Annotated in this window: 44 protein-coding genes, 2 tRNA genes and 5 pseudogenes (2 of these 51 cut by a window edge); 23 read left to right on the top strand and 28 right to left on the bottom strand. The window is 35.7% G+C overall.

Annotated features, from left to right (window positions below):
* Positions 1-5, top strand: partial view of a 50S ribosomal protein L33 gene (gene rpmG, locus ABWU38_RS03950; protein WP_064124823.1) — the 3' end only. It extends 196 nt beyond the left edge of the window; 5 of the gene's 201 nt are visible here — the last part of the coding sequence; its start codon lies beyond the left edge, outside the window; its stop codon occupies positions 3-5.
* 25 nt (positions 6-30) lie between these two features.
* Positions 31-306 (top strand): helix-turn-helix domain-containing protein, encoded by a 276-nt coding sequence (locus ABWU38_RS03945; protein WP_264687833.1) that lies wholly within the window; start codon positions 31-33, stop codon positions 304-306.
* Positions 307-380: 74 nt separating this feature from the next.
* Here ABWU38_RS03945 and ABWU38_RS03940 read toward each other — a convergent pair whose 3' ends face one another.
* A complete protein-coding gene (locus ABWU38_RS03940) occupies positions 381-1,262 on the bottom strand; it encodes a zinc ABC transporter substrate-binding protein (RefSeq protein ID WP_253309609.1) in 882 nt (293 codons plus the stop codon).
* Here ABWU38_RS03940 and ABWU38_RS03935 point away from each other — a divergent pair.
* Together ABWU38_RS03935 and ubiB are read left to right on the top strand one after the other, a co-directional pair.
* Entirely contained in the window at positions 1,254-1,994 is a 741-nt protein-coding gene (locus tag ABWU38_RS03935) for a metal ABC transporter ATP-binding protein (RefSeq protein WP_064124826.1), read from the top strand. The genes ABWU38_RS03940 and ABWU38_RS03935 overlap by 9 nt on opposite strands.
* On the top strand, positions 1,991-3,427 hold the full coding sequence (gene ubiB / locus ABWU38_RS03930; protein ID WP_353272502.1) for a 2-polyprenylphenol 6-hydroxylase: 1,437 nt from the start codon (positions 1,991-1,993) through the stop codon (positions 3,425-3,427). The genes ABWU38_RS03935 and ubiB overlap by 4 nt, the downstream gene beginning before the upstream one ends.
* Positions 3,428-3,586: 159 nt before the next feature.
* Here ubiB and ABWU38_RS03925 read toward each other — a convergent pair whose 3' ends face one another.
* A complete protein-coding gene (locus ABWU38_RS03925) occupies positions 3,587-3,979 on the bottom strand; it encodes a TraR/DksA family transcriptional regulator (protein WP_253302608.1) in 393 nt (130 codons plus the stop codon).
* Positions 3,980-4,086: 107 nt separating this feature from the next.
* Between ABWU38_RS03925 and ABWU38_RS03920 the strand changes: the two genes are divergently transcribed.
* Positions 4,087-4,734, top strand: coding sequence for a heme exporter protein CcmB (locus ABWU38_RS03920; protein WP_265045171.1), 648 nt, complete (start codon positions 4,087-4,089; stop codon positions 4,732-4,734).
* 843 nt (positions 4,735-5,577) lie between these two features.
* Complete coding sequence (locus ABWU38_RS03915; protein ID WP_264687830.1) at positions 5,578-5,865, top strand: hypothetical protein; 288 nt, start codon at positions 5,578-5,580, stop codon at positions 5,863-5,865.
* Positions 5,866-5,872: 7 nt separating this feature from the next.
* Here the strand turns inward: ABWU38_RS03915 and ABWU38_RS03910 are convergent, their stop codons facing one another.
* From ABWU38_RS03910 to ABWU38_RS03890, 5 genes are all read right to left on the bottom strand, one after another.
* The gene (locus tag ABWU38_RS03910) at positions 5,873-6,439 is read right to left on the bottom strand and encodes a hypothetical protein (protein ID WP_265016699.1); all 567 of its coding nucleotides are present in this window, start codon (positions 6,437-6,439) and stop codon (positions 5,873-5,875) included.
* Positions 6,440-6,457: 18 nt separating this feature from the next.
* Positions 6,458-6,532, bottom strand: a tRNA-Gln gene (locus tag ABWU38_RS03905).
* Positions 6,523-6,858, bottom strand: a complete 336-nt coding sequence (gene cutA, locus ABWU38_RS03900; protein WP_353272501.1) for a divalent-cation tolerance protein CutA — start codon at positions 6,856-6,858, stop codon at positions 6,523-6,525. Before cutA ends, ABWU38_RS03905 begins: the two co-directional genes overlap by 10 nt.
* Before the next feature lie 42 nt (positions 6,859-6,900).
* Positions 6,901-7,044 (bottom strand): hypothetical protein, encoded by a 144-nt coding sequence (locus ABWU38_RS03895; RefSeq protein ID WP_353272500.1) that lies wholly within the window; start codon positions 7,042-7,044, stop codon positions 6,901-6,903.
* A gap of 522 nt (positions 7,045-7,566) precedes the next feature.
* Positions 7,567-9,213 carry a hypothetical protein gene (locus ABWU38_RS03890; RefSeq protein WP_265016697.1) on the bottom strand — a complete coding sequence of 549 codons (1,647 nt, stop codon included), beginning with the start codon at positions 9,211-9,213 and terminating at the stop codon, positions 7,567-7,569.
* Positions 9,214-9,369: 156 nt separating this feature from the next.
* On the opposite strand from ABWU38_RS03890, the gene ABWU38_RS03885 reads away from it, so the two are divergent.
* The 5 genes and pseudogenes from ABWU38_RS03885 to terL all read left to right on the top strand — a co-directional run bounded on the left by ABWU38_RS03885 (position 9,370) and on the right by terL (position 14,782).
* Positions 9,370-9,585, top strand: coding sequence for a hypothetical protein (locus ABWU38_RS03885; protein ID WP_264687826.1), 216 nt, complete (start codon positions 9,370-9,372; stop codon positions 9,583-9,585).
* Between the two features lie 82 nt (positions 9,586-9,667).
* Positions 9,668-10,702 carry an FtsH protease activity modulator HflK gene (gene hflK, locus ABWU38_RS03880; protein ID WP_264687825.1) on the top strand — a complete coding sequence of 345 codons (1,035 nt, stop codon included), beginning with the start codon at positions 9,668-9,670 and terminating at the stop codon, positions 10,700-10,702.
* A 2-nt stretch (positions 10,703-10,704) separates the two neighbouring features.
* Positions 10,705-11,577 (top strand): protease modulator HflC, encoded by an 873-nt coding sequence (gene hflC, locus ABWU38_RS03875; protein ID WP_010962867.1) that lies wholly within the window; start codon positions 10,705-10,707, stop codon positions 11,575-11,577.
* Between the two features lie 3 nt (positions 11,578-11,580).
* Positions 11,581-13,065 carry a DegQ family serine endoprotease gene (locus tag ABWU38_RS03870; RefSeq protein WP_253309713.1) on the top strand — a complete coding sequence of 495 codons (1,485 nt, stop codon included), beginning with the start codon at positions 11,581-11,583 and terminating at the stop codon, positions 13,063-13,065.
* Positions 13,066-13,241: 176 nt separating this feature from the next.
* Positions 13,242-14,782 (top strand): annotated as a pseudogene (gene terL / locus ABWU38_RS03865) (phage terminase large subunit).
* 10 nt (positions 14,783-14,792) lie between these two features.
* Here terL and ABWU38_RS03860 read toward each other — a convergent pair.
* The 8 genes and pseudogenes from ABWU38_RS03860 to ABWU38_RS03820 form a co-directional block, all read right to left on the bottom strand.
* A complete protein-coding gene (locus ABWU38_RS03860) occupies positions 14,793-17,156 on the bottom strand; it encodes a hypothetical protein (RefSeq protein WP_353272499.1) in 2,364 nt (787 codons plus the stop codon).
* A 34-nt stretch (positions 17,157-17,190) separates the two neighbouring features.
* Positions 17,191-17,388 (bottom strand): hypothetical protein, encoded by a 198-nt coding sequence (locus ABWU38_RS03855; protein ID WP_253309710.1) that lies wholly within the window; start codon positions 17,386-17,388, stop codon positions 17,191-17,193.
* A gap of 339 nt (positions 17,389-17,727) precedes the next feature.
* Complete coding sequence (locus tag ABWU38_RS03850) at positions 17,728-17,907, bottom strand: hypothetical protein (protein ID WP_264687821.1); 180 nt, start codon at positions 17,905-17,907, stop codon at positions 17,728-17,730.
* A gap of 141 nt (positions 17,908-18,048) precedes the next feature.
* The gene (locus ABWU38_RS03845; RefSeq protein WP_353272498.1) at positions 18,049-19,629 is read right to left on the bottom strand and encodes a hypothetical protein; all 1,581 of its coding nucleotides are present in this window, start codon (positions 19,627-19,629) and stop codon (positions 18,049-18,051) included.
* A gap of 614 nt (positions 19,630-20,243) precedes the next feature.
* The gene (locus tag ABWU38_RS03835) at positions 20,244-21,734 is read right to left on the bottom strand and encodes a hypothetical protein (protein ID WP_353272497.1); all 1,491 of its coding nucleotides are present in this window, start codon (positions 21,732-21,734) and stop codon (positions 20,244-20,246) included.
* A 63-nt stretch (positions 21,735-21,797) separates the two neighbouring features.
* Positions 21,798-22,430 (bottom strand): hypothetical protein, encoded by a 633-nt coding sequence (locus ABWU38_RS03830; protein ID WP_353272496.1) that lies wholly within the window; start codon positions 22,428-22,430, stop codon positions 21,798-21,800.
* Between the two features lie 195 nt (positions 22,431-22,625).
* Positions 22,626-24,539 (bottom strand): excinuclease ABC subunit UvrB, encoded by a 1,914-nt coding sequence (uvrB, locus tag ABWU38_RS03825; protein WP_353272495.1) that lies wholly within the window; start codon positions 24,537-24,539, stop codon positions 22,626-22,628.
* Between the two features lie 128 nt (positions 24,540-24,667).
* A pseudogene (locus ABWU38_RS03820) lies at positions 24,668-25,997 on the bottom strand (IS110 family transposase).
* A gap of 490 nt (positions 25,998-26,487) precedes the next feature.
* Here ABWU38_RS03820 and ABWU38_RS03815 point away from each other — a divergent pair.
* Positions 26,488-27,503, top strand: a pseudogene (locus ABWU38_RS03815) (IS110 family transposase).
* An 899-nt stretch (positions 27,504-28,402) separates the two neighbouring features.
* Here the strand turns inward: ABWU38_RS03815 and ccmA are convergent.
* Both ccmA and ABWU38_RS03805 read right to left on the bottom strand, forming a co-directional pair.
* Entirely contained in the window at positions 28,403-29,026 is a 624-nt protein-coding gene (ccmA, locus tag ABWU38_RS03810) for a heme ABC exporter ATP-binding protein CcmA (RefSeq protein WP_253309471.1), read from the bottom strand.
* A 3-nt stretch (positions 29,027-29,029) separates the two neighbouring features.
* Positions 29,030-29,461: a hypothetical protein gene (locus ABWU38_RS03805; protein ID WP_253309472.1), complete on the bottom strand. Its 432-nt coding sequence runs from the start codon at positions 29,459-29,461 to the stop codon at positions 29,030-29,032.
* Between the two features lie 195 nt (positions 29,462-29,656).
* Between ABWU38_RS03805 and aspS the strand changes: the two genes are divergently transcribed.
* Positions 29,657-31,459 carry an aspartate--tRNA ligase gene (aspS, locus tag ABWU38_RS03800; RefSeq protein WP_353272822.1) on the top strand — a complete coding sequence of 601 codons (1,803 nt, stop codon included), beginning with the start codon at positions 29,657-29,659 and terminating at the stop codon, positions 31,457-31,459.
* 35 nt (positions 31,460-31,494) lie between these two features.
* Positions 31,495-32,757 carry an MFS transporter gene (locus tag ABWU38_RS03795; RefSeq protein WP_253309473.1) on the top strand — a complete coding sequence of 421 codons (1,263 nt, stop codon included), beginning with the start codon at positions 31,495-31,497 and terminating at the stop codon, positions 32,755-32,757.
* 7 nt (positions 32,758-32,764) lie between these two features.
* Here the strand turns inward: ABWU38_RS03795 and ABWU38_RS03790 are convergent, their stop codons facing one another.
* The gene (locus ABWU38_RS03790) at positions 32,765-33,724 is read right to left on the bottom strand and encodes an RluA family pseudouridine synthase (protein WP_253309474.1); all 960 of its coding nucleotides are present in this window, start codon (positions 33,722-33,724) and stop codon (positions 32,765-32,767) included.
* Positions 33,725-33,899: 175 nt separating this feature from the next.
* Here ABWU38_RS03790 and ABWU38_RS03785 point away from each other — a divergent pair, with 175 nt between their 5' ends.
* Entirely contained in the window at positions 33,900-35,195 is a 1,296-nt protein-coding gene (locus ABWU38_RS03785) for a Na+/H+ antiporter NhaC family protein (protein ID WP_265016436.1), read from the top strand.
* An 899-nt stretch (positions 35,196-36,094) separates the two neighbouring features.
* On the opposite strand, the gene ppdK is transcribed toward ABWU38_RS03785, so the two are convergent.
* On the bottom strand, positions 36,095-38,830 hold the full coding sequence (ppdK, locus tag ABWU38_RS03775) for a pyruvate, phosphate dikinase (RefSeq protein WP_353272821.1): 2,736 nt from the start codon (positions 38,828-38,830) through the stop codon (positions 36,095-36,097).
* A gap of 210 nt (positions 38,831-39,040) precedes the next feature.
* On the opposite strand from ppdK, the gene ABWU38_RS03770 reads away from it, so the two are divergent.
* Positions 39,041-39,892, top strand: coding sequence for an Rpn family recombination-promoting nuclease/putative transposase (locus ABWU38_RS03770; protein ID WP_353272494.1), 852 nt, complete (start codon positions 39,041-39,043; stop codon positions 39,890-39,892).
* A gap of 106 nt (positions 39,893-39,998) precedes the next feature.
* Here ABWU38_RS03770 and ABWU38_RS03765 read toward each other — a convergent pair whose 3' ends face one another.
* Positions 39,999-41,354: a phosphomannomutase/phosphoglucomutase gene (locus ABWU38_RS03765; protein WP_253309477.1), complete on the bottom strand. Its 1,356-nt coding sequence runs from the start codon at positions 41,352-41,354 to the stop codon at positions 39,999-40,001.
* Positions 41,355-41,484: 130 nt separating this feature from the next.
* Here ABWU38_RS03765 and ABWU38_RS03760 point away from each other — a divergent pair, with 130 nt between their 5' ends.
* On the top strand, positions 41,485-43,680 hold the full coding sequence (locus tag ABWU38_RS03760) for a hypothetical protein (protein WP_353272493.1): 2,196 nt from the start codon (positions 41,485-41,487) through the stop codon (positions 43,678-43,680).
* 677 nt (positions 43,681-44,357) lie between these two features.
* Here ABWU38_RS03760 and ABWU38_RS03755 read toward each other — a convergent pair.
* The 6 genes from ABWU38_RS03755 to ABWU38_RS03730 form a co-directional block, all read right to left on the bottom strand.
* Positions 44,358-45,653: a cbb3-type cytochrome c oxidase subunit I gene (locus ABWU38_RS03755; RefSeq protein WP_309166004.1), complete on the bottom strand. Its 1,296-nt coding sequence runs from the start codon at positions 45,651-45,653 to the stop codon at positions 44,358-44,360.
* Positions 45,654-45,838: 185 nt separating this feature from the next.
* Entirely contained in the window at positions 45,839-48,289 is a 2,451-nt protein-coding gene (lon, locus tag ABWU38_RS03750; RefSeq protein ID WP_353272492.1) for an endopeptidase La, read from the bottom strand.
* A 15-nt stretch (positions 48,290-48,304) separates the two neighbouring features.
* On the bottom strand, positions 48,305-49,582 hold the full coding sequence (clpX, locus tag ABWU38_RS03745; protein WP_353272491.1) for an ATP-dependent Clp protease ATP-binding subunit ClpX: 1,278 nt from the start codon (positions 49,580-49,582) through the stop codon (positions 48,305-48,307).
* Positions 49,582-50,208, bottom strand: a complete 627-nt coding sequence (gene clpP, locus ABWU38_RS03740; protein ID WP_253309482.1) for an ATP-dependent Clp endopeptidase proteolytic subunit ClpP — start codon at positions 50,206-50,208, stop codon at positions 49,582-49,584. The genes clpX and clpP overlap by 1 nt, the downstream gene beginning before the upstream one ends.
* An 11-nt stretch (positions 50,209-50,219) precedes the next feature.
* Positions 50,220-51,554 (bottom strand): trigger factor, encoded by a 1,335-nt coding sequence (tig, locus tag ABWU38_RS03735; RefSeq protein WP_264688507.1) that lies wholly within the window; start codon positions 51,552-51,554, stop codon positions 50,220-50,222.
* A gap of 158 nt (positions 51,555-51,712) precedes the next feature.
* Positions 51,713-51,794 (bottom strand) — tRNA-Leu (locus tag ABWU38_RS03730).
* 140 nt (positions 51,795-51,934) lie between these two features.
* On the opposite strand from ABWU38_RS03730, the gene ABWU38_RS03725 reads away from it, so the two are divergent.
* The 3 genes and pseudogenes from ABWU38_RS03725 to ABWU38_RS03715 all read left to right on the top strand — a co-directional run bounded on the left by ABWU38_RS03725 (position 51,935) and on the right by ABWU38_RS03715 (position 54,856).
* The gene (locus tag ABWU38_RS03725; RefSeq protein ID WP_064124795.1) at positions 51,935-52,531 is read left to right on the top strand and encodes a BON domain-containing protein; all 597 of its coding nucleotides are present in this window, start codon (positions 51,935-51,937) and stop codon (positions 52,529-52,531) included.
* Between the two features lie 60 nt (positions 52,532-52,591).
* Positions 52,592-53,521, top strand: coding sequence for a glutathione synthase (gshB, locus tag ABWU38_RS03720; protein ID WP_264688409.1), 930 nt, complete (start codon positions 52,592-52,594; stop codon positions 53,519-53,521).
* 104 nt (positions 53,522-53,625) lie between these two features.
* A pseudogene (locus tag ABWU38_RS03715) lies at positions 53,626-54,856 on the top strand (IS256-like element ISWpi15 family transposase).
* Here the strand turns inward: ABWU38_RS03715 and murG are convergent.
* Complete coding sequence (gene murG / locus ABWU38_RS03710; protein WP_253309512.1) at positions 54,797-55,882, bottom strand: undecaprenyldiphospho-muramoylpentapeptide beta-N-acetylglucosaminyltransferase; 1,086 nt, start codon at positions 55,880-55,882, stop codon at positions 54,797-54,799. The pseudogene ABWU38_RS03715 and the gene murG sit on opposite strands and share 60 nt — an antisense overlap.
* 73 nt (positions 55,883-55,955) lie before the next feature.
* Between murG and ABWU38_RS03705 the strand changes: the two genes are divergently transcribed.
* The 3 genes and pseudogenes from ABWU38_RS03705 to ABWU38_RS03695 form a co-directional block, all read left to right on the top strand.
* Complete coding sequence (locus ABWU38_RS03705; RefSeq protein ID WP_353272490.1) at positions 55,956-56,330, top strand: hypothetical protein; 375 nt, start codon at positions 55,956-55,958, stop codon at positions 56,328-56,330.
* A 37-nt stretch (positions 56,331-56,367) separates the two neighbouring features.
* Positions 56,368-57,318, top strand: coding sequence for an IS481 family transposase (locus ABWU38_RS03700; protein ID WP_353272270.1), 951 nt, complete (start codon positions 56,368-56,370; stop codon positions 57,316-57,318).
* Positions 57,314-57,459 (top strand): annotated as a pseudogene (locus ABWU38_RS03695) (IS256 family transposase); the annotation flags it as partial. The gene ABWU38_RS03700 and the pseudogene ABWU38_RS03695, both read left to right, overlap by 5 nt.
* Positions 57,460-57,545: 86 nt before the next feature.
* Here ABWU38_RS03695 and trpS read toward each other — a convergent pair.
* Positions 57,546-57,671 carry the final stretch of a tryptophan--tRNA ligase gene (gene trpS, locus ABWU38_RS03690; RefSeq protein WP_264688393.1) on the bottom strand. The gene runs 873 nt beyond the window's last position, so 126 of the gene's 999 nt are visible here — the last part of the coding sequence; the start codon falls outside the window, past its right edge; it ends in the stop codon at positions 57,546-57,548.

The raw sequence follows: 57,671 nt of genomic DNA, 5'->3' as shown, positions 1-57,671 counted from the left end.
AGTAGTTTTTTTATAAGGAATTTTATTATTATGCAAAATTTACAATTAAGTTATCCTATAATAGTAGAGTTGGGGGATGTAAAAGATACAAAACTGAAATTAATAAAGGTCATTGCACAATTAATAAGTAAGAGGTACAAAACACAGAAAAAAGCAGCAAGCGCTCTAAAGATTGATCAACCTAAAGTATCTCAAATCAATAGGTCAAAAATCGAAGGGTTTTCCTTAGAATACTTGCTTAACTTATTGATTGCATTGGACCAAGACATAAACGTAAGAATAAAGCATAATTCTAAACCTGTATAATATGTAAAGGACAAATGGTGATTTAAATGCAGAACAATAAAACAGTAAGTCAGAGGCATTTTAAAAAGAACTTGTTACTCAACAAAACAAGATTTGAAATTTTGTGCAATGCTATTGATTATAGCTAGATATGCATCTTTTCCAGGCTCTATGTCTGATCCAATAGGATCAAGAACTACCATTTTTGCGTCATTAGAAAGAGCATTAGGCTTTATGCTATCTTCTTGTGAATGAGCAAATATACATTTAACGTTTTCTTCCTTCATTATCTTTTTTAGCTTCATTAAACTCTTCATACCTATGTACGAATCCTCTTCTATAGAAAGAATGGCGCTTGGGTGATTTAAACCAAAATATTTTTCAAAATATTGATAAGCATCGTGAGTGACGATGTATTTTTGATTTTTAAAATCATTCAGTTCTTTCACGATTTCTTTTACTTCTTGGTCTATTTTTTTTATGGCTTTTGTTGCATTAGAGTTGTATCGATGGAAATTTTCTTTATCTATGTTAGACAATGTTGCACTTATAAAAAGTACCATGCTCTTTGCATTTTCGGGACTCAGCCAAATGTGTAGGTCTTTTTCATCTTGAGTATTGGTAATTTTTCTAGAAAATGAATGTGGCCGAGCAGGAAGTAGGTTGATTACCTTTGACAATTGCACTAGTTCTTTATTATTTTTGGCGAAAGTTTGAACAAACGTCTCTAAGTTATCGTCAGTGTAAAATATGACATCACTTGATTCCAAATTACTCGCATCAGACGGCTTTAATATATAATTATGCGCAGATGTTGCATAGCCAAGCAATTCCGGTTCTAAAATTCCTTCTGTCACAGAAGCTACAAGTGAGTGGATAGGTTTGATTGTAGCTACAACTTTTAAATTGGATGAAAAGGCAATATTATAGTATAGTGTAAATGAAAGTAATAGAAAAAAAGGCAGTAAATGTCTCATATAAACGTTGAGAAGAAGTTAAATTTTGCCAAAAAGTTAAATAATGTCAATAATCGTGTTCTAAAAATAGAAAATCTTGCTCTCACATATGATGGTAAAAGAATCCTTGACAATATCAATATGTTCATGGAAAGAGGAGACGTAATTACAATACTTGGTCCAAATGGTGGAGGTAAAACCTCTTTAGTGAAAGCAATTGCTGGCATAAATAAAAGCTGTACCGGTAGTATCGTATTTGCTGACAACATAAAAATTGGCTATATGCCGCAAAATTTTAGTATTAGTAATTTGATGCCAATAACAGTTGAATATTTCCTTTTAAATAGCTCCTTGAAAAGACTAAAGAAAAATCAATCCATTATTACAGAAGCGATAGAGTTGGTTGGTATCGGTAACATTTTGAAGAATCAAGTGTTAGAAATTTCTGCAGGGCAAACACAATTATTGCTGCTTGCACGTTGTTTAATTGCAGAACCTGACTTGATCATTCTAGATGAACCAGTCAGTGCAATGGATATTAACGCGCGGGCTAAATTTTATGATATTATAAATAAAATAGCAAAAAAACGATTGGTATCGATTCTTATGACTTCTCATGATCTTAACTCTGCTCTACCATCCTCAGATTACGTAATTTGTATAAATAATACTATCTATTGCCAAGGCAAGCCTGATGAGATTATGAAAAATAGAACCCTAAATGAAATATTTAGCAGTTACGCAGCAAAATGATTCAAAATATTTTGCGTCTTCTGCACATAACTACAGTGCTGACACGTTACAATATATTACCTTATTTACTTCCACCATCAAAGAAATCAATAAATAAAATACAAGGCCATAAGCTAAAGTGTGCTCTTGAAAAATTAGGTCCGGTGTTCATTAAGTTTGGGCAGTCTATCTCATCACGTACTGATGTTTTAAATGAGGATATAACAAATAACTTGTTATTGATATGTGATAGATTGCCATCATTTTCACATAAAATAGCAGTTAAAACTATAGAAAGTGAGTTTAATTGTAAATTGAGCGACATTTTTTCAAGCTTTTCTGAAAAGCCAATTGCAGCAGCATCGATTTCTCAGGTGCATAGAGCGGTTACAACTGAGGGTAAGGAAGTTGCTGTGAAGGTTTTAAGGCCAAATATTGAGAAAACATTCTCAAGGGATATAAAAATGCTTTCTTGGCTTGCAGAAATTGCAGAAAAATTTAGCGAACAATCAAAAAGGCTGAGGCCAATTGAATTAGTCAAAACTTTTGCTGAAATTTGCCGATTAGAGTTAGATCTACGTTTTGAAGCTGCTCACTCTTCAGAACTAAAGGAAAACACAAAAAATGACAGAGGTTTTTATGTACCTGAAATAGATTGGAATAGAACTGCAAAAAAGGTTTTAACATTAGAATGGATAGAAGCAACACCAATATACGAAGTTGAAAAACTGAATAATCGTAAGCAAATAGCTATCAATCTTATAGAATCGTTTTGTAGTCAGGTATACAGGGATTGTTTTTTTCATGCTGATATGCATCCTGGAAATCTAATGGTTGATAGTAATAACAATATTATTGCCCTGGATTGTGGAATCATGGGTAGAATAGATCGTGAGACATGCTTTTACGTTATAGAGATACTCAAAGGCTTTTTAAATCGGGATTATGACCACGTTGCAAAAATGCACTTTAAAGCTGGTTACGTTTCATCACAGCATAGAAATTTTGTCACAGCTTGCAGGGCAATAGGTGAACCCATTATTGGGCAGCCTATACAGAAGATTTCATTTGCTAGTTTACTTGCTCAGCTATTAAAAATAACTGGTGATTTTGATATGAAAGTTCAAACACAATTGTTATTGCTGCAGAAAACTATGATTTTACTGGAAGGGACATGTAGAAAGATCTACCCAGAAATCAATATGTGGAAAGTAGTTGAAGCGTGGATAAGCAGTCAACATGAAAGTAAAATAGGGTATAGGGAAAAAATTAGAAATTCTTATCCTGTAAAAACAATCCAAGGGATATTTAGCCTTATAGAAAAATTAAACCTAATAGCTGATAAAAAATTAGAAAACATCCAAGTTAAAAATAAATCAAATGGAAAAGTCTATTTTTTACTGTGGTTTGTAATTATAATTCTAATCGTTAAATTTTTAGGGAGTGTTAAATAAACTGTGTCAAACCCAATTTTTAATTCAACTTAATTTTTAATCTGCAGGAGTCGAGTTGAGAATGTCCAATTTTCCACTTTCTTTATAGCATAACATACTTCAGTCCTGATCCGCCTCTTGCTCCTCTTGAAGCCCAATGGCTCACCACTTATGTGTAAATTAATCGTTAATGTTGTACACGTTCTTTTCTTTTTCTACTCTCTCTTGCTCTTCAATACAATATATAGCAAGCGGATTAGCTTTAAGTCTTTCGACTCCTATTTCTTCTCCTGTTCCATCGCAGTAACCATAAGTGCCTAATTTTATTTTTTCTAACGCCTCCTTAATCTTTTCTTTTCTATCTTTTCGGCGCTTGATTAATTCCTCATTTCCACTATCTCCATCAGAATAGTATGTATCAATACTATTATCTTCTAGTTCTTGTTTCTCCAACTCAGCGAGTATTGATTGTAACTTTAAGCTGAAGTATTCCAGTTGTTTTACGCTCATATATTCTTCATCTTCTGAAGGAGTATAATCCTCTGGTGACTTTATTTTCGGTAACTTTTCCATAATTGCATTATCAAAAAAATAATAAAACCTATATAACTTATGAACAAAAAATTATACTACCCTCAAAGTAAACACTATAATTTATAATAAACATTTAAAAGCCTAGTATGATCGACTTAGTAAAAAAATTAGTAATAGATGTTAAGAACCTTACCTATATAGTATGTATTTTTATTATAATGTTAAGTTTATCTTCATTTACACTTGAAAACAACAATAAACAAGAAGTTATGTTAACATTAACATGGATATGTGCTACATTTGTTTTGCAGATCTCTACAAATAATTTGTTTACATCTGATTATCATGATGGAATATTAGAGCAAATCTTTGTACAGCCACTCTCTTCTAGGCTTATAGTTGCTTATAAAATTTTCGCTCACTGGTTATTATTTGGGCTACCGATTTCAGTGGTTTCTTCCATATTCAGCTTTGCAGTTCTAGGCAATAGTATTGAACACTCAATAGCAGTTGGAGTGTCTTTATTATTTAATACGCTGATAATCATTAATATTTCAGCTACTGGAAATGCATTGATGATTGGTCGAAACAACTTAGCATCAGGAGTATCGCAAATTCTTGTTTTGCCAATGATAATGCCAACCTTTGTGTATTTTAAAATGCTAACTCAATTTGAAAATTTGTCCTTGAATATTTATACACTACTAATCACCATGTTAATTTTTGTCGTTTTGATTGTTAACAGCACTATAACTACTCACATGGCACTAAAATTTGCTGTGGAACAGGATTGAAAAATCTTACTGTTATTCAGTAGGTATCCGTTTAGCAGAGTGGCAAAATAGGTAGACAAGATAAACCAAAAAATCAAGAAAAAGTGAGTTTACAACAAATGGTGTCATGCAAGTAGCTGACAACATAGAAACGAAAAAACTTACTTGACAAACTCCGCCAGCCCCTTATTATAAAACTGAAGCTATTTATTTATCTTCTCTGTACAGATTAAATGACAAAAAAACTCAACGTATTTGGCGTCTCATGTTTAATTTTTTGCACTATGTGCACTCTATGTCTTTATCAAATTTCTAGGTTTTTACCTATACAAGCTGAAATACGCTTATAAAGCATTTAAAACATCAAAAAACGCCAACTTAAAAAATGGATAGTGAATAACTAGCTACCCTAGGGTTTCTTTTGCCTTTTTTTCTGTTTAGTAAATTTCTTAAACATTTATGACTAAAGGTTAGTTGCATTAAAAAGCAGCTAAATCGCGGTTATTAAGCGTTTAGAATAAAAAAACGCCATACTTGAAAGTATAATGTAAGTAATTAGCCAACCACGGGGCTTCTTTTGCCTTTTTTTTATTTGGTAAATTTCTTAAATTTTATAGCTAATCAGTACTGGGATGACAAGAAAGGAGCACTGCTATTATAGAGTGAAATGAGATCCCAGTGTCAGCTACTCGGATGACATTATAGGGGCTACTGGGATGACATTATAGAGAGGCACTGGGATGACATTATAGAGAGGCACTGGGATGACACCCTGACAATCGTCATCCCGCTACTTGTTAGCGGGGTCTGCTGTGGCGACATAAACTCAAATCATTTCAAATTTCAATCCAAAGAGGTATCATTATGTCAAACAACTTCAATTTTAAAGAATTTTTTAACCACTATGAAACAAATAGTACGTCAGATGATATACAAAGGTATTATTTGCTGTGGAAATCAGTAATAGCGCAGGCAATGACTGATGCAGCAAGTCACTGTAAAAAAACAGAAAGCTTGGTAGAGAAACGTAAGGCGATTTCTTGGTTATCGGACTTTAGTCAAGATTTTGCACACACATGTATATTGGCTGATTGTGATCCGGTATACGTAAAAAACAAAATACAGCCAATCTTAAAAAGCCTTACTAGATAAAGCCTTTTTAATGAGGTTTACTCCTTTTACCGAAAAAAATATCATTCAATCTCCTATCTATAGTTGCCTCTATATCTTTGATTAATAGCTGCTTTATTATGTTTACTTTCCGCTTTGCATCTTGAGCGTGATGCTCACTGTTATTGCTGTAATTATTCTTATCACTATAACTACTGCCACTTGGTTTACTACTGTTACTGAACTCACTACCCTTTTTTCTTCTTGTGCTGAGTATCTGCACTATCTTTTCCTTTAAAAAAGACTTCCAGCCTGTGCTAAGGAACAACTTATAGAGAAAATGCGGAGTAAGGAATGCTACTAATATTCGAATAGAAATTCCGTAACCGAGGTCTTCCCTATTTTCATAATACCACTTGCAATATTGAAATAAATGGTAAAACGCATTTTTGAAAGAGCCAAATTCTACAGCATACCAAAAACCATTGCTGAGAAACATGAGCACAATGCTGGATGTGTAAAGATACATTGTGAAGAGAAACAGTTTCACAATTATATCTTTTAGACTACCTAATATATAATTCAATAATCTTAATTTATAGAAAAGTGATATCATTTCACACCCACTTCAATATGGCTGGGGTGGAAGGATTCGAACCTTCGCGTGACGGTATCAAAAACCGCTGCCTTACCACTTGGCTACACCCCAATACTACTTACATCAATAACACTATTAGCCCAATTAGTAAAAGATTTATTTGCTTTTTCTATGGACATCACAGCAATAGCTGGCTGATCATAAGAATGCATTGCTTCGATTTTTTCTACAATTTTATCAACTTGATCATTTTTGCTCTTCATAATTGCTACTACTTCACAACTATTACTAATTTTACCTTCCCATAAATACAGAGAATTCACTTCAGGAAATATATTTACACATACAATTAATTTCTCGTTTAACAATTCCTCAGAAACAGTTTTAGCCTCCTTCAAACTTGAAAAAGTTGTATAAATCAAAAATAAATTATTCATTAGAATCTACGTAAATGCATTTCTACTATACTCCACTTAGGTTTATTCATCAAGAGAAAATAGATTAGATTTTTCTGTCATTCCAGCACTCTCTTCTGTCATTCCAGTGCCTTCTTCCCCTGTCATCCGAGTGCTCTCTTCTGTCATTCCAGTGCTTCCTTCCCATGTCATCCCAGTGCGTGACACTGGGATCTAGGAATTTTGATTGAGCACTAAGTTGGTAAACATGAAAGTGGCTAACATTTTTTAAAACACAGCGTTTTCGATGGGATTGCGTGAAATGGCTAGATCCCAGTGTCACGCACTGGGATGACAAGAGAGGGCGCTGGGATGACAAGAGAGGGCGCTGGGATGACAAGAGGGGGTATTGGGATGACAAAAAAAGGAGGCTACTGGGATGGCAAGAAAGGAGCAGCAGGATGACGCCTCACCATGTCATTCCAGCGCTTGACGCTGGAATCCAGCCTTTTCATAATCATCAAAATGTTGTATTTTAACATAAAACGGCTACTTTTATGCTTCCCAACTTAACAAAATTCCTGGATCCAAGTAGTCAAGGCACTGGGATGACACCTTCCCTAGTGGAGAAATCACAATGTTCATACGTTTGTGCGCATAACGCTGGGATTTTTCTATAGTTTAAAAACAAAAAAAGGATGTTACTCAATGAGTAACATCCTTTGGAGAAAGTGAGTGGTTTTGTTTATGCTACTTACCAGATGTAACTCCTGGCTGCTGTGGTTCAATGTAAACTTCAGACTTACACGTAGAAGGCTGTTCCACCATTTTGCCCAGATAACCTGTTTTTTTCAGTTCTGCACGAGCTTTACTTAAGTCTTCTAGAGAAGGACTTTTTGGCGTAGAAGAACCAGAACCCATTCTACTATCAGTAGAAGAGCTTCTTGATACCTTTGGTGGAGTAACTGGAATAGGCTGCTTACCAGAAAGTCTTCCTCCTGCTGTTGCAGTTTTACCAGTATTTTCAATGGGAATAGGAGTATCAACGTAAAAAGTGCTCTTTCCTACTTGTCTAGACAACGTGTCTGATTCAGAAAGAACTTGATATTTAACATTAGTAGTTTCTTCTGGTGCTTTTTTACCCCCCAACCATAATGGCACTTTAAATGGAGCAGTTGTTTTCACTTCTTTATGCTTCGCAGGATTGAACAATTCCGCTTCGCTGCTAATAGTACTGTCAGTCCTTACAGAATCTAGTGAACTCATTGAACTGCTTTCTGATAAACTGCTAGTTGATTGTGTAGAGTCTTTTCTTCCTAGTGAAGACAATGATGACGATATAGACCTAGTTAAACTTTTGAAAGAAGGCCTGTTAGCTCTTTTCTCAGCTTTGTTGAACATATTGCTTACGCTTGAATACAAATGACTTTCTTTACATTCTTTAATAACCTCCTTAATTTCATCATAATGGTCAGAGAAAACACTGTCGATGAAATACCTATACTTAGGCAATGACCTTTTTGTTAACAAGCTATACAAACTTTTTTCATTTAAATTATGAATGAATTCTTTCTGTACTTGCCACTTAGGAGTATACTCTTTCCATCCTAATTTTGCTTCCTCTGCCATTTTTAAATCAATTTTTGACGATATTCCAGAAAGTATATTTTTTACTAACCCAGAATTATTTCCTTTGTCAGCAAAAATTGCCTTGAGATCCCCTTTTATTTCTTGAATTTTCTTCTTTTGTGATGAATCAGGAACAAGCTCATCATTTATTCTGTCTGAATAATTCTCGCTACCAGCCGCATTATATAACTTATTTGCCGCTGCCTCAGTCACACGACTTGCTCCTTTCTTTACTTTTTCACCTACGAAGCTAACACCTCTTTCTAGTGAAGCTGCCGAATATTCATAACCCTCTTTTACCTTGTTTTTGGAATATACAGCACCATCTCTAATTTTTCCGCCAATATACTTCGCCCCATCAACTGTCTTTTCTGCAGCATATTTGAAGCCTTCTTTTATTTGTGCTCTATATTTCCACATTGCATAAGAAGCACCAACCAAAACAATAGCTCCTACTACTGCTCCAATTACAATTCCAGCTATTGGTACAGCAGCTGTTCCTGCAGCGACTGTAGCTGTTCCTGTAGTTGAAAAAGCAGAAGCAATTGCTGACCAGTTGGTTGCAACAAGATAAGATATGAAGCCAATTGCTCCCAACCTAAAAATACCACGGTCCAATCGACCCTGCTTTTGTAATGATTTTATTTCTTTCCCCAATGATTCTATTTTTTGTTTTAATAAATCCTCTGAAGAAGGCGTAGAATTATTTTGTTGTTGAAGTTGTTGTATTTCAACAACATTTGAATTTGTTTCATTATTAGGTAACATTTTAAACCTCACTATTAATTAAATATATTCATATTGTACACCCTCGATTCTTAAGTTAGTGTTAATTTGGCTGTTAATGTTCATTTGTCTTTGAATAATTCTGCTTGACGTGTTTTTTGGAAGCGTAGAAAATTAGGTCAAGAAGCCGGAGTATTTATGAGGTGCATAAAAAGGGCACTCATCTTTTTGGCTGTTATAACTTTAATAATAATAGCTTTACTATTTAGGTATAATTCCCATTTTCACGAAGACGTAGTGCACTTAAAGAGTGACAACAAAGAATTCAAAAAAAAGCCAGAAAATTCTATAGAGTCGACCATACTACATAGAGAAAAGGAAGTGTACGATCATGTTTTCCATCCTGATGATTAATTTGTAAATAAAATAGCAATTTATGTTTGCATTTTCTTATTAAAGAAGTAATATTAGCGTATTAATTATAGAATCAATCATTATGTTTGATGAGAATAATCCTTGGAATCTGGGAAAGAAACCGGTAGGGAACAAAACTCCTAATAATGAAGATATTTTAAGTAAAGCTGTATCTGATGTAAGGTTCTTTCTTAATGGATTAACCAGAAACAGGGGCAAAAAACCTTATTTCATCATTTTCATTATTTTACTGTTCTATGCTTGCACTGGCTTTTATATTGTCCATCCTAGTGAGGAAAGTATAGAACTTACCTTTGGTAAATATTCTAATACAGAAACACCTGGTTTGCGTTATCACTTCCCCTACCCTATTGGCAAGGTTTTTAAAGTGAATGTTAAGGAAGTAAATCGTGAAGAAATTGGGGTAAGTAATTCTTATGGGCGAGACACAGATCGCGGTGAAGGTGTGATGCTAACTGGAGATGAAAATATAGTCAACGTTAACTTCGAGGTTCAGTGGCGCGTTAGAGATGCTAAGGACTATTTATTCAAAGTGCGGGATTACAAACCCGGTTTCAGTGTTAAAAATGCTGCTGAAAGTGCCATGAGAGAAATAATAGGTAAAAACACGATCTCTTTTGCACTTGGTCAAGGCAGACCAGAAATTTCTAGAGATACTAGAATTCTATTGCAGCAGATTCTTGATGGATACCAAATGGGCATAGAGATTTTATCTGTTCAAATGAAAAAAATTGATCCACCAGAAAAAGTAATCAGTTCGTTTAGAGATGTACAAAGTGCTCGTGCAGACAAAGAGCGTACTATAAACGAAGCATACGCTTATAATAATGATATTATACCTCGAGCAAAGGGTGAAGCGATAAAGATAAAATTAGATGCAGAGGCATATGAGAATGAAGTAATAAATGAAGCAAAAGGTAATGCAAATCGCTTTTTATCTCTTTATGAGGAATATAGACAGAATCCTTCTCTCGTTAAGAATCGTATTTATCTTGAAACTATGGAAAATATTTTCAGTAAGGTAGACAAAGTTGTTGTAACTGATGATCTGAAAGGTATGTTTTCTTATTTACCTCTTACAAATTTAGGGAAATAACCATGAGTAGTAATATTAAAATTGTTTTTGTTTCTGTATTTGTTGTTTTATTGATTGTTTTATTTAATTCAATATTTGTTGTGCAAGAAACAAAGCAAGCGATAGTTATACAACTCGGTAAAGTTGTAAGAGATGTTAGGGAAAGTGGCTTATATTTTAAGTTACCATTCATAAACAGTGTAGAGTTTCTTGATAAAAGAGTTTTAGATTTAAGTCCTGATAAGATCCCAAGGGAAGTGATAACAGCGGATCAAAAACGTATTATAGTAGATGCGTATGCAAAATATAAAATAACAAATCCTGTTACTTTTTACCAGGCTGTGAGGAATGAATCAGGGCTGGTTAGAAGATTGTATCCGGTTATAGAAGCACACATAAGAGAAAATATAGGCAGATTTTCGTTGATTAGTTTGTTGAACGAAAAAAGATCAGAGGTTATGCAATTGATTCAGCGTGGAGTTTATTCTGAAGCTGAAAAATTTGGCATAGAAATAATAGACGTAAGAATTAAGAGAGCAGATTTACCAGAAGAAAATAGTTCTGCAATATTTCGCCGTATGCAAACTGAAAGGGAAAAAGAAGCAAAAGAAATTAGAGCAGAAGGAGAGCAAGCTGGGCAGGAAGTTAGATCAAAAGCTGATAAATTAAAAAGGGAAATTATCTCCAGTGCAGTAAAAGAATCATATGAAATAAGGGGCCGTGGTTATGCTGAAGCAACTAGAATTTATAATGAGGCATTTAAGGTTGATGAAGAGTTTTTTAACTTTTATCGCTCTATGAGCGCTTACAGTAAATCATTTGCCGAAAATAATACTAAATTTGTACTTTCACCAAACAATAACTTTTTAGATATTTTAAACAAAGGATGGAAATAATTTATGAAAAGTAAGGCATTTATTTTATCTATATTTGCATATTTTCTAATTGCGTTTTCTTCATACGCTAATATGTTTGATTGGAATGCAAAAAAGGTCGTTGATGCTAGCACTACTGCATGTAACTGTAATCAAGGACTTGCCGATTTAGTGGAAGAACTCATTCCTGCGGTTGTAAATATTTCAAGCGAACAAATAATCAAACAAGAAAGTAACAATAGAACTAAAATCCCTTTTATGCCAAGAAATAATTTCTTTGATGATTTTAGAGAATTTTTTGAGCATTTTGATCAGTTTTTTATGGATAGGGGCCCTAGTGTTAACAGAGAGGTGGTGCTGCTTGGTTCTGGGTTTATTATAGATAAAGGTGGAACTATAGTAACCAATTATCACGTTATTAAAAACGCCCAAGATATCACAGTTACTATGAACGATAATACTTATTTCAAAGCAGAAGTTTTAGGCTATGATGCAAGAACTGATCTTGCTGTGCTTAAGGTTCATTCTAATAAAGATCTTCCTTTTGTTGCATTTAGTAATTCTGATACAGCAAGGGTTGGCGATACAGTTATTGCAATAGGTAACCCATTTGGTTTGGGTAGCTCTGTAAGCACAGGAATTATATCTGCAAGGTCCAGAGACATTAGTATCGGCACTATGAATGAATTTATTCAAACTGATGCTGCAATTAATAGAGGCAACTCTGGAGGGCCATTATTTGATTTAAATGGAAAAGTTATAGGCATTAACACCGCTATCTATTCCCCATCTGAGTCTGGCGGTAACGTGGGTATAGGCTTTGCTATACCATCTAATTTAGCTATGTCAATTATTGACACATTAAAAAGTGGCAAAAAAATAAAACATGGTTGGCTTGGTGTGCAAGTTCAGCCTATAACGAAAGAATTTGCTGAGTCTTTGGGTTTAAAAGATACAAAAGGTGCACTGGTTGCAAGTATAGTAAAGGATAGCCCTGCAGAAAAAGGTGGAATTAAGGTGGGTGACATATTATTAGAATTTGATGATAAAAAAATTGATAGAATGACACAACTGCCTCAAATGGTTTCAAGAACTGAACCTGGAAAAAAAGTACAAATTAAGTTACTTAGAAAGGGCAAAGAGGTCAATATTAAGGTTGTGATTGAAGAATCTGCAAATGATGGTCAAGGTAATAATCAAGAAGAAAATAAATCAACATCCGATTACATAACTGGTTTAACTGTTTCAAACCTGCCAAAAGAATCAAAAGAAAGTAATCCTACAAAAGGTGTGATAGTTATTAATGTAGATAGTAACAGTAATGCCACGCTGCGTGGTATTAAAAAAGGAGACATTATTATCCAATTAGATGGAACCGATATAGAAAATACTAATGATTTTCAAAAACAAGTTGATTCAGCAGTAAAGAAAAACGGTAAAGATTCAATAATGTTGCTCATTTACCGCAATGGAAATCAGTTTTTTACTTCAATAAAGTTAAAGAAATAGCACTTTTCGTAGGTTATTTACTAAATTCACAAAGCAGTAGCGTTTGCCATTATAGCTACTTCAATCTTATCAAATAAATCAAATCTACATTAGATTTATTGCATAACCATATATAAAAACCAAAGGATGTCATTCCAGTGTCAGCTACTTGTAAGAACATTTACTAAAATATACACATGAACAAAATCAACTTCCTAAAATTCATTGAACTGTGCTTTCAAACGGTGGTGCCGGGATGTGAGTATAATGATTATCAGTACATAAAAGTCATAGAAGACAGGCTGAAAGCAGCGAATGCTGGCGAAGTAAGGCGCATAATATTCAATATGCCTCCGCGTTCAATGAAGTCCATGTGCATAAGCGTTGCGTGGCCCGCATGGATACTGGGAAATCAGCCAACCGCAAGAAAATAGTTGCAAGTTATTCTCGGCTGCTCAGCGAAAAGCACTCGCTTGACACCAGGTGCGTAATGCAATCGGATTGGTATAAAGAGCTGTTTCCAGAGGTAAAATTATCCAAAGACCAGAACACTAAATATAAATTCCAAACAGTGCAGAGAGGATACAGAATCGCAACATCAGTTGGAGGGACGTTAACAGGTGAAGGTGGTGATCTTATTACTGTGGATGATCCGCTTAACCCTGCTCAAGCTTTGAGTGAAACGTTTAGAAAGCGTGTTACAAACTGGTTCGATCAGACTTTAGTAACGAGACTCAACGATAGAAAAAAAGGAGTAATTGTGCTTGTGATGCATAGGCTCCACCTGGAAGACTTAACTGGGCACCTCTTATCCAAGCCAAAAAACATATGGCATCACATTTGTTTGCCAATGATTTCTGAAAATAAGGAGGTTATTTATTCAATTAATAACCATACTGGTGTCATTCCAACCCCCCCTCCTGTCATCCCAGTGCCCAGACACTGGGATCCAGAAAATTCAACCGCAAAAGACTGGATTCCAGCATCAAGTGCTGGAATGACACTACCTGCAAGAGTATTATACTCAAGAGAAGAGAATGAGTTATTATATCCCCTGGAGGGAGGAAGAGAAGAAGTTGAGATGATAAAAGTTGAACTCGGGAGTTACGCTTTTGCTGCTCAATATCAACAAAACCCCCTGCCGCTTTCAAGCGGTATAATTAAACAAGAGTGGCTAAAGCGCTATAAAAATTTCCCTGATAATCTCTCACATGTAACACAAAGCTGGGACACTGCAGTTTCAACAAACGATTCCAGCGACTTTAGCGTCTGCACCACCTGGGCAAAAATAGATAATAAATTCTATTTACTTGATGTATATCGAGCAAAGCTTGAGTATCCAAAGCTTAAAGAGCAAGTTCTGTCACTAGCTGCAAGATGGGCACCACATGCAATTTTGATCGAAGCAAAAACAAGTGGTCAGCAATTAACACAAGAGCTAAAGGCAAATAGCGATCTACCGATTATTGAAATAGTGCCACACAATGACAAACTCACTCGATTTTATCAAATTGTTCCGACTATAGAGTCTGGCAGGATTTTTCTGCCGCATCAAGCAGTATGGCTCAGCGATTTCGAGTACGAAATTTTAATGTTCCCAGAAGCCCATTATGATGATCAGGTGGACAGTACGGTACAATATTTACAATGGATGAGAAAAATTAACACCAGTGCTTTCAGGGTCAGGGACTTTGGCCCCAACCCTAATAAAACGCTTAGATGGTTAAGGTATATCTAAAAACCTAAATTTATTTCCCCAAAGCTTCTGATATATGCTTTACCTGTTGCGGATGTTTAAGCTCTGAAGAGACACTTCCCTTATGTGGCACAGCAGGAGAAGCCGATCCAATAGAACAAAAGCCACTATCTCTATTAACTTTTTCAGAACTAAGGTTATCAGATGACGGTAATTGTGCGTTTACACATCGCATTAAGTTCTCTTCTGGACTCTCGAAAGATTTTGTTATCTCGCATTTCCCCGAAGGAGTATGCGTCAAATATAAATGCTGCTCCTCCCCAGGGGAGAAAGAGTTGGAGTCTAGCTTCTTCTGCAGCTCAGGAGAAAGAAATGGGCGTAGTTCCTTCCTCTCGTCACTAGTAAGAGGTTTTAGTCCACCTGACGCACCTTCATGCGTAGGAGAAGTCACCCCTGAGGGTGGATTACTTTTTGCTTTTATTCTAGTTGGGAATGAAAAAAATGGCTTAGACACAGATGATTTTTCAGTTACATGATACACAAGATCACTTTTACTTGAACACATCGTATCACGCTCTACGCTACGTCGCTTAAAAGGTGATAACTTTGCTAGTATCGGCATTCCTTTTTTACAGGACAAACCACCCCCATGTTTCTTCAGAGATTCACTCTCTTGTGACTGTGCTTCAGAACACTCATCACTACTTTCTCGATCACTTTTATCAGTAACTTGCTGTTTTTCAGGTTCCACACTAAAAATGCTCTCCTTACCTTTAACACTTGGAGAATCTGCAAAAACCCCAAGACTTGAGGACATTGAATCATTCCTTGTCGTAAGAAAAGAAGTCGATGATGGCAACCACCAAGTACTATTCCCTATTGACGTGCTTTCATTAGCACCTTTCCATGATAAACCACTAAATCCTGGTTCAGTAAATTGCATTGACGATATCCATTTATTTTCGGACGTGCCTTGTGATAAACAAGGGTTCGTTTGCTGAGTCCAAGCACTAGTCCCTGCTGATCCACTTTCAGCAGCACCTACCTCAGCAGCGCCTACATTATGCGGCAGCACCCCTCGCCTGGAAAAACACGACTGTGGCTCCTGTATCTCTTCAAAGGATGATCTTGGATCGCTACTTGAAGAATGTGCAACAGAATCCTTAGGTTTCGGAGGTGAATTACTATCATAACCACTGTCTGTATCTTTTTTCCTTTGGTTGGGCGGTGTTCTTAGTCCACTCGGTCCTGCATGTATAGGAGAATTTACTGTTGAGGAGAATCGACTCGAGCCACGTCTCTTAAAATTTTCAGGATCCACTGCAAATTCAAAACGTCTGTTTCTTTCACTATATGCAATTGGAGACTGCATAATTTCAGGAAGTAACTGAGCAATTCTTTCATTAGAGATAGCATAAATTGGGTTTTCAGAATTAGTAATATCTGGATCTGCAGTCTTGCCTCTGATATCACTTATAAGATTTTGATATTTTATATTAATTTTGTACACATCCTTATGCTTTAAAAATTCAAGCTGACCACTATATCTTTCTGTTAAAGGTACAAGGACAAAATCATTACCATTCTCTATTTTCTTTTTGTCTGTAAAAATATCATAATCATAAGCGTTAATTGATTTCCCTGTCAATTTAAAAATAAAATCGCCAAGAACATCTTTAAAATTTTCGACTTTAGAATCTTCTGTGCCTGGAGTTCTAAAATCAAATGCTACTTCCTTTTTAACATATTCTGTTACACTCTTGATTACCTTATCGCTAACGTTTTTGACGTATAACATATCATCTTTATATTCGTAAAAGTCCGAGCTCTTCAGGCCACAGTTTTCTAACCTTGAGTTAAATTCTTTAATATATGCCTGCTTAAAAAATTCAAAAGTCTCTAAATCATACTCCCTCTCAAGGTATTCATCGCTAAAAGCTATACAGTACAAATAAGGCTTACCTATTGCTCCTGTTTTAACAGTTCCTTCCATCCATTCATATGCTTCTTCCTTAGTTATCCCTACTTCTTTTTGTAGACATGCAACCACTTTCGCTCCCACAGCCCTCTCAAACTCATTAGCAAAATGAACCTTCAAGTTACGAATCACTTCATTATTTGTAGAGCCTGCAAGCTTCACTTTCACTATACCATTACCTAAATCCTCTTTATCAGGATTAGCACCTAGAACAAATGGGAAACAGTTTAAGTTATAATATCTACTTGCTACCTCAGTTCCACCAAGATAGTGCCGCTTTATTATCTCCTCTCCTATTCCTCGCAGATATTCTTTTGTATCAGTATTACTAGCAAATAAACCAACAATCTTTTTACCTTCTACAGTAAAATTAGTATTGATCTTATTACAAGTATAATTATTTAAATTAAACGCTTTAACCAGCTCTTTTATATCCATAACTACCTCTATTAAAAATTGTTAAGAAACAACACTACTTGCTTTTGCCTTTATCTTTACTACTACCGGCACTAGTAGCACTGCTACTACCCAGTTGTGTGTTAGGCTTACTGCTTTCACGTTGCCGCTCGTAGTTTTTATACTTATCAGGACCAATCCATTCTAACCTTTCACTTGGAATCCACGAACCATCAGGTTGAGGTCCTGATTTGCTTTTTTTATCATTTGGCATATTACCCTCCAGTAAAAATATTATGTAACTAATATACTAAAAATAAATTGTAGTGCAAGTACTTTTTTTATATTTTTTAGTATAAATTTTATTCACTCTTTTTTCATAAAACTTAAGTTTTCGAGATTCCGCTAACACGTAGCGGAATGACGAGCTGTCGACATCTATCTATATACCCCTGGATTCCAGTGTCACGCACTGGAATGACAAGTCATTGGCAACCCTAAGTTCCCTACGTCATACCGCGATTCATTCGCGGTATCTCAAGCATAGATTCCGCTAACACGTAGCGGAATGACGAACTGTCGACATCTATCTATATGCCCCTGGATTCCAGTGTCACGCGCTGGAATGACAAAAAGGAAGCACTGGCTCCTGGATTCCAGTGTCACGCACTGGAATGACATGGTGAGGCGTCATCCAAGTAGCTGATGCTGGTTCCATCCAAGAGGGTGTCATCCCAGTGCCCAGACACTGGGATCCAGTTTTTTTTCCATCAAAAACACTCCCTTCTAACATAAAACCATACACTTATCAAACCTAATGTACATCCTGGATTCCAGCGTCACGGGCTACCCTCCTTTGTCATCACAAATAACCCATAGGTGTCATCCAGTACTGGGATCCGGTGTTCTTTATCACATAAGTAGCTAGCACTAGCTATCTCGATAGTGTATTACCATTTCCTCTTGCTGCACGTTCATTCAATACATCAGTAACTTTTGACTTAGGATTTTCTTTAGCATCACTTGCAGAACTACGCTGAGCAGCACTAGATTTTCCATTATCAGTAGTTCCTGATGGAGCTTGCCAAGTATCAATTGGATAATCGTGTTTAATAGTGGCAGATTCTTTTCTTTGAGTGTTCCTTTCAGCAACTTTTTTTGCAAGCTTAGCGTAAGGGTCATACGTTTCCTGCTTATTAGTAGATTTGATTCCTTCCTTGTTAACACTATTAACATTACCATTTAGACGGCTTTCTGCGCAACTAGCAGACCCGCTTTTCTTCTCTTTATTATTGTTTCCTTGTTCATCAGCGGGCCGTCTAGCAGACTTGTTTTCCTTTCCATTATCAAGCTTGTTTCCTTGTCCATTAGTGGGCGGCGTGGTTCCTCTTCCATTAACACTAGTATTTGGACGCCTTTCTTCAAAATTAACATACTCGCTTGGCTTAGAATCAAGTTTTATCCCACTTGCCACAGGCTTCTTCTCTGGAACTTTCGGTGGACACACCTCTTTCTTCGGTTCCGCTTTTTCCTTTTCTTTGTCCACTTTTTCTGGTTTTTGTGAATTTTCATGAGATTTTCTTTCAAGCTCAGTAATACGCAATAGATGTTTCAAAGGATCTGACACAATTTTAAGTTCTGGCTTGCTCAGAACAACCGGCCTTACAAATCCGGGTGAAACTTCAAAAAGGGAAACTGGCACTTTAGGTTTTTCTCTTTCATCCACTTTTATTTCTTCACGAACTTCTTTATTTTCTTCCTTTAATGATGTTTTTTCTGCTTTTTTATCTTCTGCTTTAGTTGTTTCTTCTGTAGATGCCTCTACTATAGCTGCTAGCTCAACTCCAAAAATCTCTGCGAACATTGTAATAATCCATCCGGTAACGGCGAGCTGTAACTTGAGTTTCAGATCCTGCAAAAATTGTAGACGTTCGAGCACCCTTGCAAGCTCCTCTTCTGATAACTCACCACTGCCCAATTTCTCCTGCAATTCTTTTATCTCTTTGTCCAACCTCTGATTGAAACTTAAATCGCGTGCAAAAATCTTCTTGATTAACTCCTTAAGCTTCTCACGCAAAAACTTCATTATCGCAGCAATCAGGTTTTTTTCTTTCTTTTCCTTGAGCATTTGGTAGATTTTCGGATCATCTACATCTACTTCAAAGAGGTTGAAGAGAGGTTCAAAGAAACTCCAGAAATCTCCGAGTGGTTTTTCACAATCGAAGTAGCACCCGTCACCATCTTCGATATGTAGCTCTGCTTGAGATGATATTTCATCGATACAACTAGAAGCCTGACGCTCACACTCGAGCCTTCTGAGCAAATCTTGTCTGTCAAGCTTCTCTATGGCTGCTTTCAGTTCATTTAACTTCTGCTCCGCAGAGAAATCTTGCTCCCTGATTTTTCCTTGGAAGATTGAGCTACCGTTTTCGTTATTATCTGAAAAATTTTCCATTATTTTTGTCCCCTCAATAAAATTACTGTCTTTATTGTTACCTGAAAAGCTTTCCATCATTTTTACTCCCTTCATAAAACTTAATAATTTAATTCTACAGTACTAAACATTTAAGAAGTGTTAACGTAAAGATGTCAATAAAATTATTTATATTTTTACACTATGTATATTATATCATACGCCATTTAACCTTTCAATAATATTTTTTATTCTTGCTGCTTTTTCAAGCTCTAGCATGCGCTTTCCTTCTTATTAATGTTCACTTTTGCCTCTACCACCACTTTTTCTTGTAAAGTATTTGATATAAGTTTTATTATACTCTCTAGCATAACTTGTGCAACATATTGTATTCAGAGTGTATTGAACGAGCCTGAAAGGCTGATAAACGAGTATCAACAAAGACTGTCAGAAAGCAAAGATAAAGCTACGTTAGATATATCTTAGCCACTTAAGTAGGGTTGGGCCTGACCCTGAAAGCACTGGTGTTAGTTTTTCTCATCCATTGTAAATATTGTACCGTACTGTCCACCTGATCATCATAACGGGCTTCTGGGAACATTAAAATTTCGTACTCAAAGCCATACCGCTTGGTGCGGCAAAATAACCCTGCCAAATCGGAACAATTTTGAGTGAGCTTATTATTGTGTGGCACAATTTCAATAATGGGTAGATCGCTATTTGCCTTTAGCTCTTGTGTTAATTTGCTGCGAACAAGCTTGCGTAACATCAGTACGTGGAACATCCTTAATAGTCTCGATTGACTCTGTAGGTACATTACCATTTTTCTTAAAACCTTTCTCTTCTATAGCTTCCAGAACACTTTTTCCTCCCAAAAGACAGTTTTCTCCTAAACTTTTCTTCTCAGCTTTTAACTTGTTAAGCCTTTCTTCACTCTCATCATCAATTTCTACTTCTATTTTATTACTATCTTTCTCACTAGGACTTAGATAAATATTAATCTCTCCTGCCTCAGTGGTAAAAGACATTTTAATGCTACTTTCTAAGACATCTGTGTAATTTCTTTTTCCATCTTTTGTACCTTCAACTCTTACTATACTCTCCCCAACTTGAAGTATGCCGACTTTTAAATTTAAATCTTCAGCTTTGTTAAAGATTTTCACAGGTTCAATAATACTATCTTGTGAATATTTCACATAAAAACATACATTATCTATGTCTACCTCTTCTGGCTCCCCCTTTTGAGCTTGTCTATCTCTGCCTACAATACTTTCATATGCTATACTCTTTAGCTTGTCTTTAGTTTCTTTATATTTCTTAGAGAGATCATTTATATAATTAGATCCATAATTTTGTGCTAGCTCAGTATTACCGGAGAAAAATTTTTGTCTTGCTTTCCCACCTTTTAACAATAACTTGTTAGTGATGCTTTCTATGATGCCTGAAACTTTATCTTCGTTGCCGTCGTCTTGGTCGGCGATACCATCAGACTGCCTTTCACGCGCTCTGGTTTCATCGCGTGGTTTCACACGATTATTAAGAACACCTTCTATTTCTTCAAGTATTAAACTTGTTACAGTTTCTTTATCACCATTGTCATTTTCATTACCATTATTACAACTTGAATTCAACCTTATTCCTTTCTTCAAGTACTCATTTACTATTTTCTCAATACTTTCTAGAATACTTTCTTCAGATTCTTGTTTATTTTGTGCTGTTATACCTCTTATCTTCTCACAAAAATCTTTAATTAGCCCCTCTTCGCTTGTAGTTAATGGTATTTCTAGCTTCATCGAAAGTAAGTCTTCTAGAAAAAGATGATCACTTGAACTACAGCTCGAATCCTCGTCTTTCCGGTCACAATCACTCGGTTCAGTAGAAATTGTTTTATTATCGTCACCGGAGCTATACCCTGGATCATCACGAAGTGTCTGATCATCATTGTGCTTGTTAGGGTAATTACTAGAGTTATTTGTCAAATTCCCTTTATCTTTAGTAGGAACTGTTTTATTATCATCACCGGAGCCATTCCCTTCATTTTTACGAGAATCATCTGAATAATAGCCCTGATCCTTGTCTGGATCCGGATCACTTAATTTAGTACAAGTTGTTTCATCATTAGAACTACAACCTAAATCCTTCAAAGCTTGAAGGCAGTTATGTTCAGTAACATATTCAAATGGAGTCTTTCCACTTTGATCTTGCACATTTCGATCAGCTCCTGCTTTTAAAAGAAATCCTATACCGTCAGTATCGTTACGTTCAGCAACTTAATGTAACAGAGTTTTTCCATCTTGGTTTTGTACATTTGGATTAGCTCCTGCTTGTAGAAGAAACATTATACGTTGAATATAATCATTTAATATACCTCTATCGATTGCTAACCAACCTAAAATATCAGATAATCTTTTATCTAAGTAATGTGACAGAGTTTTTCCATATCGGTTTTGTGTATCTCGATTAGCTCCTGCTCCTAGAAGAAATATTATATGTTGAGCATAATTATCTAATAGACTTCTATCGATTGCTAACTCATTTAAAATGTCACGTAATTTTTCACTTGAGTAATCTGACAGAGTTTTTTCACCTTGGGTTCCTGTTGTATTTGGATCAGCTCCTGCTTGTAGAAGAAACATTATATATCGAGTATAATTGGAATTATCTAATAGATCGCTATTGCTTGCTAACTCATTTAAAATGTCACGTAATTTTTCACTTGAGTAATCTGACAGAGTTTTTTCACCTTGGGTTCCTGTTGTATTTGGATCAGCTCCTGCTCCTAGAAGAAACATTATATGTTGAATATAACCGGGATTATCTAATAGATTGATATCCTGTTCTAACTTATCTAAAATGTCACGTAATTGTTCATTTAATCCCTTGCTTGGTACCCCACCATTCATATTCTATAACCATTACTCACTAATTCTTTAGTGATTACCGTAATACATAGGTAAGTCAATAAAAAAATACACCTTTCCTTCTTCAGTTCTAAGAAATTGTCAAAAGTCTCAAAAAGATGAGTTAAAATAAAAAGAAGAATAGTGGAAGTTTAGTTGTTTACACTTTCATGCTATGCCCATAGCATCATATATTACTTAACCTTGCAATAATTTTTTTATTCTTGCTGCTTCTTCAAACTCTAAATTTTCAGCATGCTCTATCATTTGCTTTCTCAAGTCATCCTTATTAGTATTTACTTTTGGTTCTGCTATTGCCCTCTCCTGTAAGGTGTTTGATATAGGTTTTATTATAGTCTTCGGGACAATATTGTGCAATATATTATGTTCTTCTTGTTTTTTTCTTCTTCTTTCAGTCTCTCTTAATGCACGATCTAAAGAACCAGTGATTTTATCTGCATACAAAATTACTCTACCTTCAGCATTACGTGCAGCACGACCGATCGTTTGAATGAGCGATGTTTCTGATCGCAAAAATCCTTCTTTATCAGCATCTAAAATTGCAACCAAACCACACTCTGGAATATCAAGACCTTCCCTAAGCAAGTTAACACCTACTAAAACGTCAATTTCTTTAGATCTTAATTTACATATAATTTCTATTCTCTCCAGCGCACCAATATCAGAATGCAAATAACTCACTCTCATATTTAATTCACTCATATATTCAGCTAAATTTTCAGCCATTTTTTTTGTCAGTGTAGTGATTAAAACACAAAATCCCTTTCCTATTGTCACTTGTGCCTCATGAATTACATCATCAATTTGACTCTCTATTGGTTTCACAATGCAGATTGGGTCTGTAAGCCCTGTTGGACGGATAACTTGCTCTATAAATACATTATTGGTCTTTGCCAACTCATACTTTCCAGGAGTAGCTGAAATGTAAATAGTCTGCGGCCTAACTTTCTCCCATTCTTCAAATTTTAATGGACGATTATCAAAAGCGGAAGGGAGCCTGAAGCCATAGTCAATCAATTTCTTTTTACGCGCCTCATTACCACTGTACATTGCACCAATCTGAGGAACGGTGACATGACTCTCATCAACAAATAAAATTACGTCTTTTGGTAAATATTCAAACAAAGTAGGCGGTGGATCCCCAGCTTCCATTCCATAGAGATAACGCGAATAATTTTCAATACCTTTACATATTCCTGTTGTCCTCATCATTTCAATATCAAAATTAGTGCGTTGCTCGAGGCGCTTTGCTTCAACAATCTTGTTTTGCAAGTAGTAATAATCCAAGCATTCATGCAGCTCTTTTTTGATTAGCTCAACTGTCTGCAACAGAGTCTCACGTGATGTAATGTGATAGCTGTTTGGAAAAATGGTGATTGTATTTAGGCTTTTGGTAATATTACTCGTTATAGCATCAATTTCAGAAATTTCTTCTATTTCATCACCAAGCAGCGATAAACGCCAAGCTTTATTTTCATAATAGGCAGGAAATATATCGATAATATCGCCACGCACTCTGAAATATCCTCTCTCAAACCTGGTATCAGAGCGCTTGTATTGGAGATCAGCTAAGTTACTCAAGAAATCATTAACATGAATTTTATCTCCAACACTTAAAGATATAGTCATGCTGCGGTAGCTTTCAGGCGAACCAAGACCGTATATGCAAGAAACACTGGCAACTACGATCGTGTCCCCGCGCTCCAAGAGGGAGCAGACGGCAGAATAACGCAGCATGTCAATTCTGTCGTTGATTGCAGAGTCTTTTTCGATATAAGTATCAGTTTGCGGCAAATAAGCTTCGGGCTGATAGTAATCATAATAAGAAATGAAATATCCAACAGCATTATTGGGAAATAATCCTTTCATTTCCTCATAAAGTTGTGCTGCTAAGGTTTTATTGTGTGCCATGATCAGCGCAGGTCTGTTTGTCCTTGCTATAACATTTGCCATAGTGAAAGTTTTCCCAGAACCAGTAACCCCAAGTAAAATTTGGTCTCTTTTATTGCTATTTAGCCCCGCAATTAAACTATCGATTGCCTGCGGTTGATCTCCAGCGGGTTGAAAATGTGTAGTGATTTGAAATTTCATAGACTTTACTTACTATCTTTGATTCATTGCATAGTGAACACTATATTGCTTTTAAGATAAGTTGTATAGCTATAAACTTTCCGTAAAGCCATAAAACATTAACCAACAATAGACTTCTCCTAAGAAACTCACTCAACTAACTCTTCTTGTTGAACTAATATGTAGCCAAATTCGCTCGCTTTTTTGATCAAATTTTTTACAGTTCTATCTTTATAGTGTGTTTCATAGTATTCCATTCCTTTTTCTACATATTCCTGTCCGTATTTGAGCATACTATAAAATATGCATGCCATTTTTCTTGCAGTAGCTGTTATTGCTTTTGGTGCTCCTAGTCGTTTTTTCAATCTTCTGTAGTATGCACCCAACGCACTTTTACTATTTCCTACAGAATGAGCAGCTATTCGCAAAGCATTCGCAGCACGGTTAATGACTTTACGTGTTCTTGTGTTAAACACTTTTTCCCCTGTAACTTTATTAGCAGGACTGAGTCCCAACCACGACGAAAAGTGCTTTTCTGTTGGCCATTTACTATGGTTTATACCAACTTCTGAAATTATGGTTTGTATACTTAATACATCAAATCCAGGAATTTTAGTGAAATCCATACCAGTTATTCGGTGCAGTTCCTCATACAAAGCAAAGCTTGGCTTACTTTTGCTATTTTTATTCTTTTGCTTACTTAGCTGTTTGCTTTCACAAGACTTTGTTTCAAACGTTTTATAATAGGCTTCAATATTTCTATCACATTCTGCTATTTTTTCTTGATAAATATTATATAATTCAAATTCTTGCTTTAGCGTGAATAAGTGTTCCTCTCTATAGTCACCAGCTAACGCTTTTGCAATAGTAGACTGATCATTTTTCATTCGCACGTCCCTGAATTCTGCTAATTTTTCAGAATCTCTTTCGCCTTCAATTATAGCTTCAATGATTTTCATACCAGTTATCCCAGTAATATGACTAATAACCTTGTGTAATTGTATATTCATTTGAATTAATGCCTTCTGCATACGCAGAATATGTGTAGATGCACTTTCAGTGAGATTTTTGCGTTGCCGCACGTAACTGCGCAATACACACATCTGATTATCTGGCCTAAACGATCCATGAAGCAGTCCGTAGCTATGCAGTTGTTGGAGCCATTGGCAATCTTGAACGTCAGACTTCCTACCAGGTACATTCTTTACATGCCGTGCATTTTACCTCGAATTTGTATGACTCAAGTATTTGAAATAAAGGAATCCAGTATACTCCTGTTGATTCCATAGCTACTGTTGTAACTTTACACTTTTTCAACCACTGTGCTAAGTTATGAAGGTCTTCAGTAAAGCAGCCAAATTTCTGAACGCGTTGTTCATCTCTTCCTTCAGGTACACACACATAGTGTACAGCTGAACCAATGTCTATTCCTGCTGCATTAGGATTCACTATTTCTAATTTACTTTTTGCTTTTTTCATGGTAACTCCTACATATAATTTGTAATAGGGAAACGCTTCAGCTTGGAACGGTTGATAGTACAATCTCCTAACCGAGGTAGTCTAAATGACTCCATCAATGATTTGACCGTTCCTTCCAAAACCATGCTTGCATACGGGCACTTAGGCACCATTGAAAATGTCGGTCATAACTGCAGAGGCGCTCCCTGTACAACTATACTTGAAAACTACTAAAAACTTAAATTTGTGTGTTTCTTTCTGATTTGACAGATTTCGTCTGTTCGATGCTTGTATCTTGTCAAAAGCATCTAATGTTTTAAGCTTAAGCATTAGGTGGAGAAGGGAGGAACTCTGTGCTTCTTCTTAGATATAAAATCTGTAGAGGAGATAAGAATTCCCTTCTCAAAAGTATAGGCTGGACGGTATCGTAGAAAGACCTGAATGGTTCTAATTCTGTATTCACAAGACTAGCCTTACTTTTCATTTTTAATGGTAACGTATGGGGTTATATATGATCAACAACTTTTTGGGCATAGATATATCAAAAGATCGCTTTGATGTTTTTCTCTCATTTATAAGCAAAAAAGGAAAGCGTGAAACTAGAAAAAGAAGCTTTAAGAACGATGGTTTCAAAGTCTACTGAATTTTCTACACAAACATAATGTAGAAAAAGTAAAAACCTGCATGGAATCTACTGGTTGTTATAGCGAAGCACTGGCTGAATTTCTACACAATGCTGGACATTTTGTAAGTGTTGTAAATCCTTATTGCATAAAATCTTATGCAAGGAGTAAGCTGATACGACAAAAGAATGATCAGACCGATGCAGAAGTTATTGCTGATTATTGCCAAAGACAGGAACCTTCTAGTTGGACACCACCTTCTCCTGAAATGAAAAAATTAAAACATCTTTATCGTTGCTCAGTTGCGTTAAAAGATGAGTTAACATTAGTAAATAACCACTTAGAAAAAAAAGAGAGACTGCCTAAAGAAGTTGCAAATGCTTGGGAAGACCTTGCAATGAATATAGCTCAAAAAATAGAAACAATAAAAAACTCCGTACGTGAACTATTAAATCAACACAAAGAATTGTTGGAAAATTTTCAACTTCTATTGACTATTCCAGGCATAGGAGAAGAATCAGCAATAGCTATTTTAGCTGAAGTTTCTGATATAGAGGTTTTTAGAGATGCCAGGCAATTGGCAGCATATACAGGAGTTATACCACGAAATATGACGTCAGGTTCCTCTGTATATGCCAAACCCAGATTAAGTAAATCCGGTTCACAAACATTACGTAAGGCACTTTTCTTTCCTGCCATAGTAGCTAAGAATCACAATCCTATCATTATGAGCTTTTGCCAAAGATTAAAGGAAAAGGGTAAGCATAATATGGCCATCGTTGGTGCTGCAATGCGTAAGCTACTCCATATCATTTTCGGTATTCTGACATCCAAAAGTGCTTTTGATCCTAACCATATCAAAAACTACAGGGCTAGGAGGTTGACTGAAGGTTTAGTACTTTAAAATCAAAAATGCTTCCTATCATCTATCTTATGTAAAGTGGTATCTTACACAAATTTATTGAATGTTGTTGGTTAGTGGATATGTTGATAAGTAAACTTCATCTGTTTTGTGCGTATAAAACTAATTTACTTATCAACATATCCACTAACTATAATCTGTGTACTGTTACACAATTGGAAGTATTTTTTGATTTTATGATGCAACTTGGGAAATTTTTATAATTTTTTTGTTGACTAACAAGACGGTATCTCCTGTCATCCCAGTGCTCTTTTTTTGTCATCCGAGTAGTCCCTTTTTTGTCATCCCAGTGTCAAGCACTGGGATGACAGCAGTCCTACGTCATACCGCGATTCATTCGCGGTATCTCTTAACATAGATCCCGCTAACAAGCAGCGGGATGACACCTCTCTTGGGCTCTTTTAGCTACAAACATTAAGAAATTTACCAAACGAAAAAAAAGGCAAAAGAAGCCCTAGTCATTGTCTATTTTCAGTATTTGGCGTTTTTTAAGTCTTAAACACTGCAATTTAGCTGCTTTTAATTGCAACTAACCTACGCTGCAAATGTTTAAGAAATTTACTAAGCAGAAAAAAAGGCAAAAGAAACCCCGTGTTAGCTAGTTGTCACTCTCTAATCCTGCAAATTGGCGTACTATACTGTCTTAAACGACTTATAAGCGCGTTTCAGCTTATATAGGTAAAAACCCAGAAATGTTGTGAAGACATAAGGTGCACATAGTGCAAAAAATTAAAAATAAGACGCCAACTACGTTGTTTTCTTGCTGTTTAATCTGCACAGATGAAGATAACTGAATACCTTCACTATCATAATAAGGGGGCTGGCGAAGGGTGTCAAGTAAGTTTTTTCGTTTCTAACGGTTGTTAACGTGCTGCCAAAAACTATGCAAGAAGTCTATTGAAATCGCGTATATCAATCGTTGTAAAATCACACAATTGCTCTGTAGAGCTATGCCCTGTAATAATTACTATACCATTTTGCTCAGAGCGTATTGAGATTAGGTTCAGCACTAATTCACACGTTGCACTATCAAGATTACAAAATGGTTCATCTATCAGCCAAACGTTTGCATTAGAAATCAAGAGGCGAGCAAGTGCAACTCTTCTTCTCCAGCCTGCAGAAAGTTCGCCATATCTAATATTAATTACAGGCTGCAACTGCAAGCAACAAATAGCTGCCACAATCAATTCCCTAGTATTTCGTATTCCTGCCCAGAATTCTATGTTTTGGGCAACAGTTAAGCTATCTTTACAGGCATTCTTATGCCCTACGTAGACCATAGAAGGTATATAGGATTTTGGATCATCATATATGTCTTTTCCGCAGTACCTTATATTGCCTGATACCGGCGGTAAAAGTCCAGATAAACTTCTAATTAAGCTGGTTTTACCACTACCATTTGGACCAGTGATTAGAATCTTTGATTTTGGCTCAGCTTTAAAACTGAGATGTTTAAATAATACTTTGTTATTACGAGCGCAGGATAAATTTTCACATTCGAGCATGAATTATCTGCCCTTCCCCTTATGTTTACCTTGAGTTGAAGCCTGAGCTTTTACAAATAGCTCCCAAAATCCTTTCTTTCCGCCTTCTCTATGTATCAATTGTGCAAAACGCTGCATTAAACCATTACCCATCATAACCATCTTTGTCCATTTACCTACCGGTTTTGCTATGTCAACTATTTCTAGATCTTCTTTATAAACCTGTATATCTTTTTGCTTTTCGCGTAGCATTTCCTGTTGTTTCATCAACTCTTTTTGCTTATTTTTTTGATATAATTCGTTGAATTTTCTGTCTTCTTCCCACTCTTCTTTAAAAACTTTTCTAGGAAATATGATTTTTCTAATGCGATTTTTGTATATTTTTCTCAAAAAGAGAAATACTGCAGCTACAGCAAGTAATGTTACGCTATATAATATGATCTGTGTAAGTGGCATTTCCTGTATCTAATTCATTAAAAATACCCTTACTATTATACCATAATTATAGAAATTGTGCAATTTCTTTGCGGGTAAAGACAGTATAAAAGTAATACTGCTCTATTTCGTAAATTGGACAAATATCTGAGAATGGGCTTGTATGTAGTAAGGTTTATTTCTATACTTTTTAAAGAATTTAGAAGTAAAACAAATATGAACTGCTATAAAACTCACACGTGTGAAGAATTAAGGAAGAACGACGTAGAAAAGGAAGTTACCCTCTCTGGATGGTTATATCGTAAGCGCGATCACGGTAACTTAATTTTTGTTGATTTAAGAGACTTCTATGGAATCACTCAACTAGTATTTAATAATGATAAAGACTTTTTTGATGAGACATCAAATTTAAAATTGGAGAGTATAATTACTGTTACAGGAATAGTTGAAGCTAGAACTGAAGATACGGTAAACAGCTCTATCGCAACCGGAGAAATTGAGGTTGTAGTTAGCAATTTACACGTTGAATCAGAAGTTGAGTTCCACTGTGATGAAGAAATAGCAAAAGAAGAAAGAAGTATATTAGCGAGCATTGCTGGCGAACAAGAATACCCAGAAAATATGAGATTTAAATATCGTTTTCTTGATTTAAGGCGAGAAAACACCCGCAACAATATTATTCTGCGCTCACAAATTATTGCAGAACTCCGCAAGCTCATGATAGAGCAAGGGTTTTTGGAAATTCAGACTCCAATACTTACTGCTTCGTCCCCTGAAGGTGCACGTGATTATTTGGTGCCAAGCAGACTAAATCTTGGTAAATTTTATGCATTGCCGCAAGCTCCACAGATTTTTAAGCAATTGCTCATGGTTTCAGGGTTTGATAAATATTTTCAAATTGCACCGTGTTTCCGTGACGAAGACGCAAGGGCTGACCGTTCTCCGGGGGAGTTTTATCAACTAGATCTTGAAATGTCTTTTGTGACTCAAGAAGACATCTTTCAGATTATTGAGTCTACCTTATATAAAGTGTTTACCAAATTTTCTTGCAAATCAGTTGATAAAGATTTTCCGCGCATTACATACAAAGACGCAATGCTCAAATATGGATCTGATAAGCCAGATCTGCGCAATCCATTATTAGTCAGCGATGTTACAGAAATTTTCCGTGATTCAGAGTTCAATATTTTCAAAAGCAATATTGAGCGCGGTATGGTAGTGAGAGCCATCCCTGCTCCTAAAACAGCAGAAGAACCACGCAGCTTCTTTGATAAAAAAATAGAACATGCGCAAAAAGAATTCGGCGCTAAGGGGCTTGGGTATATAACATTTGATAAGGACGGCATCGCAAAAGGGCCAATTGCTAAATTCCTTGATGAAAACAGGCTAAATTCTATAAAAGAAATAACGGATGTAAAGCCTGGAGATAGTGTATTTTTTGCTTCTGATAAGGAAAATGAAGCAGCAACAATTGCAGGGAAAGTGCGCACTCTTTTAGGGTCAGAACTCAGTCTTATAGATGATAATATCTTCAAGTTTTGTTGGATCATTGATTTTCCCTATTTTGTATATGACGATAAAAGTAAAAAAATCGATTTCTTTCATAACCCATTCTCCATGCCACATGGTGGCTTGAAAGATTTAGAGGACAAAAATCCACTGGATATCCTTGCTTACCAATATGATCTTGTTTGCAATGGAATAGAACTGTCAAGCGGGGCGATTCGTAGTAACAAGCTGGATATCATGTATAAGGCCTTTGCCATTGCAGGCTACAGCAAAGAAGAAGTTGATACAAAATTCGGTGCGCTCGTGCGTGCATTCAGGTTCGGAGTGCCGCCTCACGGCGGTATAGCACCAGGGGTTGACAGAATGGTTATGCTGCTTGCTGATGAGCCAAATATTCGTGAAGTAATCTGTTTTCCTATGAACCAGCAAGGTGAAGATGTTCTAATGGGTGCTCCTTCTGAAGTGGACAATAAACATTTACGTGAATTATCCTTAAAGGTTATTGAATAAAAATTTTTATAGCGGAGTGTGGTAAACCGAAAATCATGAACGATATTCAAAAAGCAATACTATCAAGCATAATCTGCAATATGATTATATGGTATGAAGTAACTCTATTTGGAGTTTTAACACATATAATAAGCAATGTTTTTTTTCCTTCAGAAAGCGATTATTTAAGCACAATCAAATTTCTTGGTAGTTTTGCAATTGGATTTGGATTTAGACCGCTTGGTGCGTTTATTTTTGGTTGCATTGGAGATAAGTACGGTAGGAGGAAAGTTTTGCTGACTTCCGTAATATTAGCTTCGATATCATCTACTGCAATTGCGGTCATACCAGGATTTAAAGAAATAGGAATATTTTCTCCTATATTACTTCTGCTTTGTAGAATAATACAAGGAATGGCAACAGGAGGGGAAACGAGTATCAACTCAGCCTTTTTAATAGAGCATTCAAGCGATAAAAAAAATCTAGGCTTTTTAGGTAGCATGAAAGCTTTTAGTGGTGCTCTTGGTTCTATTACATGTTTTGTAATGATAGCTATTTGCAAAAAATTTACAGGTGAAAATTATGAAATTTGGGGCTGGAGGTTGCTCTTCTATTTCTGCTTTATTATGGGCATAATAGGCTTCTTAATAAGATACATAATGGAAGAGAGCCTAGCATATAAAATTCATGATCAAAATAGAAGCTTATCTGATTCTCCATTTTTAGAATTAATCAGGGACTATAAAAAGGCATTTGTGCTAGCAATTGGGCTTGGCGTTGCCCAAAATGCAATCGTTTATTCAGCAATCATGTTTTACAACATATCTGTAAAAGAACTTATTCTCTCAGGCATCAATATTAAAAATGTAGTAAGGATTATAGTTGAAATTACATTTGGAGCGTCTGCAGTGCTGTTTGCAATACTGTCTGATAAAGTTGGAAGAAAAAATGTAATGATTCCTACATTAGTAGCTCTAGCTTGCGCCGGTTTGCCGGTACTTTCGCTATTATCGTATGATAATCACTATGTTATAACGCCCACTTATTGGCTAATAACCATACCAATAAGTGCATCTTTTGGAATATATAATTCTCTTGCTTGCGAGTTATTTCCAACGAAAGTTAGGTGCACGGGCTTTAGCCTCGCACATAACATATCTGCAGGAATATTTGGTGGCCTTTCTCCATCCATATGCATGTGGCTTATAGAAAAAACCGAAACAAAACTTGCAGCAGGCATTTATCTTACTGCCTGCGCATTAATTAGCCTAATATCTGTGCTTCAAATTAAAGCCAAAGACAGAAAAGTTGATTGGTGAAATCGTTTCAGTCGAAAAATAGCGCTTCAATGGATTTTTCGATGTGTTTAGTGATAGGAGCAGTGATAGTGATTTCTTTATTGTTTGGCAGTTTTAAAGATAAAGAATGCGAATGAAGGTGAATTTTATTTGCTATCCCATCAATAAAAGCTTTTTTACCACCATATTTACCGTCACCAAGAATAGGGCAATTTATATGAGCTAAATGTGCACGTAACTGATGGGTTCTGCCGGTAATTGGTTGTAATTTTAAATAAGCAACATTGTGTTTGGATTTTGCTATAATTGAAAAATGCGTAGTGGCATTCTGAGGTGAATTTTCATCAACGACCACTTTTTCTTGACCTGAAACATATTTTTTCACCAATGGATAGTCTATTGTTCCACTATCCTTGCTCGGTATGCCAGAAGTTAATGCTAAATAAGTTTTTTTTACTCTTCGTCCTTTAAATTCTTCCATAAGGTATCTGGCAACATTAGCGTTGCGTGCGAATATTATCACTCCACTCGTATCTCTATCTAGCCTATGGACAATTTTAAATGTTTCTCCCTCTCTTATTTGGTCAAGCAAATCACTCATGCTAATCTTTACTTTTACGCCACCTTGAACGATGACCCCTGCGGGCTTGTTTATAGCTAGTATATATTCGTCTTCATATAATATGTTCTCTCTTAGTAGATTCACTAACTTTTCATTATATTTGCGATCAGAATTAGCGTTCTCAATATAATTCAAGTGCTTCAGCGTTATAGTTTGTCCAGAATTTACTCTATCACTAGACTTTGCTTTGCAATCATCAACTTTGATTAACCCTTTCCTTAAAGATTTTTCAATTACAGATTGCTTTAGATCAGGAAAGATTCTTCTGATGTACCTATCCAGCCTAACGTTATCGTCTTTTACTGATATGGTTTTTATATTCTCCATTACTTTATTTGGATGTATGCTAATATCAACTGTTTGCATGACATAAAATAAAGTATAGCACAAGATATAAACCCTTCGGCTACATGTGCTATTTATTTAGTAGATTAAATATGAAGTTTAAAACTCTGCTGTCAACTTCCTGCAAAACTAGTGAAAACCAAACTTGCTTAAAACCACTTAATTAGTTATAGTCGTAAGTTTGAGGTACAGTAAAATGACAGCTTTTGTCCCTTTGATTGTTTTTTTAATCTTGTACCTTGGAAGTGGTGCTTATTTTTCTTTTATCGGAACTGATAATCCACTTCATCAGGTTTCACCAGTAATCTGCTTGTTACCAGCGCTATTTTTTGCTGTCTCACGTGGTACAAATAAAATTCAGCATAACATCGATACTGTTATCAAGGGCATGGGTGACAAAAATACCCTTACTATGTGTTTAATTTTTTTATTTTCTGGAGCATTTTCTGCGGTTACTCAATCAATTGGTAGCGCAGACACTGTTGCTAATTTAATTCTTAATTTCCTTCCAGCAAGATTAATGCTGCCTGGAGTATTTTTGGCTTCTGCTTTTATTTCAACTGCAATTGGTACATCTATGGGAGTTGTTGCGCTGATGGTACCTATAGCTGTTAATCTGGCAAAAAGTGGAGCTTTTGGCCTTGAAATAGGAACTGCAACTGTAGTAGGTGGTGCCGTGTTTGGTGACAACCTCTCAATGATATCTGATACCACCATTGCATCTGTTTCTTCACAGGGAGCTTCAGCAAAAGATAAACTTAAAATAAACTCTAAGGTTGCATTTACTGCAGGTATTATAACACTCACCTATCTGGCAGTGATTTCAAGTAGTACAAAAATTATTTCTATATCAAATTTAGATTATTATTCTATAATAAAAATTATTCCTTATATTTCTTTAATAATCATGGGGCTGCTTGAAGTCACCACTTTAGTAACAATAACTGTAAACATAATTATTGCTGGTGTGCTAGGAATAGCTTTTTTTGATTATGCCATCGTTCAATTTCCTCATGACGTGTACGACGGTTTCAAAAAAGTAAACGAAATAGTAATATTTGCTCTATTTATCGGTGGGTTGAGCCATATAATGTACAAACAAGGTCAAAAAGCGTTGCATAAACTCATCGATGAAAGCAATATCACAAAAACTAAAGCTGAATTTTTGATAGCAGGAATTGCGTCTATGTTTACTACCTTAGTTGCCAATAATACCATTGCTATTTTACTAAGTGGTGGCATTGCAAAAAGACTCGCACAGAAACACGATATTGTACCATACCGCAGTGCATACTTATTAGATGTTTTTGCTTGTGCTACAAAAGGCATCTTACCTTATGGTTCTCAACTATTGCTGGCAGGTAGCATCGCCTTTGTATCACCTGTTTCTTTATTAACACAGGTATATTACTGCTTTATTTTAGCAGCAGTTACAATAGGCGAAATAATCATCAACAGCAGAAAAGAGAAACATCGTGCGGCTGCAACTTAGAGTTTCTCTTTTTTTTACCCATAAGGAACGGAATTACTTGACAAACTCCGCCAGCCCCCTTATCATGAAACTGAAGGTATTCAGTTATCTTCATCTGTGCAGATTAAACAGCAAGAAAACAACGTAGTTGGCGTCTTATTTTTAATTTTTTGCACTATGTGCACTCTATGTCTTCACAACATTTCTGGGTTTTTACCTATATAAGCTGAAACGCGCTTATAAGTCGTTTAAGACAGTATAGTACGCCAATTTGCAGGATTAGAGAGTGACAACTAGCTAACACGGGGTTTCTTTTGCCTTTTTTTCTGCTTAGTAAATTTCTTAAACATTTGCAGCGTAGGTTAGTTGCAATTAAAAGCAGCTAAATTGCAGTGTTTAAGACTTAAAAAACGCCAAATACTGAAAATAGACAATGACTAGGGCTTCTTTTGCCTTTTTTTTCATTTGGTAAATTTCTTAAATATTTATGGCTAAACGACAACCGTCATCCCGCTACGTGTTAGCGGGATCTCTTGTTAGCGGATGAGATACCGCGAATGAATCGCGGTATGACGGTTAAGTAGGGTGTCATCCCAGTCTGGAATCTAGTCTTGATTATGCAGCCACTTATTTAAAGTTAAGTTTCCTGGATCCCAGTGTCTGGGCACTGGGATGACGAGAAAGGAGCACTGGGATGACAGAAGAAGGAGGCTACTTACATGACATCATTCTTTTTCCTGGATCCAAGTAGTCTGGGCACTGGGATGACATCATAGAGGCGCTGGCCCTGACAATCGTCATCCCGCTACGTGTTAGCGCCGCGGCGGTATAACGGTTAAGTAGGGTGTCATTCCAGTGCTTGACACAGTTGTCTAAGTGAGGAAAGTCACCAGTGGTTATATTATTGCTATATTTCTCACTTACCCAACAAACTTAGATTTTACACTAAACTGTGCTGCCACTAACTTTGCAACCGGTACTCTATAGGGTGAGCATGAAACATAATCCACCCCTGATTCGATGAGAAACTCTATAGATTTTGGATCTGCTCCATGCTCTCCACATATACCTAGTTTTATTTCTTTTCGGGTTTTTTTGCCTCTTTCAATGGCTATCTTGATTAACTCCCCTACCCCTTCGATGTCCAGCACTTCAAATGGATCATTGTCAAATATATTGCTTTCCTTATAAGAATCGAGGAAATTAACTGAATCATCTCTTGAAAGTCCCATGGTTGTTTGCGTTAAATCATTAGTGCCAAAACTAAAAAACTCTGCATGTTTTGCTAACTTATCAGCAATCAGTGCTGCTCTTGGTAGTTCTATCATCGTTCCAATTGAATAAGCCTTGTCTGATGTCATTCCAGCGCGTGACGCTGGAATCTGCGTCTGGATTCCAGCTGAGATGACAGAGGATTCTTTCTTTGCTAGCTCGCATATCAGAATAAATTCTTTCTCATTCATTATAAAAGGGATCATGATCTCAGGCTTGATTTCTACACTTTTTTCCTTTTTTAGCTCATTTGCAGCACTAAGTATTGCCCTAATCTGCATGCTATATATTTCAGGATGAGAAATGGCAAGTCTACAACCTCGATGGCCAAGCATTGGGTTCTTTTCTGACAACTGTGCTATTTTATTTTTTACTGATTCAACTGACTTACTAAGTGATTTGGCGATTTTTTCTATAGTAGACTGATTATTGGGTAAAAATTCATGTAAGGGTGGATCAAGCAACCGTATAGTGACTTCCCTACCCTCCATGATAGAAAATATTTCTTTGAAATCAGACTTTTGCATTTCTTCCAGTTTAATGAGCGCATTTGCCCTTTCATTTTCATCGTCAGCTATTATCAACTTTTGAATGAATTCGATTCTATCACTAGCGAAAAACATATGTTCTGTGCGACATAAGCCTATACCTTCTGCACCGAATTCTTTTGCAATTTTTGCATCTTTTGGAGTATCAGCGTTCGCTCTCACTTTGACCGTTTTGATTTCATCTATCCAGTTGATTATCGTTTTGAATTCTTGCGATAATTCAGGTGAAATTGTAGGAAGAATGCCAAGCATAACCTCCCCTGTTCCTCCGTTGATGGTAATTGGTTCACCTTTATTTACTTTTGTATCCCCCACAGAAAAGAAAGTTCCATCTTTATCGATATAAAGTCCACTTACACTGCAAATGCATGGCTTACCCATTCCACGGGTTACAACAGCAGCATGCGAGGTCATCCCTCCCCGTGCTGTTACTATGCCACTTGCAGCATTCATTCCATTAATATCTTCAGGACTCGTTTCTGACCTTACTAAAATCACTTTTTTACCCTGCTCTGCAGCTTTTTCAGCATCACTTGCACTAAACACTACATATCCAGAAGCAACCCCTGGAGAAGCCGGCAGTCCCTTCCCTATTACTTTTTGGTCACTCTTAACGTCAAGAACTGGATGCAATAAATTGTCAAAAGTTTTTGGATCAATTCTCAATATTCCTTCTTCTTTTGTAATCGTTCCTTCGTTTACCATATCAACTATTATGCGAATAGCAGCTTCAGCCGTGCGCTTGCCAGACCTAGTCTGCAAAATCCATAACTTACCGTCCTGCACAGTAAATTCGATATCCTGCATGTCTTTATAATGCCTTTCAAGTTTTTCACATACCACACATAATTCTCGGTAGACACTTGGCAGCAACTTCTCCATGGTGTTTTCTTGCTCTCCGTCAATTGGCATAGGAGTATAAACACCAGAAACCACATCCTCACCCTGAGCATTAACCAAAAACTCACCAAAAAGCTTTTTTTCTCCAGTTGAAGGATTTCGTGTAAATATCACACCAGTTGCAGAATTATCATTTAAATTACCGAAAACCATTGCTTGCACGTTGACCGCTGTTCCAAGGTTTTCAGGAATGTTATGTATTCTTCTATAGGAAACAGCCCTATCATTTTTCCAAGAGGTAAATACTGCATTAACTGAGTTTAACAATTGCTCTTCAACGTTCTGCGGAAAATGTTTTCCTGTTTTTTCATGTACTATCCTTTTGAAATTGTTAACAATTCTCTTTAAAACATCAACATCAAGATCAGCTAAGCTTTTTGCTCCACTCTTTTGCTGCTTATTATCAACAACATCTTGAAATAGGTGATGGTCAAGCTGTAGTACAACATTGGAGTACATCATAATGAAGCGGCAGTAGCTATCGTAAGCAAAACGTTCGCCACTTTTTTTTGCAAGCCCAACAACGGTTTCATCATTTAGACCAACATTTAAAATAGTATCAAGCATGCCCGGCATTGAACTAACACTACCAGAGCGTATTGAAACTAATAAGGGATTATTTAAATCCCCAAACTTACAACCGATGTCATTTTCGAGCATCGCCATGTAGTTTTTGATTTCACTACATATGTCATTCCAGTGCATGACCACATTTTTTTCTGGATCCGAGTAGTCAGCTACTTGGATGACAGAAGATCTATTGTCTTGATAATAGACTTTGCAAGCAGAGGTAGAAATTGTGAAACCAGGTGGAACAGGAATGCCAACATTGCACATTTCTGCTAAATTTGCCCCCTTTCCTCCCAGCAGATTTTTCATTTCTGCATTGCCTTCGCATTTACCCTGGCTAAAGTAATGTATTAACTTTTCCCCCATCATTTTCTCCGGATTTTCACTGATAAACACATTGTACATATAGTTCCAATAAACCTGTGAAGACTTGAAACCTTAGGATAATAAATTTTACAAAATTTTGCAACAACGTTCCTTCTGGCAACATCAGTAAAGTTAACAAAAAAGATGACAAATTATTGAATTATTATCAATAAGAATATATAATATAAAGATACATTTAAAAATTTTTTTATGGCTCTTTCTAAATTTCTCGACCCCAAGAATGATGTTGCGTTCCGGCGTATTTTTGGTACTGAAAAAAATAAAGACATTCTCATTCACTTTCTCAATGATATTTTGGGGTTCACTGGCAAAGATGAAATAAAAGAAATAGAATTCCTCAGCACTATTCAAGATGCTGAAATTGCCTCTAAAAAACAAAGTATCGTTGATGTACTCTGCAGGGATGAAAATGGGGTGCAAGTAATAGTCGAAATGCAAGTTGCCAAAACTAAAGGCTTTGAAAAACGCGCTCAATATTACGCTGCTAAAGCTTATTCAAGGCAAGCTGATAAAGGTGATCGATATCATAATCTTAAAGAAATTATCTTTATTGCTATTGCTGATTGTATTCTCTTTCCTAATAAATCTGAGTATAAGTCAGATCATATAATGTTAGGCAAAGATAGCTATGAACATGATTTAAAAGATTTTTATTTTACATTTATTGAGTTACCAAAATTTCCTAAAACTAAAGAAGACCAATTGGAGAGTATAGTTGAAAAATGGATCTATTATTTTAAATATGCAGATGAAACTAGCGAAGAAGAATTGGAAAAGATAATAGGTAGTGATGTAATAATTAAAAAGGCATATGAAGAACTAAATAGATTCAACTGGTCAGAGAAAGAATTTATTGCCTACGAACAGGAAATAAAACGTATTCGTGATGAACGGGCTGTTCTTGAACAAAAACTTGATGATGCTAAAAAGGAAGGAAAAATTGAAGTTGCAAAAACAATGCTGGCTAATAATGTTGATGTCACCACTATTGTTAAGTTTACTGGCCTCTCCATGAGTGAGATCAAAGAATTGCAGAATTAAGTGGACCCGCAAACGGTTACACGAAATAATGCTGCAGCCTGACCAGGTGATAAGTACATTTAGCCTATTTATCTTTATACTTTCATGCCAATTTTATAAATCAAATTTATTTCTGTGAATAGCTACAATTTAAAGACCTTGCTTCATCAATGTAATGGAACAAAACCTTTTTAGTAAGTTCAAAACCTTCTAAAGTCTCTCCTTCGCATCTTGCTGTAATGCAGTTTTGCGTATTTGATACCCTAAGAAGCCACCAACCTTTATTATCGGTTACTTTAACACCATCAAGATCTGAAAATACAATATTTTGCTTCTCCAGTATTTTCTTTATTGATTCAATTATTTGAAATTTTTTCTCATCTTTCACTACAATCTTTACTTCATGAGTGATATATAACCTCGGTAAATCCTCAATTACCTGAGATAGGCTTTGGTTTTTCTTAAGCAAAATGTCAACTGCTTTAACAGCAGAATATAGCCCATCATCAAAACCTAGCTCAGAAAAGAAGAAGTGCCCGCTTAATTCACCAGCAAACTTTGCCTCTTCCTCTACCATCTTCTTCTTAACTAGTGAATGTCCAGTAGCGCAGGTAATAACTTGCCCTCCTAACTTACTAACAAAATCATGCACTTTCATACTCATTTTTACGTTGGCAATAACTTTGCTTTCTGGATATTCCTCCAACACTTCACGTGCAAAAATTATAAATAAATGGTCATTGGAAACAACACTGCCTTTATTATCAATTAAGCGCACCCTATCGCTATCGCCATCTAGCGCAATGCCAAGATCACATCCATATTCCTTCACAATGTCAATTAATTGAGCGAGATTTTTTTCCTCTATGGGATCTGGATCATGCAGTGGAAATGCCCCATCTATAGAGTTATTGGTTACGATGTGTGTATGACCAGGCAAGATCTTTTCAATATACCTTATAATTCCACTTGCTGGACTATTTCCACAATCCCAGGCTATTTTTAATTTCTGTGTAGTATCGTTCTTCACTGCACTTTTTAATATGCGAATGTACTCACTATATATATTTATGTTAATTAAGCTTCCAATCCTTGTACTGTCTTTAATTGGATTGCTTATAATTTCCTTTATCTCTTGATCTGAGAAGACTTTTTTATTACTAAAAAATTTAAAGCCATTGTATTCACTTGGGTTATGAGAAGCGGTTATTACAATACCAAGATCCGCCTGCGTGATTTGTGTTGCAGCGTAGAGCATAGGTGAAGAGCATAGTCCAACGCGTATAACATTTGCACCGGATAAAGTTAAGCCCCTAATTAATTCTCTTTCTATACCTGGTGAATCTATTCTGCTGTCGTAGCCGACACAAACACTAGCTACGGTTTGGCCAAACTTTCTACCTATCTCGTACCCATCATTAATCTGCAAATCTTTGCCTACTATACCTCTAATATCGTATTTTCTTATAATGGTATTGTCCATACTGCACTGCTTAAGGAGTAACTACTATATAACATAATGGACAAGTGCTCAAGTTTATTTACTCAACGATTAGTTGATTTTTTAAAAAAATCTGTTAATATTATAGTATACTTTTTAAAGATGCAAAATTATGCCACAGGAAAACGAAAATGTATTTATAGCTGAGAATCAAAGTCTAAATGTAGATGAACAGAAGAAAAATGATATTCTAAGTGTCATTGAATCTTGCAACGATCTTCAGGATTTTATTAAAAGACTGGAGGAAGAAAATTTAATCTGGTACTTTATTGGTCCTTTACGCAAAGATGAGGACATTACAGGACAGATAAATTTAAAGTGGGAAAAGGAGTTCCAAAAATTTGAGCAATCAATAAACACAATGCATAAAGAACTTAAGTCGTCTCTGCCTGGTCAAAATTTCTTAGCGTATTCAACAAAAGATAACGACTTCAAAATTAGATTTGAAAATGAAGAAAAACCAATAGAAATTAGCAATATTTTAAGAGCCAGCAGAGAAGGTAAGGTTTATAACATATCTTTAGAGAAAGATAGTCAAATAACTGCGACCAAAAAAGGCAGCGAAAGGCACTATGATTTTACTGGTTCAAGCTCATGTGAAATGACCATTAACTGGCAGGCTAAAGATTCTGAAGGTAACAGCATAGACTGTAGCATGATCGTAAAATTGGATTCTAGTGGTATACAAAGTGTCATTGGTGAGCCAAAGTTTGGTGATTTAAAGTTCACACCAGAGGAAATAAAAGATAAAATATTAAAATTAGTTGAGCAGAATAAAGAAGTTTTTATCAATGGAAAAACTCTGCATCAAGCTTTTACTGACATGTCCAGGAGTGTAGACGATCAGCAAGTACCAGCAGAGGAAATATTTACAAAAGATCCACATATATCACCACAGTCACCTACACCAAGCAGCAGTTGGTATTCCTCTCCTAGCACACCTTCTTCACGTAGAAGTTCTTTCTCTAGTGTTAGTGAATTTAGTGATGAAGATGAAATACTTGAGGATGATATGTCTAGTGATGAAGAAGAGCATGAACAAGAAGGAGCAAAAGGTGAAGTAGACGAAATTGAGGAATTAGAGAAAGAAAAAGAAACATTTGCTAAATATTTTGCAGCGCAGACAAAGCAGCTTGAGGATCTAAGATTAGAACGTGACTTCTTGAGAGATGAAGTTAATGAACAACGGCAAGTTATATCTGAAAAAAATCAAAGAATAAAGGAACAAGGTACTTTAATTGAGTCGCTTATGAGTAAAGAGCAATTAAAGAATCAAGAGTTAGTTAAGGAATTAAATCAACTGTACAAAGAAAAAGAAGATTTAGAAATGGCAATTCAGCAATCTGGTATAGGTAAAAAGTCTCTTGCAGATGAGATAGAAGAAGTGGAGAAAAATGAGAAAATAGAGAGTTTGAGAAAAGAAATTAAGCAGAAGGATGAAAAGATACAGCAGATAGTAAGAGAGAGCCAGAAATTAGAAGGAAAGCTTCAAGATTTAAGGGCAAAGTATTCGGAAGTAAAAAACGAAGATAGTGAGTATATTGAAAATTTAACCCGTAAACTAAAACAAGCTGAGATTGAATTTATCGATAATAAAGATAAGCTGACTGAGCAAATAGAAAAATTGGCAGAAGAAAAGGAAAATTTATTTAGACAATTAAGAGCAAAAAGTACAGATTCAACATCGTTCAGAAAGCAACAATCAGAAATAGATAAGCTTAAACAACAGCTTAAGGAAAAGGAAGGGATGTTAACGTGTACACAGGAAGAGCTGGCATCTGTCAAAGAGAGTCTAGAGCAACTGCAGAACATATTACAGCAGGAAAAAGGTCAGGCAACTCAAACTGAAGTTGAATATGAAAGTAGAGGAACAAGCATGCAGCAGCAAGACCAAGGTACACAAGCTGTAAACAACAACTCAAGCAGAATAGCTAGTGGGTTAAGACAAGAAAACAAAAAATTGACTAGAGACAAACTAACTATATCTGAACAATTAAAACAAAAAATAAGAGAGATTGACGAGTTAAAGAAAAATTTAAAGCAATTACAAGAAGAAAATAAACAACTAAAACAAGAAGTTACTAAAAATGCAGGAGTTGATACACCATCTTCAACAGGTCAAAAAGAAGCTAAAGAAGCAGAAGTTATACCGCAAAACATTATGGATTGGCCTGTTCCAATTCCAGACGATAAACCGGAAGAGCAGAAAACTCCATTAGAGCCAATCAAGGTAAATACAGAATTATCAGATCCAAAATCAATCCCCGCTGAGGATCCAGAAAAATCTCCTCCTCTTTCAAAAGGATGAGTTTTGCTTCTATTGTTAACTATAGCTAAGACGTCATACCGCCACGGCGCTAACGAGTAGCGGAATGACGAGGTTATCGTCATTCCGCCGCGAACCGTCACACTGCCGCGGTATCTCACATAGATCCCGCTAACAAGCAGCGGGATGACAGCAATCCTACGTCATACCGCGATTCATTCGCGGTATCTCATCCGCTAACACGTAGCAGGATGACGATTGTCAAGGTGTCATCCGAGTAGCTTGACTACTTGGATCCAGAAAACTTAACTTTAAATAAGTGGCTGCATAATAAAGACTAGATTCCAGCGTCACGCGCTGGAATGACACCATTTTCGGTCTCTTAAATTGCTTTAGCTACAAACATTAAGAAATTTACCAAGCGGAAAAAAAGGCAAAAGAAGCCCCGTGGTGCGAGTTTTGACTCTATATTACTGTAAGTGGCGCTGTAATAATGTGCTAACGCTTAAAATAAGCGCGATTTGGCTGAATGTAGAAAAAATAAAAAAGACATGCAGCCGCTATAATTTTATGTAATCCGCCAATAAATACCTGAGTTTTTTACTGAATTTTGTCATTGAGCCTGCAGGTCAAAAACAAGTTTTGAGTCATAAATACCCTTATTGCCATAATAAGGGGGCTGGCGGAGTTTGTCAAGTAAGTTTTTTCGTTTCTATGGGTTAGTTGGTACGCGCTTTGCGTTTTAACAGATGTAAAAGCACAATTATTACGAACAACATTCCACCAATAACTGATATAGCTCCACCCGCAATAAAACAAGCACGTGCCAACATTGATGAAATACTTGGCAGATCTGCAACTTTTCTTAAGGCACCATATCCACCAAGCCATACAAGTCCAGTAATATGGAGAAAATGCCCCACACTGTAAGCATAAATCTGTAATCTTACCATGGAACTTTTTACCTCTTTAAAGTTTAATTTAGGTAACAGCCAATAAATGAAATTCATAAAAGCTATAGTGATCCCAACTACAGAACCATGATAATGAGCGGGAATGGTGACATTTCCTTCAATAGTCAGCACTCCAAGCACATCTCCATAAATGAACAATAAAAATGAATGTAATAAATAGTTGCTTTTATCATTAGTAAAAGTCCTGATGTTGCAGCACACTAATATTATCAAAAAGCACGGCAAAACTGCTCCAGCAATTCTCATATGCCAAGTAAAAAACTGTATTAACTTGGCGCTATCAATTGGATAAACAAAATATATAAACGATGCACCCATAGCCAAAATTGTGTTTATAAATAGTGGTAAAATAGTAATTTTATTGCTTGAAGCTAAACTAGCATCGCTTAACATTATTAAATAGACTAAAAACATTCCTTGAGTAAAAGCAAACTGCAATAAATGTCCGCCTCCCCAAAAGAGATATTCGTAAAACAAATTCTTATCTGAGTGATATAGACCTGGAGGCATATTTTGATATGCTAAAACAAAGCAAAGAAATGACGAAACAAGTGTAATAACCAGCCCAACTTGCCCCACAGAGAGAAATGAAACCTCTTTTTTTGATGTGTATGCTAGCATTGCATTTACTAATATACTGGTGGTAAACAAACCAAGACCAAATAAGAATAATTTGTTTTGTAACACGGGAATATAGTTACTTTTGATAACTTCAGTGTTTGGAACGAATGCAGATACAAACATCAGCAGCATCGAAAGGGTTGATAGAACCCATGAAAAGTTAAACCAACTATTGGTATTTTGTAGGTTTATGATAAAGAGCAGAGATATTATAGAGCACATCCACACCAAAATTGACAAATTCACGTGTATCACCAGCGCATTATCAAAGATATATTGTGCAGAAGGAACGAGAGAGGAGATAAAAGGCAATCGTAAAAAAATAACAATTATTGACAGTAACCCAGAGCAAGCAAGAGCACATACTGCTAAGAATATCCACTGTTTGCAAAGTGTAGCGTTATTTTGTATGTTGAGCACGGTCATTTTCTCTTTTTATTTTTGATTGATAAAGTATTATAATATAAAGCGCTATAAATTTTTCAAATTAATTGGCATTGATGAATAATATCACAGCAAAGCAGGTCATATCCTTATGGAATGCGCAAGTTGGGGGGTTTTTGCCGGACAAAAGAGAAATGGAGATTGTATAATATCTTCTTAATCTAATGCTTCAATGTTTCCGACATAGGAAAAGTATCATCTTTATTTTCTATAGAGGAAGGCACACTATTTTGATTATCACTATCAATTGGAGTAGTAGGGTGCATTAAAGCAACTTTCATAACTTCATCAATATTCTTAGCAAAAACTACGTTGATCCCCTCTTTGATGCTTGCCGGAATCTCTTGCATATCTTTCTCATTTTCACTTGGTATAATCACAGTTTTGATTGATCCTCTGAGCGCTGCAAGCAATTTTTCTCTTAAGCCCCCAATAGCTAAAACTCTACCACGCAATGTCACTTCGCCTGTCATAGCAACATTTTTGTTAACTGGTATATTCGTCATAAGAGAAACAATAGACGTACATACCGCGCCGCCAGCAGAAGGGCCATCTTTTGGTACCGCACCCTCAGGTACATGTAAATGTATATCATTATTTTGGAATTTTTCGGGCTTTATACCAAAAAACAAACAATTTGATCGAATATAACTATACGCAGCTTTTATAGATTCTTGCATAACCTCTCCAAGCTTTCCTGTGTATTTTATTTCTCCCTTGCCCGGAATTAGGACTGATTCTATCATCAAAATATCACCACCTGTTTCAGTATAGGCAAGCCCAGTTACTACTCCCACTAAACTCTCATTTTCTGCAATACCAAAGGTATATTTACGTACCCCTAAATAATCTTGTAAATTGTCAACCCCTACGGATATTTTCTTATTTTTATCAGTCAATATTTCTTTAACTGCCTTTCTCATGAGCTTTGCAAGCTCCCTTTCCATACTCCGCACACCACTTTCACGTGTATATAAACGTATCAACTTGTATAACGCCTCATTAGTTATGTCCCATTCCTTCTGATACAAACCATGCTCCTTCTTTAACTTCGGAATAAGGTGGTGTGTAGCAATACTGATTTTTTCATCTTCAGTATACCCGGACAATTGTATAATTTCCATCCTATCACGCAAAGGATGTGGCAAATTTAAGCTGTTTGCCGTAGCTACAAACATTACACTTGAAAGATCAAACTCAACTTCCAAGTAATGATCCGTAAAGTGTTTATTGTGCTCAGTATCTAAAACCTCAAGTAATGCAGATGCAGGATCGCCACGCGAATCAGAACCCATCTTATCTATTTCATCAAGCAGAAAAAGCGGGTTGCATGAATTAGCTTTTTTCATATGTTGAATAATTTTACCAGGCATTGAGCCAATATAAGTTTTCCTATGCCCTCGTATCTCGGACTCATCACGCACACCACCAAGAGCTATGCGAACAAAATCTCTTCCTACTGCTCCTGCCATAGACTTAGCTAAAGAAGTTTTACCAACACCTGGCGGTCCAACCAAGCAAAGTATAGGACCTTTTATCTCTTTTACTCTTTTTAATACTGCTAAAAATTCTATTATCCTATCTTTTACTTTCTCTATGCCATAATGATTTTCATCTAAGATTTTCTTAGCTGCATTTAAGTTAATTTTTGCATCTTTGTACTTTCCCCACGGCAAATCAAGTAACCAATGCAAGTAACTAGATATAACTGTAGCTTCAGGAGAAATGGGATTCATTTTCTTGTATCTCTTCAAATCAGTTATAGCTTTCTCTCTTGCTTCCTGAGAAAGCTTTGTTTCATTTATCTTTTTTTCAAATTCATTGAGTATATTCCCTTCATCACCATTCTCAAATTCGTCTAATTCTTTCTGTATAGCTTTCAATTGCTCGTTAAGGTAGTAAACTTTCTGAGTGCTTTCAACTTGCGATTTAATTGTCTTATATAAACGGTTTTGTGCGTTCAAAATACTTATTTCTCCCTCAATAAAAGCAAAAGCTTTTTTTAAACGCTCTTTTGGGTCATAAGCCTCAAGTATGCTTTGTTTATCCGATACTTTTATATTTAAATGTGAAGCTACCGTGTCTACAAGTTGATCAACTTCTTTGATTTGATCAATGGGGTTAATGGCAACTTCAGGCTGATTTTTCTTGTTTAGCTTATACCAGCTATCGAACGCGTCTATAACAGATCGCCTTAAAGCTTCTAAATCAATATTGTCTTCATCTTCTTTATAATGATTGTCTAACTCTACCCTGGCTTGTAATAAAGTATGAGAGCTAATATATTCTACAACTCTTCCCCTTCTTATCCCCCGGATTATAACTTTTACTGCATTGTCAGGCAATTTTATTAATGGTTGTATAATGTTTGCTAACACACCTACTTCATAAAGATCTTCAGGCTCTGGATTATCAACAGAGCCATCTTTCTGTGCTACAAGAAAAATCTCATTTTGGTGACTACTACTACTTGTTGCATATTCTAGTGCATTAACAGATTTTTCTCTGCCTATGAATAAAGGCACCATTATATTTGGAAAAATTACTACATCTCTTAAAGGTAATACTGGCAATGCAGTAAAACTAGAGCTCACAGCACGTTCAATGTTCATAATATATGCCTCAAATTAATCATTAACCGTTATAACATTGCCATTATTATTATGATTAACCGTTGCTTTTCCTAATTCTACCATTTTCTTAGTGATTACTATAGTGCTACCTTCAAAATCTCCGTTTCCAGCTGTATACATAACGTCAAGCAAAAGTGACTCCAAGATAGCACGTAACATTCTTGCACCTGTTTTATAGCTTATAGCCTTTTTAGCAATAGCTGATATTGCTTCATCTGAAAACTCAAGGTTTACTTTGCTAAACGCAAGCAATGCTTTGTACTGTTTTATTAGTGCATTCCTTGGCTCTGTCAACACATGTATTAAATCTTCATGATCCAACTCATCTAAAACAGCAGTTATTGGAACCCGCCCTACAAATTCGGGTATTAAACCGAATTTGATTAAATCTTCAGGTTGAACATCATGTAAAGCATTCTTTTTCTTTTGCTCTTTAGACTGACTTATATCTGCTCCAAAGCCAACTGACGTTCCCTTTTTTCTCGCTTCAATAATCTTATCGAGGCCTTCAAAAGCTCCTCCACAAATAAATAGTATGTTACTAGTATCCACTTGTATAAACTCTTGTTGTGGGTGTTTTCGCCCTCCTTGTGGCGGAACATAAGCAACTGTACCCTCCATAATCTTAAGCAGAGCTTGCTGGACCCCTTCACCTGAAACGTCACGGGTTATTGAAGTGCTTTCAGATTTTCTTGTAATCTTGTCTATTTCATCTATAAACACTATACCACGCTGTGCTTTTGCAACGTCATAATTTGCAGCTTGTAATAAACGCAACAACACGCTTTCTACATCATCACCCACATAACCTGCCTCAGTTAAAGTTGTCGCATCAGCCATGGCAAATGGCACATCTGAAACTTTAGCAAGTGTTTTGGCTAGCAAAGTCTTACCAGAACCAGTGGGACCAATAAGCATTATATTTGACTTCTCGATTTCAATATCACTTATAGCATGAAGTTGTACCATGGATTGACAATGGTTATACATAGCTACAGATAAAACGTGTTGCGCGTGTTCTTGACCTACAACATGCTTGCTGAGAAAATTTTTTATATCCTCAGGTTTCTTTAGTAATAGCTTCATATCAGATATACGATCTGAATTAAAAGATCTATCTTTCTTTTGACTTATTGCTTTATGGGATAATTCTATGCACTCATTACAAATAAACACCTTTAAACCATCCGAGGAGTTAGTAATCAATTTATCTACTTCATCTTGCGCCTTGTTGCAAAAAGAACAGTAGTGTAAATCATTATTGTTATCCATTAACCCACCTTTTGTTTAACTTTAATATTTTCAATTTCAATATCTGTACGCTCAGCTATCACCCTGTCAATTAAGCCAATTTTCCTTGCTTCTTCAGGATCCATGAATTTATCTCTTTCCATCATTCCTTCAATTTTCTTCAGTGAATTTCCAGTATGTTTTTCATAAATTTGATTTAGTTTTTTCTTAACTCGCAAAATTTCATTAGCATGTATTTCTATATCAGTTGCTTGACCATGATAACCACCAGATGGCTGATGTATCATAATTCTTGAATGAGGTAGAGAGTAGCGCTTACCTTTTGTACCAGATGCAAGCAATAAGGAACCCATAGACGCAGCTTGACCTATACATAAAGTTGAAACGTCTGGGTTTATATACTGCATTGTATCGTAGATCGACAAACCAGCAGTTACAATACCACCTGGTGAGTTGATGTACATACAAATGTCTTTATCGGGATTTTCCGATTCTAAAAATAAAAGCTGTGCTACTATTACACTGGCCATGTTGTCCTCAATAGGACCTGTTACGAAAATTATTCTTTCTTTCACTAGTCTTGAATATATGTCATAAGCGCGCTCACCGCGACTAGTTTGTTCAACTACAATTGGTATAAGAGTCATACCTTTTCCTATTAAATATTACCAAACAATTCCTTTAATTCTTTCACAGAAATAATCTGCTCTTCTTTACTAACTTTTTCTATTATATAATCTGTCACTTTATACTCAAGCGCTTGCCCTCTAACTAATTCTTGAAATTGTTTATTTGATTCAAAATGCTTAAGTACTCTGTCAAACGGTACATCCTTACTGACATATTGATTTACAATAACATTCAAAACATCATTTTGAGTTAATGATATTTTATTTTCTGCACTAAATTTCATAAATAACATAGCAAGCTTTACACGTTTTTCAGCTTCTTTACAAGAATCATTTTGAGCACCCAGTTCTCCTTCCATTCTTTGTTGCTCCTGTTTTACTATGTCTGTGGGTAAATCAAAACTATAATTAGCATCCAAATAATCAAATAGCTCCTTTTTAATTAAGAGATTTCTCATTTCGGTGCACTGATCACCAATCATTTTTTTTGCATGACTTATTAGCAAAGAATAATCTTTAAAACCAATACTCCTAGCTATTTCATCATCATTTTCAAAATCTTTGGCAATTTGAATCTCATTAACTCGCACAGAAAAATCAGCTTCCTGTCCTGCAAGTGAAATGGCTTGGTAATTTTCAGGAAATTGCAACTTAAAGTCCTTTGTTTCTCCCTTTTTCATACCAGTTAATTGATCTTCAAAACCATTAATAAATGTGCCAGACCCTAAATTAACGGCAAAATTTTTGCTACTTCCACCCTGAAAGAGCTTATTCCTAATCCGCCCTTCAAAATCAATTATCAATTTATCCCCATCTTTCGCTTGATAAGAAGCATCATCAACAGAGGCGAAATTGGGGAACTTTGTTTTAATAGAATCAATAAATTCTTTTATATCTTCCTCTTCAATCTTTGCTTCAATTTTCTTTAAGTTTATTTTGTCAAGATCTATCATCGGTACTTCAGGCATCGACTCAAAAGATAGCTTGTATACAAAATTGCCCTCCTCATTTTCTTTGCCCAGATCTGGTAATGATATAACATCAACCTTAGGATAAATGTGAGACTTGACTTCAATTTTTTTCATCAAATCACTTGAGCAATAATCAATTGTATTATTTATCACATATTCCAAAGCTTCGTTTTTATAATTTGCAACAACAAGGTCATAGGGCATCTTTCCAGCCCTAAACCCAGGTGATTTTGCATTTTCTGCTATCTCTTGCAACCTGGAATTTACCTTTTGTTTTATATAATCACTACCAACTGTGATTTCATACTCATACTTTAGTTTATCTATACTAAGCTCTTTGTAGGTATATACGCTACTTACTTCGACTGTATTTTGAGGTATATTATTAGACATCATAATTCATTTATTAACATTTTAATTCATATCTTAATAGAGTCATTTTACCAGAATTTAAGTTAAACACAATCCTTAAGAACAGGTTTTTATACAAACAAAAGTGTATTCAGTGATTATAAATTTTCCCTTAAAACCTAAGTTACATGACTTTAAAGTGCGGATAGAGGGACTTGAACCCCCACGAGCAAGCTCACCAGGACCTAAACCTGGCACGTCTACCAATTCCGCCATATCCGCAAGAAATTTTCAGTACCCTATTATAGGTATTCCATTAAAAATATTCAAGGTTTAAAGTCTTACTTAATTTATAGTATTTACACAATCAAAAAAGCTTATTAACATTTCTTAATGAAAGCTCTAAATCCTGAAAATCAATAATGAGATTAATAACAAGCTTCTTACTTGCAATTTTTTTGATTACACAAAGTGGTTGCACAACCCTTATAATAGGTGGTGTGGTGGCTACAGCGACAGCAACAGCAATAACAATGCAGGACAAATCCTTGGGAAATATCATTGATGATACGACTATGGTCATCAGAATTAATAAGGGGCTCTTAAAACATGGGCTATTTTCATCCATAAAAGTTAAAGTAAGTGAAGGAAGAGTATTGCTCATTGGAAGTGTTGACACTCCTGAAAAACAACTTACAGCAGAAAAAATAGCTTGGCAGCAAAAAGAAATTAAAGAAGTGATAAATGAAATAAGAGTAATACCAATTCAAATGGCTTCCATGCTAGACACTACTGTAGATGGCATGATAACAGCGGAAATAAGAACAAGACTTCTGGGGAAAAGAAATATTAAATCAATTAATTATAGCGTTAATACGGTTGATAGAGTTGTTTATTTGATGGGTATAGCCCAAAATAAAGCGGAATTAAAAGCTGTAATATCAATTGCAAGAAAAGTAAAGGGAGTAAAACAAGTTGTAAGTTATGTACGATATAAGTACAGTAAATTACGCCATTAGGCAAAAATCGCCTTCAAATTATAACATTTGTACAGTTGTGACAATAGGTAGAGAACATAAATGAAAGTTGCCTTTCAGATGGATGAAAATATAAATTTTGAAACTGACACTACATTCGTGCTAATAAAGGAAGCACAAAGGAGGAAGCACGAAGTTTTTGTCTATGCTCCTAACAATTTAGCACTAAAGCTAAACCATCCAATTGCTCTTGCTCAGAAAGTCAGCGTTGATGATTTTAGTTTTATCTCTAAAGAGGATGTAGCAATCAACTTGAATGAAATGGACATCATATTTATCAGACAGGATCCACCCTTTGATATGCGCTACATTACAACAACCTATATCTTAGAAAAAACCAGCGCATTGGTAATTAACAATCCAACAGAAATAAGAAATTGTCCTGAAAAATTGATAACTTCATTATTTCCAGAGCTAATTCCGCCGACTTTGATCACTGAAAATATATCGATGATTAGAGATTTCTACCACAACTATCAAGATATTATTCTGAAGCCGTTGTATAGTTATGGAGGAAACGATGTAATAAGAATACGAGATGAAAACAGCATTCAAGTGGTAGTGGATCTCATGATAGCAAAATATGAATGTCCTGTAATTGCGCAATCATTTTGTAAAAACATAGATAAAGATAAAAGAATATTGCTACTTTATGGTCAACCAATTGGAGTAATGAAACGAGTTCCAAAAATCAGTGGAGAGATCAGAACAAACATGCGACTTGGAGCAAGTTTTGAGCCCGCTCAAATGAACGATAGAGACAATGAAATATGTAACAAAATTGGTCCTGAATTAAAGAAAAGGGGGCTAATATTTGTTGGTATTGATATTATAGATGACTTCCTGCTCGAAATTAACACAACTTCACCCACGGGAGTGGTTTATATCAATAAATTATATAATATATCGCTAGAAAAAGACCTTTGGGATGTGTTTGAAGAAAAAGCAAGCAGCCATCAACTAAACCTGTGAACAATTACCTTAACAAACTCAGTAGTCCCATTGGGAGTGTTAAATAAACTGTGTCAAACCGAAAAAAAAGTAATAAATTGATATAAAAAAATGGAGGTTTGACAATGAGTCAGAAAGTAGTAAACAGAACTACCGGTTTGGTAGATTATAAAGAATTAGAAACAAATATCCTGTTGTCTATACGAGAAGGAAGACCGTTGACAGGAAGAGATGGAGCATTAACACCGTTTATAAAAAAGTTGCTGGAGGTAAGCCTGGAAGGTGAAATAGAAAACCACTTGTCGGCTGAAAGCGAAGAGAATAATCGAAGAAATGGGAGGAATGCAAAGACTTTACGTACAAGCGCAGGGTCATTTGAGCTTTTGACGCCAAGAGATAGGGAAGGAAGTTTCGAACCACAAATAGTCAAAAAAAGGCAAACAAACTTACATCCAGAGCTTGAAACGAAGATTTTGAGCACATTTGCCAGTGGTATGGGCTATAGAGATATAGTGTCACATGTTGAGGAAATTTATGATCACAAAATATCGGTGGCAGAGATATCAAGTATTACTGACAAATTGCTACCAGTAATCAACGAATGGCGTAGTCGCCCGCTGCAGTCTGTATATCCGATAGTTTTCATGGTTTTTTAAAGTCAAAGAGGACGGGCATTGCGTAAGTAAATGCATGTATAACATATTAGGCATAGATCAAAATGGCAAAAAAGAAGTATTAGGTTTTTATTTGGCTGAAAGTGAAGGAGCTAACTTCTGGTTGGGAGTGCTAAATGACCTCAAAGAAAGAGGAGTAGAAGATATCCTTATTGCCTGCGTTGATGGGCTGAAAAGCTTTCCTGCAGCTATAAACAGTGTCTTTCCTAATGCGGAAGTGCAGATGTGTATAGTGCATCAGATACGCAACTCACTGAAGTATGTGGCCAGTAAAGATGCGAAGAGTTTTTTGAGCGATTTAAAGAAGGTATATCAAGCTTCAAGCAAGGAAATTGCCGAGAATTATCTGTTGGAATTGGATGAAAAATGGGACACAAAGTACCCTATGGTTATAAAATCTTGGCAGAATAATTGGGAAAACTTGTCTGGTTATTTTAAGTATTCTGGTCCAGTTAGGAGGATAATCTACACCACCAATCCCATAGAGGGGCTACATAGGCAAATTAGGAAATTCACTAAGACCAAAGGCTCATTTACCAGCATAAATGCCTTGTATAAGCAGGTATATTGTGCTATAAAGAAGGCAGAGGAAAAGTGGACGATGCCTGTACATGATTGGGCATTAACTATCTCTCAACTTGATGTTTTCTTTCCTGGCAGATTGAAAATTGAGTTGAACTAAAAATGCGGTTTGACACAGTTTATTTAATACTCCCGTCCCATTCTTTATCCCTGTTTTTTTTGTATTATTGGTCATATCACGCAATTTTTGAGAATTATTTAATAGATCAAATAGTACCTCTGTTAGATTTTTTTTTGCTTCACTATTCTGCTCAACTATTACAGCTGCTCCCGAATCTTCAATATATTTTGCGTTATAAAATTGGTGATTATCTTTTGAGTCAGGGTAAGGAATGTATATAGCAGCGCGCCTAGCAAGAGTGATCTCTGCTATTGAAGTTGCTCCTGCTCTGCTAATTACCAAGTGAGCATTGGCCAATCTATTTTCCATATCATCAAAAAATTCACTCAATTCACAATCGATCTTTTCACTTTTGTATAGACTCTTGACCTTGTTTACATTTTTCTTCGTACATTGCTGCGTCACTCTAATTTTCTTTTTCATTTTAATAGGCAAATTACAAATTACGCTGCTTACTACATCATCAAAAAAATTTGCACCTTGGCTACCTGCTATGACTAATATGTTTAGGACTTTCTCAGTGCTAGAATGGCTCTGTGCTTTTATATCAATAAAATTTCCTGTAAAAATACATTTATTACCTTCTGTATATTTAGTCTCCGGAAAGCTGGTTGCAATTAATTTTGCACTCTTAAAAAAGAATCTATTTACTCTTCCTAAAACTGTATTTTGTTCATGTAAAATTATAGGTATAGAAAGAACCCTTGCTGCAAGAAGAGTTGGAAAAGAAGCATAGCTACCAAAACCAATTACTAATCTTGGCTTCAATTTTCTGATTTTATATATTGCTAGCACACAACTATACATTAATAAAAGAAAAAATTTAAATTTGTTGCCGCTTGGTCTACGTAATGGTAAAATATAGCTTTCTATGTCGATATTTTTATTTGTTTTTTTATCAGTGAATAATATGCAATTGTATCCTTGTGTCTTTAGTGCTTTTGCTAAGGCTATGGCCGGAAAGATATGCCCACCTGTGCCACCTGTTGCTAAAATAATATCCATCTGTAAATAACAAATTAACACTAGATTGTTAACTGTTATTTAATAATTTGCACGTAGAATTTTATTAAGCTTTATGATAGTTGAGTTAAAAATGCCTAAAAGTAATAGTAAAAAAGAACCTAATGAGAAAAATAAACCTCAAGAACAAAGAGAAGGCAGAAGCGGAGGTTTTTTAGAACTGCTAAAAAATATAATAAAAATTCTTTTCAATTCGGTTGTTGACCTACCTGAGCACGAGCAGCATAATAAAATGAAAAGCACTAATCTACAACAAGGTTTGGATACTAAAGGAAAAGGCCCAGAAGATCTTCATCCAAAGGCAAAGCTTAAAGTTAAAGAAGCAGCTAAGGGATTGAAAGAAGAGTTACAGAATTCTGATGCTGGTGGTAATCAATCTATTGAAACTAAAGTGCCTAAAATTGTACAGTCCCAGAGTGTGATGGTATGATAAAATATGAGAAAAAAATACCATCAAAGGAGGAGTTATGGGACAAATATTACATGGGTGCGCCAAAACAACACAGACGATTCGTAGAGCAATACAAAATAGAAAAGAGAGCATAGCAAAACTCTCCAAGCATTATAACCTTAATCCAAAAACTATTATTAAGTGGAGAAAACGTTCATTTACGAAAGATGCTGATATGGGTCCAAAGCGTCCAAGATCGACTGTTTTAACGCTAGAAGAGGAAGCTATAATAGTTACATTTCGCAAGTATACACTACTGCCACTAGATGATTGCCTTTACGCTCTGCAGTCTACAATTCCGCATTTGACTCGCTCTAGCTTGCATCGTTGTTTACAAAGACACAACATTAGCAGATTACCAACTGTTGATGGAGAAGTTAAGTCAAAAAAGAAATTCAAACAATATCCTATCGGTTACTTTCATATTGATATTGCTGAAGTTAGAACTGAGGAGGGCAAATTACATTTGTTTGTTGCTATTGATAGGACATCCAAATTTACCTATGTTGAGTTGCGTAACAGTGCTACAAAACCCATAGCTGCTGAGTTCTTACGTAATTTGATTAGAATTTTACCGTATAAAATCCATACTATTTTGACAGATAACGGTATACAATTTACAAACCAGAAGCGTCATAAGTATGCTTTCCAACACATATTTAATAGAGTTTGCGAAGAGAATGTTATTGAACATCGTTTGACAAAAGTTAGCCATCCTTGGACAAATGGGCAAGTTGAGCGTATGAATAAAACTTTAAAGGATGCTACAGTTAAGAAGTATTACTATCAATCGCACCAGCAACTTAAAGAACACCTTTATAACTTTGTTATGGCTTATAATTATGCAAAGAGACTCAAAACTCTTAAGGGTCTTACTCCTTATGAATTTATATGTTATCAGTGGACACAGTCTCCAGAATTATTTATACTAAATCCACACCATCACACTCTGGGACCATACAACTAAGGGCTCATTTACTAGCTTGTACAAACAGGTATATTGTGCTATAAAAAAGGCAGAGCAAAATTGGACTATCCTAATTGGGCTTTAACTATATCTCAACTTGATATTTTCTTTCCTGGTAGATTGAAAATTGAGTTGAGTTAAAAATGCGGTTTGACACACTTTTTTGAACATTTCCTTATTGCCTGTTTTTACAATTTTGAATTGATTCCTTAGGTTATGCAAGAGGTCTATTGAGCAAATCCAATAATATCCTTGATTTCTTTTATATTATGGGTTGCAATTTCTGCTGCTTTCTTTGTACCTTTTTTTAATATTTCACGTAAATGGAATTGGTCTTTTAAAAGATCATTCAT

The sequence above is a fragment of the Wolbachia endosymbiont (group A) of Urophora cardui genome (assembly GCF_964028435.1).
In the GTDB taxonomy this organism is placed as follows: domain Bacteria; phylum Pseudomonadota; class Alphaproteobacteria; order Rickettsiales; family Anaplasmataceae; genus Wolbachia.
This window is presented reverse-complemented; position numbering and strand designations above follow the sequence as displayed.

Coding starts and splice junctions, on each gene's coding strand:
- ABWU38_RS03885 (WP_264687826.1), top strand. CDS start 9,370: ATGAGGTGCATAAAAAGGGCACTCATCTTTTTGGCTGTTATAACTTTA.
- ABWU38_RS03940 (WP_253309609.1), bottom strand. CDS start 1,262: ATGAGACATTTACTGCCTTTTTTTCTATTACTTTCATTTACACTATAC.
- clpP (WP_253309482.1), bottom strand. CDS start 50,208: ATGACTCTTATACCAATTGTAGTTGAACAAACTAGTCGCGGTGAGCGC.
- cutA (WP_353272501.1), bottom strand. CDS start 6,858: ATGAATAATTTATTTTTGATTTATACAACTTTTTCAAGTTTGAAGGAG.
- ABWU38_RS03850 (WP_264687821.1), bottom strand. CDS start 17,907: ATGTTAGAAGGGAGTGTTTTTGATGGAAAAAAAACTGGATCCCAGTGT.
- ABWU38_RS03705 (WP_353272490.1), top strand. CDS start 55,956: ATGATAGTTGAGTTAAAAATGCCTAAAAGTAATAGTAAAAAAGAACCT.
- ABWU38_RS03725 (WP_064124795.1), top strand. CDS start 51,935: ATGAGATTAATAACAAGCTTCTTACTTGCAATTTTTTTGATTACACAA.
- ppdK (WP_353272821.1), bottom strand. CDS start 38,830: ATGGGGGAAAAGTTAATACATTACTTTAGCCAGGGTAAATGCGAAGGC.
- ABWU38_RS03860 (WP_353272499.1), bottom strand. CDS start 17,156: ATGGATATAAAAGAGCTGGTTAAAGCGTTTAATTTAAATAATTATACT.
- ABWU38_RS03805 (WP_253309472.1), bottom strand. CDS start 29,461: ATGCCACTTACACAGATCATATTATATAGCGTAACATTACTTGCTGTA.
- ABWU38_RS03830 (WP_353272496.1), bottom strand. CDS start 22,430: ATGAATGGTGGGGTACCAAGCAAGGGATTAAATGAACAATTACGTGAC.
- ABWU38_RS03790 (WP_253309474.1), bottom strand. CDS start 33,724: ATGCAAACAGTTGATATTAGCATACATCCAAATAAAGTAATGGAGAAT.
- murG (WP_253309512.1), bottom strand. CDS start 55,882: ATGGATATTATTTTAGCAACAGGTGGCACAGGTGGGCATATCTTTCCG.
- ABWU38_RS03855 (WP_253309710.1), bottom strand. CDS start 17,388: ATGCCAAATGATAAAAAAAGCAAATCAGGACCTCAACCTGATGGTTCG.
- ABWU38_RS03845 (WP_353272498.1), bottom strand. CDS start 19,629: ATGATGGAAAGCTTTTCAGGTAACAATAAAGACAGTAATTTTATTGAG.
- ABWU38_RS03700 (WP_353272270.1), top strand. CDS start 56,368: ATGGGACAAATATTACATGGGTGCGCCAAAACAACACAGACGATTCGT.
- ABWU38_RS03920 (WP_265045171.1), top strand. CDS start 4,087: ATGATCGACTTAGTAAAAAAATTAGTAATAGATGTTAAGAACCTTACC.
- ABWU38_RS03890 (WP_265016697.1), bottom strand. CDS start 9,213: ATGTTACCTAATAATGAAACAAATTCAAATGTTGTTGAAATACAACAA.
- ccmA (WP_253309471.1), bottom strand. CDS start 29,026: ATGCTCGAATGTGAAAATTTATCCTGCGCTCGTAATAACAAAGTATTA.
- lon (WP_353272492.1), bottom strand. CDS start 48,289: ATGAACATTGAACGTGCTGTGAGCTCTAGTTTTACTGCATTGCCAGTA.
- ABWU38_RS03935 (WP_064124826.1), top strand. CDS start 1,254: ATGTCTCATATAAACGTTGAGAAGAAGTTAAATTTTGCCAAAAAGTTA.
- ubiB (WP_353272502.1), top strand. CDS start 1,991: ATGATTCAAAATATTTTGCGTCTTCTGCACATAACTACAGTGCTGACA.
- ABWU38_RS03785 (WP_265016436.1), top strand. CDS start 33,900: ATGACAGCTTTTGTCCCTTTGATTGTTTTTTTAATCTTGTACCTTGGA.
- uvrB (WP_353272495.1), bottom strand. CDS start 24,539: ATGAAATTTCAAATCACTACACATTTTCAACCCGCTGGAGATCAACCG.
- ABWU38_RS03870 (WP_253309713.1), top strand. CDS start 11,581: ATGAAAAGTAAGGCATTTATTTTATCTATATTTGCATATTTTCTAATT.
- ABWU38_RS03945 (WP_264687833.1), top strand. CDS start 31: ATGCAAAATTTACAATTAAGTTATCCTATAATAGTAGAGTTGGGGGAT.
- ABWU38_RS03770 (WP_353272494.1), top strand. CDS start 39,041: ATGGCTCTTTCTAAATTTCTCGACCCCAAGAATGATGTTGCGTTCCGG.
- ABWU38_RS03910 (WP_265016699.1), bottom strand. CDS start 6,439: ATGATATCACTTTTCTATAAATTAAGATTATTGAATTATATATTAGGT.
- tig (WP_264688507.1), bottom strand. CDS start 51,554: ATGTCTAATAATATACCTCAAAATACAGTCGAAGTAAGTAGCGTATAT.
- hflK (WP_264687825.1), top strand. CDS start 9,668: ATGTTTGATGAGAATAATCCTTGGAATCTGGGAAAGAAACCGGTAGGG.
- ABWU38_RS03760 (WP_353272493.1), top strand. CDS start 41,485: ATGCCACAGGAAAACGAAAATGTATTTATAGCTGAGAATCAAAGTCTA.
- ABWU38_RS03925 (WP_253302608.1), bottom strand. CDS start 3,979: ATGGAAAAGTTACCGAAAATAAAGTCACCAGAGGATTATACTCCTTCA.
- ABWU38_RS03765 (WP_253309477.1), bottom strand. CDS start 41,354: ATGGACAATACCATTATAAGAAAATACGATATTAGAGGTATAGTAGGC.
- aspS (WP_353272822.1), top strand. CDS start 29,657: ATGAACTGCTATAAAACTCACACGTGTGAAGAATTAAGGAAGAACGAC.
- ABWU38_RS03915 (WP_264687830.1), top strand. CDS start 5,578: ATGTCAAACAACTTCAATTTTAAAGAATTTTTTAACCACTATGAAACA.
- hflC (WP_010962867.1), top strand. CDS start 10,705: ATGAGTAGTAATATTAAAATTGTTTTTGTTTCTGTATTTGTTGTTTTA.
- clpX (WP_353272491.1), bottom strand. CDS start 49,582: ATGGATAACAATAATGATTTACACTACTGTTCTTTTTGCAACAAGGCG.
- gshB (WP_264688409.1), top strand. CDS start 52,592: ATGAAAGTTGCCTTTCAGATGGATGAAAATATAAATTTTGAAACTGAC.
- ABWU38_RS03795 (WP_253309473.1), top strand. CDS start 31,495: ATGAACGATATTCAAAAAGCAATACTATCAAGCATAATCTGCAATATG.